The organism is Bifidobacterium simiarum (assembly GCF_002802905.1).
GTDB lineage: Bacteria > Actinomycetota > Actinomycetes > Actinomycetales > Bifidobacteriaceae > Galliscardovia > Galliscardovia simiarum.
This window is the reverse complement of the sequence record NZ_PEBK01000008.1, coordinates 57,672-115,342: the sequence shown is the minus strand read 5'-3', so window position 1 is coordinate 115,342 and position 57,671 is coordinate 57,672. Positions and strand designations below refer to the sequence as shown.

The 57,671-nt window shown below is 63.2% G+C and carries 49 protein-coding genes, 5 tRNA genes and 3 pseudogenes (1 of these 57 only partly in view); 36 read left to right on the top strand and 21 right to left on the bottom strand.

Features of this window, described 5'->3' with window-relative positions:
* Window positions 1-173: 173 nt before the first annotated feature.
* The 4 genes from CSQ87_RS08770 to CSQ87_RS08755 form a co-directional block, all read right to left on the bottom strand.
* Window positions 174-839, bottom strand: a complete 666-nt coding sequence (locus CSQ87_RS08770) for an InlB B-repeat-containing protein (protein ID WP_100513494.1) — start codon at window positions 837-839, stop codon at window positions 174-176.
* Window positions 840-872: 33 nt separating this feature from the next.
* Window positions 873-2,192, bottom strand: coding sequence for an InlB B-repeat-containing protein (locus CSQ87_RS08765; RefSeq protein ID WP_100513493.1), 1,320 nt, complete (start codon window positions 2,190-2,192; stop codon window positions 873-875).
* A gap of 466 nt (window positions 2,193-2,658) precedes the next feature.
* Window positions 2,659-2,853: a hypothetical protein gene (locus tag CSQ87_RS08760; RefSeq protein WP_133122382.1), complete on the bottom strand. Its 195-nt coding sequence runs from the start codon at window positions 2,851-2,853 to the stop codon at window positions 2,659-2,661.
* Window positions 2,854-2,907: 54 nt separating this feature from the next.
* A complete protein-coding gene (locus CSQ87_RS08755; protein WP_165776810.1) occupies window positions 2,908-3,363 on the bottom strand; it encodes a WhiB family transcriptional regulator in 456 nt (151 codons plus the stop codon).
* A 317-nt stretch (window positions 3,364-3,680) separates the two neighbouring features.
* Between CSQ87_RS08755 and CSQ87_RS08750 the strand changes: the two genes are divergently transcribed.
* Both CSQ87_RS08750 and CSQ87_RS08745 read left to right on the top strand, forming a co-directional pair.
* Window positions 3,681-4,025 carry a hypothetical protein gene (locus CSQ87_RS08750; protein ID WP_100513490.1) on the top strand — a complete coding sequence of 115 codons (345 nt, stop codon included), beginning with the start codon at window positions 3,681-3,683 and terminating at the stop codon, window positions 4,023-4,025.
* A 171-nt stretch (window positions 4,026-4,196) separates the two neighbouring features.
* Window positions 4,197-4,994, top strand: coding sequence for an AIM24 family protein (locus tag CSQ87_RS08745; protein WP_100513489.1), 798 nt, complete (start codon window positions 4,197-4,199; stop codon window positions 4,992-4,994).
* Window positions 4,995-5,028: 34 nt separating this feature from the next.
* Here the strand turns inward: CSQ87_RS08745 and CSQ87_RS08740 are convergent, their stop codons facing one another.
* Window positions 5,029-5,820 carry a fructosamine kinase family protein gene (locus tag CSQ87_RS08740; protein WP_100513488.1) on the bottom strand — a complete coding sequence of 264 codons (792 nt, stop codon included), beginning with the start codon at window positions 5,818-5,820 and terminating at the stop codon, window positions 5,029-5,031.
* Window positions 5,821-5,953: 133 nt separating this feature from the next.
* On the opposite strand from CSQ87_RS08740, the gene CSQ87_RS08735 reads away from it, so the two are divergent.
* Window positions 5,954-6,880: an undecaprenyl-diphosphate phosphatase gene (locus tag CSQ87_RS08735; RefSeq protein ID WP_100513487.1), complete on the top strand. Its 927-nt coding sequence runs from the start codon at window positions 5,954-5,956 to the stop codon at window positions 6,878-6,880.
* Window positions 6,881-7,016: 136 nt separating this feature from the next.
* On the opposite strand, the gene CSQ87_RS08730 is transcribed toward CSQ87_RS08735, so the two are convergent.
* A complete protein-coding gene (locus CSQ87_RS08730) occupies window positions 7,017-7,850 on the bottom strand; it encodes a PAC2 family protein (RefSeq protein ID WP_243388896.1) in 834 nt (277 codons plus the stop codon).
* A gap of 188 nt (window positions 7,851-8,038) precedes the next feature.
* On the opposite strand from CSQ87_RS08730, the gene CSQ87_RS08725 reads away from it, so the two are divergent.
* The 17 genes from CSQ87_RS08725 (at window position 8,039) to CSQ87_RS08645 (ending at window position 21,116) form a co-directional block, all read left to right on the top strand.
* Window positions 8,039-8,111 (top strand) — tRNA-Gly (locus tag CSQ87_RS08725).
* A 32-nt stretch (window positions 8,112-8,143) separates the two neighbouring features.
* Window positions 8,144-8,214 (top strand) — tRNA-Cys (locus tag CSQ87_RS08720).
* 22 nt (window positions 8,215-8,236) lie between these two features.
* Window positions 8,237-8,308: transfer RNA gene (locus tag CSQ87_RS08715), tRNA-Val, on the top strand.
* Window positions 8,309-8,368: 60 nt separating this feature from the next.
* A tRNA-Val gene (locus tag CSQ87_RS08710) sits at window positions 8,369-8,441 on the top strand.
* Window positions 8,442-8,465: 24 nt separating this feature from the next.
* A tRNA-Gly gene (locus CSQ87_RS08705) sits at window positions 8,466-8,541 on the top strand.
* 202 nt (window positions 8,542-8,743) lie between these two features.
* Window positions 8,744-10,774 carry a threonine--tRNA ligase gene (gene thrS / locus CSQ87_RS08700; RefSeq protein WP_100513485.1) on the top strand — a complete coding sequence of 677 codons (2,031 nt, stop codon included), beginning with the start codon at window positions 8,744-8,746 and terminating at the stop codon, window positions 10,772-10,774.
* Window positions 10,775-10,831: 57 nt separating this feature from the next.
* Complete coding sequence (locus tag CSQ87_RS08695; RefSeq protein WP_100513484.1) at window positions 10,832-11,590, top strand: YebC/PmpR family DNA-binding transcriptional regulator; 759 nt, start codon at window positions 10,832-10,834, stop codon at window positions 11,588-11,590.
* Window positions 11,591-11,620: 30 nt separating this feature from the next.
* On the top strand, window positions 11,621-12,202 hold the full coding sequence (gene ruvC, locus CSQ87_RS08690) for a crossover junction endodeoxyribonuclease RuvC (RefSeq protein WP_100513483.1): 582 nt from the start codon (window positions 11,621-11,623) through the stop codon (window positions 12,200-12,202).
* Window positions 12,203-12,275: 73 nt separating this feature from the next.
* Window positions 12,276-12,890 (top strand): Holliday junction branch migration protein RuvA, encoded by a 615-nt coding sequence (gene ruvA, locus CSQ87_RS08685; RefSeq protein WP_100513482.1) that lies wholly within the window; start codon window positions 12,276-12,278, stop codon window positions 12,888-12,890.
* Window positions 12,891-12,973: 83 nt separating this feature from the next.
* Complete coding sequence (ruvB, locus tag CSQ87_RS08680; RefSeq protein WP_420868065.1) at window positions 12,974-13,978, top strand: Holliday junction branch migration DNA helicase RuvB; 1,005 nt, start codon at window positions 12,974-12,976, stop codon at window positions 13,976-13,978.
* Between the two features lie 179 nt (window positions 13,979-14,157).
* Window positions 14,158-14,649 carry a preprotein translocase subunit YajC gene (locus CSQ87_RS08675; RefSeq protein WP_100513480.1) on the top strand — a complete coding sequence of 164 codons (492 nt, stop codon included), beginning with the start codon at window positions 14,158-14,160 and terminating at the stop codon, window positions 14,647-14,649.
* A 138-nt stretch (window positions 14,650-14,787) separates the two neighbouring features.
* On the top strand, window positions 14,788-15,366 hold the full coding sequence (locus tag CSQ87_RS08670; RefSeq protein ID WP_100513479.1) for an adenine phosphoribosyltransferase: 579 nt from the start codon (window positions 14,788-14,790) through the stop codon (window positions 15,364-15,366).
* A 56-nt stretch (window positions 15,367-15,422) separates the two neighbouring features.
* On the top strand, window positions 15,423-16,625 hold the full coding sequence (gene sucC / locus CSQ87_RS08665; RefSeq protein ID WP_100513478.1) for an ADP-forming succinate--CoA ligase subunit beta: 1,203 nt from the start codon (window positions 15,423-15,425) through the stop codon (window positions 16,623-16,625).
* Window positions 16,622-17,545, top strand: coding sequence for a succinate--CoA ligase subunit alpha (sucD, locus tag CSQ87_RS08660; protein ID WP_100513477.1), 924 nt, complete (start codon window positions 16,622-16,624; stop codon window positions 17,543-17,545). Before sucC ends, sucD begins: the two co-directional genes overlap by 4 nt.
* Window positions 17,542-19,098 (top strand): cell division protein PerM, encoded by a 1,557-nt coding sequence (locus CSQ87_RS08655; RefSeq protein WP_133122381.1) that lies wholly within the window; start codon window positions 17,542-17,544, stop codon window positions 19,096-19,098. The genes sucD and CSQ87_RS08655 overlap by 4 nt, the downstream gene beginning before the upstream one ends.
* Window positions 19,098-20,732, top strand: a complete 1,635-nt coding sequence (gene purH, locus CSQ87_RS08650) for a bifunctional phosphoribosylaminoimidazolecarboxamide formyltransferase/IMP cyclohydrolase (protein ID WP_100513475.1) — start codon at window positions 19,098-19,100, stop codon at window positions 20,730-20,732. Before CSQ87_RS08655 ends, purH begins: the two co-directional genes overlap by 1 nt.
* Window positions 20,733-20,804: 72 nt before the next feature.
* On the top strand, window positions 20,805-21,116 hold the full coding sequence (locus CSQ87_RS08645) for a DUF3017 domain-containing protein (RefSeq protein WP_100513474.1): 312 nt from the start codon (window positions 20,805-20,807) through the stop codon (window positions 21,114-21,116).
* A gap of 115 nt (window positions 21,117-21,231) precedes the next feature.
* Here CSQ87_RS08645 and CSQ87_RS08640 read toward each other — a convergent pair whose 3' ends face one another.
* Entirely contained in the window at window positions 21,232-22,299 is a 1,068-nt protein-coding gene (locus CSQ87_RS08640) for an MIP/aquaporin family protein (protein WP_165776809.1), read from the bottom strand.
* 179 nt (window positions 22,300-22,478) lie between these two features.
* Between CSQ87_RS08640 and CSQ87_RS08635 the strand changes: the two genes are divergently transcribed.
* The 11 genes and pseudogenes from CSQ87_RS08635 to CSQ87_RS08590 all read left to right on the top strand — a co-directional run bounded on the left by CSQ87_RS08635 (window position 22,479) and on the right by CSQ87_RS08590 (window position 34,677).
* Window positions 22,479-23,258, top strand: coding sequence for a pseudouridine synthase (locus CSQ87_RS08635; protein WP_100513502.1), 780 nt, complete (start codon window positions 22,479-22,481; stop codon window positions 23,256-23,258).
* Window positions 23,255-25,405: a bifunctional cytidylate kinase/GTPase Der gene (gene der, locus CSQ87_RS08630; protein ID WP_100513472.1), complete on the top strand. Its 2,151-nt coding sequence runs from the start codon at window positions 23,255-23,257 to the stop codon at window positions 25,403-25,405. The genes CSQ87_RS08635 and der overlap by 4 nt, the downstream gene beginning before the upstream one ends.
* Before the next feature lie 297 nt (window positions 25,406-25,702).
* A complete protein-coding gene (locus CSQ87_RS08620) occupies window positions 25,703-27,175 on the top strand; it encodes a UTP--glucose-1-phosphate uridylyltransferase (RefSeq protein WP_100513470.1) in 1,473 nt (490 codons plus the stop codon).
* 182 nt (window positions 27,176-27,357) lie between these two features.
* Window positions 27,358-28,098 (top strand): annotated as a pseudogene (locus tag CSQ87_RS11345) (helix-turn-helix transcriptional regulator); the annotation flags it as partial.
* Between the two features lie 108 nt (window positions 28,099-28,206).
* A pseudogene (locus CSQ87_RS11365) lies at window positions 28,207-28,878 on the top strand (WYL domain-containing protein); the annotation flags it as partial.
* 15 nt (window positions 28,879-28,893) lie between these two features.
* Window positions 28,894-29,280 (top strand): annotated as a pseudogene (locus tag CSQ87_RS11360) (WCX domain-containing protein); the annotation flags it as partial.
* Between the two features lie 12 nt (window positions 29,281-29,292).
* Window positions 29,293-29,619, top strand: coding sequence for a hypothetical protein (locus CSQ87_RS08610; protein ID WP_100513468.1), 327 nt, complete (start codon window positions 29,293-29,295; stop codon window positions 29,617-29,619).
* A complete protein-coding gene (locus CSQ87_RS08605; protein WP_100513467.1) occupies window positions 29,603-30,619 on the top strand; it encodes a diacylglycerol/lipid kinase family protein in 1,017 nt (338 codons plus the stop codon). The genes CSQ87_RS08610 and CSQ87_RS08605 overlap by 17 nt, the downstream gene beginning before the upstream one ends.
* Before the next feature lie 8 nt (window positions 30,620-30,627).
* A complete protein-coding gene (locus CSQ87_RS08600; protein ID WP_100513466.1) occupies window positions 30,628-33,264 on the top strand; it encodes a DEAD/DEAH box helicase in 2,637 nt (878 codons plus the stop codon).
* Window positions 33,265-33,443: 179 nt separating this feature from the next.
* A complete protein-coding gene (locus tag CSQ87_RS08595) occupies window positions 33,444-33,791 on the top strand; it encodes an RNA polymerase-binding protein RbpA (protein ID WP_100513465.1) in 348 nt (115 codons plus the stop codon).
* 166 nt (window positions 33,792-33,957) lie between these two features.
* The gene (locus tag CSQ87_RS08590) at window positions 33,958-34,677 is read left to right on the top strand and encodes an HAD hydrolase-like protein (RefSeq protein ID WP_165776811.1); all 720 of its coding nucleotides are present in this window, start codon (window positions 33,958-33,960) and stop codon (window positions 34,675-34,677) included.
* Between the two features lie 26 nt (window positions 34,678-34,703).
* Here the strand turns inward: CSQ87_RS08590 and CSQ87_RS08585 are convergent, their stop codons facing one another.
* The gene (locus CSQ87_RS08585) at window positions 34,704-35,480 is read right to left on the bottom strand and encodes a nuclease-related domain-containing protein (RefSeq protein ID WP_100513463.1); all 777 of its coding nucleotides are present in this window, start codon (window positions 35,478-35,480) and stop codon (window positions 34,704-34,706) included.
* 498 nt (window positions 35,481-35,978) lie between these two features.
* On the opposite strand from CSQ87_RS08585, the gene CSQ87_RS08580 reads away from it, so the two are divergent.
* Window positions 35,979-36,935 carry a DNA/RNA non-specific endonuclease gene (locus CSQ87_RS08580; protein WP_100513462.1) on the top strand — a complete coding sequence of 319 codons (957 nt, stop codon included), beginning with the start codon at window positions 35,979-35,981 and terminating at the stop codon, window positions 36,933-36,935.
* A 247-nt stretch (window positions 36,936-37,182) separates the two neighbouring features.
* Window positions 37,183-38,142, top strand: coding sequence for a zinc ribbon domain-containing protein (locus tag CSQ87_RS08575; protein WP_100513461.1), 960 nt, complete (start codon window positions 37,183-37,185; stop codon window positions 38,140-38,142).
* A gap of 29 nt (window positions 38,143-38,171) precedes the next feature.
* Here the strand turns inward: CSQ87_RS08575 and CSQ87_RS08570 are convergent, their stop codons facing one another.
* The 10 genes from CSQ87_RS08570 to CSQ87_RS08525 form a co-directional block, all read right to left on the bottom strand.
* Window positions 38,172-38,891 (bottom strand): MerR family transcriptional regulator, encoded by a 720-nt coding sequence (locus CSQ87_RS08570; RefSeq protein ID WP_100513501.1) that lies wholly within the window; start codon window positions 38,889-38,891, stop codon window positions 38,172-38,174.
* Window positions 38,892-38,951: 60 nt separating this feature from the next.
* On the bottom strand, window positions 38,952-39,392 hold the full coding sequence (locus CSQ87_RS08565; RefSeq protein ID WP_100513460.1) for an FHA domain-containing protein: 441 nt from the start codon (window positions 39,390-39,392) through the stop codon (window positions 38,952-38,954).
* Between the two features lie 88 nt (window positions 39,393-39,480).
* On the bottom strand, window positions 39,481-40,470 hold the full coding sequence (locus CSQ87_RS11040) for a tetratricopeptide repeat protein (RefSeq protein ID WP_207761129.1): 990 nt from the start codon (window positions 40,468-40,470) through the stop codon (window positions 39,481-39,483).
* On the bottom strand, window positions 40,463-40,963 hold the full coding sequence (locus tag CSQ87_RS08555; protein WP_100513459.1) for an HIRAN domain-containing protein: 501 nt from the start codon (window positions 40,961-40,963) through the stop codon (window positions 40,463-40,465). The genes CSQ87_RS11040 and CSQ87_RS08555 overlap by 8 nt, the downstream gene beginning before the upstream one ends.
* A gap of 25 nt (window positions 40,964-40,988) precedes the next feature.
* Window positions 40,989-41,882, bottom strand: a complete 894-nt coding sequence (locus CSQ87_RS08550; RefSeq protein WP_100513458.1) for a J domain-containing protein — start codon at window positions 41,880-41,882, stop codon at window positions 40,989-40,991.
* A gap of 42 nt (window positions 41,883-41,924) precedes the next feature.
* Window positions 41,925-42,626, bottom strand: coding sequence for a tetratricopeptide repeat protein (locus CSQ87_RS08545; RefSeq protein ID WP_100513457.1), 702 nt, complete (start codon window positions 42,624-42,626; stop codon window positions 41,925-41,927).
* A gap of 92 nt (window positions 42,627-42,718) precedes the next feature.
* A complete protein-coding gene (locus CSQ87_RS08540) occupies window positions 42,719-42,988 on the bottom strand; it encodes a ribbon-helix-helix domain-containing protein (RefSeq protein ID WP_100513456.1) in 270 nt (89 codons plus the stop codon).
* A 1,059-nt stretch (window positions 42,989-44,047) separates the two neighbouring features.
* Window positions 44,048-44,845 (bottom strand): hypothetical protein, encoded by a 798-nt coding sequence (locus tag CSQ87_RS08535; RefSeq protein ID WP_100513455.1) that lies wholly within the window; start codon window positions 44,843-44,845, stop codon window positions 44,048-44,050.
* Complete coding sequence (locus CSQ87_RS08530; RefSeq protein ID WP_133122380.1) at window positions 44,835-46,943, bottom strand: hypothetical protein; 2,109 nt, start codon at window positions 46,941-46,943, stop codon at window positions 44,835-44,837. Before CSQ87_RS08530 ends, CSQ87_RS08535 begins: the two co-directional genes overlap by 11 nt.
* A 2-nt stretch (window positions 46,944-46,945) precedes the next feature.
* Window positions 46,946-48,316, bottom strand: a complete 1,371-nt coding sequence (locus CSQ87_RS08525) for a hypothetical protein (RefSeq protein ID WP_133122379.1) — start codon at window positions 48,314-48,316, stop codon at window positions 46,946-46,948.
* Window positions 48,317-48,730: 414 nt separating this feature from the next.
* Between CSQ87_RS08525 and CSQ87_RS08520 the strand changes: the two genes are divergently transcribed.
* The 3 genes from CSQ87_RS08520 (at window position 48,731) to CSQ87_RS08510 (ending at window position 53,831) form a co-directional block, all read left to right on the top strand.
* Window positions 48,731-50,560, top strand: a complete 1,830-nt coding sequence (locus CSQ87_RS08520; protein WP_133122378.1) for a sigma factor-like helix-turn-helix DNA-binding protein — start codon at window positions 48,731-48,733, stop codon at window positions 50,558-50,560.
* A gap of 205 nt (window positions 50,561-50,765) precedes the next feature.
* Entirely contained in the window at window positions 50,766-51,614 is an 849-nt protein-coding gene (locus CSQ87_RS08515) for an aldo/keto reductase (RefSeq protein ID WP_100513500.1), read from the top strand.
* Between the two features lie 6 nt (window positions 51,615-51,620).
* Window positions 51,621-53,831 (top strand): SWIM zinc finger family protein, encoded by a 2,211-nt coding sequence (locus CSQ87_RS08510; RefSeq protein ID WP_100513451.1) that lies wholly within the window; start codon window positions 51,621-51,623, stop codon window positions 53,829-53,831.
* Between the two features lie 118 nt (window positions 53,832-53,949).
* Here CSQ87_RS08510 and CSQ87_RS08505 read toward each other — a convergent pair whose 3' ends face one another.
* The 3 genes from CSQ87_RS08505 to CSQ87_RS08495 form a co-directional block, all read right to left on the bottom strand.
* A complete protein-coding gene (locus CSQ87_RS08505) occupies window positions 53,950-54,639 on the bottom strand; it encodes a protein kinase family protein (protein ID WP_165776807.1) in 690 nt (229 codons plus the stop codon).
* Between the two features lie 44 nt (window positions 54,640-54,683).
* Entirely contained in the window at window positions 54,684-55,058 is a 375-nt protein-coding gene (locus CSQ87_RS08500; protein ID WP_100513449.1) for a zinc ribbon domain-containing protein, read from the bottom strand.
* A gap of 171 nt (window positions 55,059-55,229) precedes the next feature.
* Window positions 55,230-57,671 carry the 3' portion of a bifunctional [glutamine synthetase] adenylyltransferase/[glutamine synthetase]-adenylyl-L-tyrosine phosphorylase gene (locus CSQ87_RS08495; RefSeq protein WP_243388895.1) on the bottom strand. Its footprint extends 666 nt past the window's final position, so the window shows 2,442 of its 3,108 coding nt (coding positions 667-3,108); the start codon falls outside the window, past its right edge; the stop codon is at window positions 55,230-55,232.

Below are 57,671 nucleotides of genomic sequence, written 5' to 3'. Positions count from 1 at the left end.
GGTCTTCACGGGAACCACACAAGCCGGGATCCGGCACGGAAGCGAAGGTCGGGGGAGCGGGGAGTGGAGGAGCGGAACGGGGTTCGGGCATGAAAAAAGGGTTCCCACCCGGAGCATCCGGGTGGGAACCCCATCCCGCCGAAACGGGATCAATCACAAGGAGGACGCGGCGGTCACAGGCTCTGCCAGGCGATGCCCTCGCCGCGCCAGCCGGCCCTGATGACGGCGAGGTATTCGCCGTAGCTGGTGGTGTACACGTGCTCGCCACCACCGTTGCCACGACCATGCTTCGGCTTGTGGTAGGGCTTCGGATTGTAGAGACGGTACACGTTCGCTCCCTTGGGGCTGGTGTACCAGGCGACGCCCTCGTTCCTCCAGCCCAGGCGTACGAGCATGTCGTGCTCCGCCTTGTTCAGCGTCCAGTTATGGTTGCCAGACCGGCGGTTGTACTCACGGTACACCGGGCGGGCGCCCGGGGTGTCCTTCGAGACGGTGATGAAGCTGGACCTGCCGTGGTTCTCGTCACGCCAGCCCAACCGGACGAGCATGTCGTTCTCCGCCTTGTTCGTCGTGTAATGGTGCAGGCCGGAATTGCGGTTGTACACGCGGTACACGGGCACCTGCCTCGCCGACGGAGTGGTCGTGGAGTTCTTCGTCCACCGGGCGGTGAGACGCAGATCCGACTTCACCGGAGTGGTGAAATCATATCTGGTGCTGCCGTTGTACCAGCCGGCGAACGTATAGCCCGAACGGGTCGGAGCAGCAGGCTGCGACGCCCTGGATCCATCCGCCACCTTCTGCGACGCCACCACCGTACCGCCCGCGGAGTCGAAGCTCACGGTGCGATACGTGACCTGCGGCGGATTCTTCGATCAACGGGCCGTCAGTCTCAGATCCGAACGGACGGCCGTATTGAAGTCCCACTTCGCGTTGCCGTAGTACCATCCCTGGAATGTGTAACCGGAGCGGGTCGGGGGAGCGGGCTGGGAGGCCTTGGAGCCGTCCGCGACCTTCTGTGAGGCTACGGCGGTGCCGCCCGCGGAGTCGAAGCTCACGGTGCGGTACACCGTGTTCTGCGCCCACCTGGCGGTGAGCTTCAGATTCGACGTCACTGGAGTATTGAAATCATATTTGGTGCTGCCGTTGAACCAACCGGCGAACGAATAACCGCTGCGCGTCGGGGTCGCAGGCTGAGAAGCCTTAGAATTCTTCCTTACGGTCTGCGAAGCCACCGCGGTACCACCCGCGGAATCGAACGACACCATATAAGAGGTGTTCGCATCCAACAGGGCGGTGTACTGGTTGAACTTCGCGAGCAGATTCTCAGGAAGAGTCATGGCTTGAGGCGTAAGGGATTTGGAGTCTTCCGGGACAATATCGTTGGGAAAACCGAAGCCGGGGGAGTAGACAGGGCTAATGGCACCGCCCGTATTCGGTGCGAGATAGTAGTTCTGAACGAACCCGTCAGTGCCGTCAACGCCGATCGATGCATATACGTATCGATCGTCGACATAGTTCACGTAATGACCGGTCTCACCGACCGCAGACCCGTCGGACGCCTTGCCGTTGAGTACACCGTCGGTCATATCCTTCTCGTAGTTGGCCTTCTCATTGATGCCGGTGGAACCACCGTTGTAGAAGATCTTGTAACCCTCACCCCAAGCAATGCCCTGCGCATCGGTAATGCCCCAGTGGCCGTTGATCGCACTCACCGCATTAGCCTTGAACTGCTCGCCAAGAAGAAGCTGCAGGTTGAGCTGCTGCGCCTGAAGACGCCTGTTGGGGTCGTTGCAACGCCGCCCCTTGCCTGCGGGAAGATCCATGCGACACGGCTCATTCGTCAACGACGTACGGAACTTATTCGAGTTGATGTCCTCCTGCAACGCCCTGCGGGTATTCGTCAGACTCGTTGCATCCCGGTCAGCTCCTAACTTGGTATAAGAGGGATAATTCTTCATATCGAAGTCAAGATTGTAAAGTGCTCTTCGGGCGTCGGCCTTCTGGTCTTCGTTGTCCCCGTTGACGCTGACCCACTTGGCGAACCCGTAGGACGAGTTGATCTGTGCTTGGGTCAGCCCCTTGGACCAGTCATCGGCTGCGTTCGCGCCCACCACCGGTGCCAACGCCACCGTCAGCACCATCGTCAGCGCAGCCACCGCGGCCACGCCCAGCCTTCTCGCATACCTCACCATGTTTCTCTTCCTTTCCTTGTTATTCACAGTCTAATTTCAACGCACGCCCGGCGCAGCGGGCCTGAAGGCCATGACCGCGGGTCTCCCCGCACATGGCACACCGGGCGGTGTTTCCTATACCCTCCACACACGCCGACAAGACGATGATATCGGATAAAACGAATAAAACGAACATTCCGGGGCGAGGGGCGGCGAAGCCGCCCCCGGGCCGTCCGGCTCCGCTTTCCTTTCAGGGGAGAATCTTGAAGAGGAGCTCCTGAACGGACCATATAAGGAATTCGATCACGACGTCCATCCACGAGGTCTTCTCGTCCTCGGGCGGTTCCCCGGCCCGCAGTTCCTGATCACGTCCGTCCCGTTTCCCGCAGTCCATGCCATGTACCTCCTTTCCTTCGCCTCGTCGGATGGCGTCGGGGCCGGCCCCCGGCGGGGACGCCGGCCCGATGCGGGCTTCCCCCTTGTTTTCCTAGATCAGCAGGGCGATGCCGGCCGCGAGGAACAGCACGAACGACAGCGTCCACGTCATGACGACCATCCACCCGTCGACCAGCCCGCGGTCCGCATGGCCGCGGAACGTGACCCGGGTCAGGTGCGCGCACGCGGCCAGCAGGCACACGAGCCAGCAGGCCAGCACGATCGCCGTGATGAGTCTGAATCCCATCGAGATCACCTCCCTTCCTGATGCGCTTCCGCGCGTGGCGATACCACGCGGCTCCTAGAACAGGGGTCGCATGCCCGCGGTGCTCGTGGGCGGGGACGGAGTGCGCGGACGGGCCCGGGTCGGCGCGCCCCGCTCCCGGCGCCTCCGGGCCTCGCCCTCGGCGTGCCGGCGCGCCTTGACCCGGTCGCGGGCGCTTTCCACGGCGTCCGGGTGGGCGCGCAGCCAGGCCAGCAGCAGCCGGAACCGCTGCCGCCGGTCCGGGGAACGCGCCGAACGGTCGCGTACGGGCACGCCGTCCTCCTCGGCAAGGTGCGCGAGCTGGCGGCGTTCGTCACGGCGAAGCCCGCCCAGAAGCCCCCACTGCACGCCGTCCACGATCGCGTCGGCCAGGCACTGACGACGTACCGGGCATTCCTCGCACACCCGGCGGGCCACGGTCCGCCACAGCGGGTCGACCGGGTCGTCCCTCGCCGAGTCCTCGAACGTCCACAGGCGGTCGCGCCAGCGCACGTCCCGGGTGAACCCGACGCATGACGCGTGCCGCCACCAGTCGAGATCCGGGTCACGCGACCCCTGCGCCGTCCGCTGGCCCGTGGCGCGGAACCCCGCGCTCACCGACCCGCCCCCGCCACGGCAACGGCACGCAGCGCGGGGCGTCCACGAACTCCCATTCGTCTGTCCCCGCATCGCCCGTCCGTGGTGGAAGTTCCGATCATGGTGTATTCTGATATGTTTTCTTCTTTTTGGGAAAGGACTGCCGAATGAGATTGATGTATCCGGTTGCTTTCGTCTAGGTGCGCATTGCCTAGATGAAAGGAAATCGTAGAATGTCCAAAACGTACAAGGATCGTCCGTATTATCTTGCCGAGCGCGAGGCGCTGGCGGTCGGGTACGACAACGGTTGGTGGACGCGATGGGTCACGGTAAAGCCGGAATGGCGCGCGGATGTGGATGGCTATGCCTACACCCGGCACAACCATAGAACTCACCTGCGGCTGCGCCGTCGTTCCGACTGGCGATGGATCGAAGGGGATTGGAGCACGGATTACGGCAACGAGCGTCGTATCGGCCAGCTGCTGAAGATGGCGTGCCGTGAGGCGAACAGTGGTCTCATGTCCGAAGACTGGGATGATCCGCTGGTGTACCAGCGGCGGCGTCGTTGGTACATGTGACCGTGTGTTGTTGTTCGTCACCTCATCCGACCGACTGCGTCGACGGTCTTCCTCCCAAAGGGAAGACAGATACGAAATAACGTATACGATATAGAGCAATGATCGGCAGCAGACGGCAGGCCGTCGCGGATCAGTCAGACAGGAGTCCGAGACGACAGTCAGGAGACGCAGATGAGAATCTACAATTTCACTGATAACGACGACGTCGATGTCGTCGCTCAGCAGGGACCGTTTCAGATCATCGAATGGAAGAAGGATCTCTCCGTACCGTATGCGGGGGCGGCCGGCGCATGGTTCGCCTCGCAGATGAACGTGCGGCGCCGTCAGGCGGTCTGCCATCTCGATGGGCGGATCGGCGTTACCGTTCAGGCGGGAGCGATGCAGTGGACCGCCGGGCATATTCAGGCGACGACCGGCGTCAAGGGTGTCGGCGACTTCATCGGCAAGCTGGCCAGGGGAGCGGTGACGAACGAATCGGCGATCAAACCCGAATACGTCGGCACGGGCGTGCTGGTACTGGAGCCGACGTACCGTCATCTTCTGCTGATCAGCCCGATGCAGCTGGGTGGGTCCATGACCGTCAACGACGGCATGTTCTATGCGTGCGAATCCACGATCAGCCAACGTGCCGTCATGATCTTACGTCCCAGCGCCATGGTTGCCGGCGGCGAGGGGCTGTTCAATCTCGCTCTGGAAGGGCAGGGCACCGCCGTTCTGGAATCACCGGTACCGGCAAGTGAACTGGTAACCATCGATCTGGAGAACGATGAGCTCAAGGTCGACGGCAACTTCGCCGTCGCGTGGACCACCGGACTGCAGTTCACGGTCGAACGATCCGGCAAGACCCTGATCGGTTCGGCGGCGAGCGGCGAAGGCCTTGTCAACGTCTATCGGGGTACGGGACGGGTGCTGCTGGCGCCCGTCGCCGCACCGACCTTCAACATCAACGCCGGAACCGGCAGCGTGTGACCGAATCCCCGGACATGCCGTTCGGGGCTTTGCGCTAGTCGAGCAGAGACCGGCACATCGACCGGAACTCGCTGACGTATCCGCCGCCGAAGAACACGCAGTGCCCGGCGATCGGATACAGCTGCCACAGCGTGTAGCGCGACTCGTACCCAGCCTTCAGCGGATGCACCGACTGGTAGCCGTCCATGATCTGACCGAGATACGACATGCCGAACAGGTGCAGCATCGCCAGATCCTCCTCGCGGTGGCCGCCGTGCGCCGCGGGGTCGATCAGCACGGCTTCGGTGGAGCCGGAATCCGCCGTCCACATCACGTTGCCGCTCCACAGATCGCCGTGGATGCGGGCCGGCTTGTCCTTCGCGGCGCCGCCGAGCATCTCGGGCAGCGCCTCGATCACCTCCCGGGTCATCTCCAGATCGCTCTGATCGAGTTCACGCCGCTCGATGCCCATGCGGACCATCGGCAGCAGACGTCCCTCGGCAAAATACGTGGCCGGGTCAGTCCATTCGCCGGTGTCCATCGGCACGGGATCCTGCAGCGGTCCGAAATAGCAGGTGCCGTGGTATCCCTCCGGGGCCGAGCCGAAATACGGCGCACCGGCATCATGCATGCGGGCCAGTGCCGCACCGAACTCGTACGCGGCCTTGGGCGTGGGGGAGGCGGGGGAGACCCGTTCGATGTCCAGATAATCGTCGGACCACTCCATCACGTCGACCACACGGGGGCCGCCCGACTTCTGCGCCTGCCCCAGCCACTGCAATCCACGTCCCTCGCATTCGAAGAACCCCTCGGGCGCCCAGCGACGACTCTTGCGATATACGGCCATGTTGAAACTCCTTCCGTCGCAGTTCATTGTGGGCATTCTGCGAGACAAGCGGACGCCTTAACGTCGAATTAGAGGGATGCAGGTATGGTGTTCCACGTACCTTTGATGATTGAAAGAGTGACAACGAGGGGACATGAATTTCTTCCAAGCTATTTTTCTCGGTCTGGTACAGGCTCTGACCGAGTATCTTCCGGTGTCGTCCAGCGCCCACATCCGCATCGTCGGTGACCTCATGATCGGCTCCGACCCCGGCGCGGCGTTCACCGCCATCATCCAGATCGGCACCGAGCTTGCCGTGCTGCTGTACTTCCGTCGCGACATCATCCGCATCCTCGGCGCCTGGTTCGGTTCCCTGTTCGGCAAGGAGGGCAAGGACCTCAGGAGCCGTCTCGGCGCGCACAACCCCGACACCCAGATGGGCTGGTACATCATCATCGGCACCATGCCGATCCTCATCGCCGGCCTGCTGCTGAAGAACGTGATCGAAACCACGCTGCGTAACCTGTGGATCACCGTGACCGTGCTCGCCCTGTTCGGCGTGCTGCTGTGGATCTTCGACGCCAAGAAGCCCCAGATCAAGACCATGGAACGCATGACCGCCAAGGACGCCATCATCTTCGGCATCGGCCAGATGCTGGCCCTGATCCCCGGCGTCTCCCGTTCCGGCGGCACCATCACCTTCGGCCGCGCCATGGGCTACACCCGTGAGGCCGCCGTGCGCGTCGCCTTCCTCATGGCCATCCCGGCCGTGTTCGGCGCCGGCATCCTCGAAGCCGTCTCCGCGGTCAAGGACGTCAGCGCCTGCGCCGCCACGAACAACCCCGCCTCCGAAGCCTGCCTCGGCGCCGGCATGTTCCCCGGCTGGGGCCCGACCATCGCCGCCACGCTGGTGTCGTTCTTCGTCGGCTACATCGTGATCATCGGCTTCCTGAAGTTCGTCTCCACCTTCTCCTACAAAGCGTTCGCGATCTACCGCATCGGTCTGGCCGTCGTCGTGGCCATCCTGCTGCTCACCGGCGTGCTGCCGGCCATCGATCCGTCCGCCGTGGCGGGGGCATAGCAGGACGGTCCGGTTTTCCGAAACCCGGTCTTCCGAAAACCTAAAAACCAAGGGGCGTGCCCATCGGAGTTCTCGATGGACACGCCCCTTGTCGTATTGTCGTACGTTCCGTTTGTCGTACGTTCCGTTCCCGGCGTCAGTCTTCCGGTGCCGCAGGATGGTCAAACGACCGGAGGAACTCCTCGGTCTCCTCGACCAGCTGCTTCGCGTGGGGGACCGGCACATCCGAGGCGTCCGGCTCACCGTGCTCGTCCATCAGGTGCTCCAGATGATGGACGTAGTCGGACAGATCGTCGTTGCAGCGCACCAGCATGTCCGCCTGAAGCCGCCATTTCTCGGCGGAAGCGGCGAGATCGCCGTCCTCGAGGGCGAAATCCATGAGCGCGGACAGTTCGTTGAGCAGGCGCAGCGTGCCGGCCGGGCATTCGTCGCCTCCCAGATACTGGGGGACGGACGCCCACAGCGATTCGGCCTCAAACCCATCCTCGGCGGCCTGATAGTTCAGCACCGTCGGAATGCCGATCGGCCCGCAGTAGGAATCGTCCGAGGCATCGTCGTCGTCGCCGCACGTATGGCTCAACGGCAATGCCCGCGTGTGCGTGCAGTCGGCGAACATCGATCCGAGGGTGATGATGTTCGTCACGTCGCATTCGTCGGCGAAGCGCAGCACGCGCTGGCAGAAATCCGACCAGTGGAAGTTCGGCTCCGGTCCCATGGCCACATAGAACGTGGTCTCGGGCTCGGCGGTGACCTCATAGAACGTGGTTTCGGGCCATACGATGCGTCGGTGCCCCTGCACGTTGCACAGCATCGGCCTGGACGACTGGTAGTCGTAATAGGAATCGCAGCAGATGTGGCCGATCTCCCTGGACTCGTAGACGTCTAGCAGATGGCGCACGGTGTCGGTGGCCGCCTGACAGGCGTCGTTCCATCCGCCGAATGCGGCGATCATGAACCGCCTTTTGCTCATGCTCTCTTTCATGGTTCCCACCCTACCGGCTTGCCGTCTGCCCCAACGCCTGATAAGCCCAACGAGAACTAGCGTTCGCCCGCGGCCGATCGGAGTGCGACACGCCGATTTGCCGCATTCGACATCGCTCGCTATAGTAGTGACTCGTGCTTACGGCTCCGGTCCTGAAGGTCCGGTCTGAAACACATGCGGACATAGCTTAGTTGGTAAAGCGCGACCTTGCCAAGGTCGAGACCGCGGGTTCGAGTCCCGTTGTCCGCTCTAAGGTCCGAAGAGTTAATTTGAACCTTTACGGTGGGTTAGCCAAGCGGTTAGGCAGCGGCCTGCAAAGCCGTATAGACGAGTTCGACTCTCGTACCCACCTCGACTCGGCAGAGTACACAACCGGGCGGTTGGCGCAGAGGTAGCGCACTTCCCTGACACGGAAGGGGTCACAAGTTCGAATCTTGTATCGCCCACGAATGCAAAGGAATCTGCAAGGATCCTTGTTTTCGATAATTTGATATCCGAAGCGATTCGGGCGATTGGCGCAGCGGCTAGCGCACTTCGTTCACACCGAAGGGGTCGTAGGTTCGATTCCTACATCGCCCACTTGATGATCTCCGATCGTCATATGCGGACATAGCTTAGTTGGTAAAGCGCGACCTTGCCAAGGTCGAGACCGCGGGTTCGAGTCCCGTTGTCCGCTCCAGATTATGAAACCGTCCGATGATTCGGGCGGTTTTTTGTTATCCGATTATCCGGTTATCCGTTTTGTTATCCCGGTCACGTTTCCCGCGCCGGGCCCCGTCAATGGTTGATCTTGTCGCCGTCAGCGCTTACTCTTGCTACGTCAAGTTCAGTCCAGGCCTGCACATTAGTACCGCGGACCCCCGATAGCAAAGGACAACACCATGGCGCAAGCTACCATCTCCATTACGGTCAACGACGAAGCGAAGGAGGTGGAAGCAACCACCACCGGCGTCGAGCTGTTCGCCGACGACAAGAACATCATCGCCGTTCGCCTCAACGGCGAGCCCCGCGACCTGTATACGCCGCTGCATGACGGCGACAAGGTCGAGCCCATCGCGCTGGACAGCGAGGACGGTCTGGCCATCATGCGCCACTCCGCCACTCACGTGATGGCGCAGGCCGTGCAGCAGATCCGCCCCGACGCCAAGCTCGGCATCGGCCCGGTGATCAAGAACGGCTTCTACTACGATTTCGACGTGGACGAACCGTTCACCCCCGCCGATCTCAAGGACATCGAGAAGCGCATGCAGCGCATCATCAAGTCCGCCCAGTCCTTCCGCCGCCGCGTGGTCACCGAGGAGGAGGCCCTTGAGGAGGAGAAGGACCAGCCCTACAAGATCGAACTGATTAAGGACAAGGAGGCCCACCTCGACCCGGAGGCGGCCACCGAGGTGAGCGAATCCGAGCTGAGCTTCTACGACAACGTGGACCGCGACGGCAACGTGGTGTGGAAGGACCTGTGCCGCGGACCCCACCTGCCCAACACCCGCTTCATCAAGGCGTTCAAGCTGGAGCGCAGCGCCGCCGCCTACTGGCGCGGCAGCGAGAAGAACCCGATGCTGCAGCGCATCTACGGCGTGGCGTTCTTCACCAAGGAGGACCTCAAGGAGTACCAGACCAAGCTGGAGGAGGCCGCCAAGCGCGACCACCGCAAGCTCGGCCAGGAGATGGACCTCTTCTCCTTCCCGGATGAGATCGGACCGGGTCTGGCCGTGTTCCACCCCAAGGGCGCCGCGATCATCAACGCGATGGAGGACTACTCCCGCGAACAGCACCGCAAGCACCACTACAGCTTCGTGCAGACCCCGCACATCACCAAGGGCGGCCTGTACGAGACCTCCGGCCACCTGCAGTGGTACAAGGACGGCATGTACCCGCCGATGCGCCTTGACGAGGAGCGCGACGAGAACGGCAACATCACCAAGCAGGGCTTCGACTACTACCTCAAGCCGATGAACTGCCCGATGCACAACCTGATCTTCAAGTCCCGCCAGCGCAGCTACAAGGAGCTGCCGCTGCGCCTCTTCGAGTTCGGTACCGTGTACCGCTACGAGAAGTCCGGCGAGGTCCACGGCCTGACCCGAGTGCGTGGCCTGACCCAGGACGATTCCCACATCTACTGCACCCGTGAGCAGATGAAGGACGAGCTCAAGAGCCTGCTGAACTTCGTGCTCGGCCTGCTCAAGGACTTCGGCCTCAACGACTTCTACCTCGAGCTGTCCACCAAGGACGAGCACAAGTTCGTCGGTTCCGACGAGATCTGGGAGGAGGCCACCAGCACGCTGGCCGAGGTCGCCAAGGAATCCGGTCTTGACCTGGTCGCCGATCCGGGCGGCGCCGCCTTCTACGGCCCGAAGATCTCGGTGCAGGCCCGTGACGCCATCGGCCGTACCTGGCAGGTCTCCACGATCCAGCTGGACTTCAACCTGCCCGAGCGCTTCAAGCTCGAGTACATCGCCGCCGACGGCACGCACCAGCGTCCGGTGATGATCCACCGCGCGCTGTTCGGCTCCATCGAGCGCTTCTTCGCCATCCTGCTCGAGCACTACGCCGGCGCGTTCCCGGCGTGGCTCGCCCCCGTGCAGGTGACCGGCATCCCGGTGGCCGACGAGTTCGCCCCGCATCTGCAGCGCTTCGTGGAATCTCTTGAGGACAGCATGGTCCGCTGCGAGATCGACTCCTCCGACGACCGCTTCGGCAAGAAGATCCGCAACGCGTCCAAGTCCAAGGTCCCGTTCATCCTCATCGTCGGTGAGGAGGACACGAACAACAACGCCGTGAGCTTCCGTTTCCGCGACGGCAGCCAGCTCAACGGCGTGCCGGTGGACGAGGCCCGCGAGAAGATCCTCAAGGCGATCGCCAGCCGCGCGCAGATCAACTCCGCAGACGACTTTCAGGCCGCAGTGGCCTGATGTCGCCATACCCGCATAAAATCACCATGTTTATTAATCCGATTCTTTAGGAGCGTCATGTCAGGACATTCCAAGTGGGCGACCACCAAGCACAAGAAGGCGGCCATCGACGCCAAGCGTGGCAAGCTCTTCGCCAAGCTCATCAAGAACATCGAGATCGCGGCCCGTCAGGGCGGCGGCGACCCGGACGGCAACCCGGCTCTGTACGACGCCATCTACAAGGCCAAGAAGAACTCGATGCCGGCCGACAACATCAAGCGCGCCGTCAAGCGCGGCTCCGGTGAGGAAGCCGGCGGCGCCAACTACGAGGACATCGTGTACGAAGGCTACGCCCCCGGCGGCGTCGGCCTGATCATCGAATGCCTCACCGACAACCGCAACCGCGCGGCCGCCGATGTGCGTTCCACCCTGTCCAAGGGCGGCGGCTCGCTCGCCGAAAACGGCTCCGTGAGCTTCAACTTCGAGCGCAAGGGCGTGATCGTGGTCCCGTCCGAGGGCGTCGACTTCGACAACCTCTTCGAGATCGCCGCCGAGAACGGCGCCGAGGACGTGGTCGAGGAGGGTGACGTCTACACCGTCTACACCGGTTCCTCCGACCTGATCGCCGTGCGCAAGGCCCTGCAGGAAGCCAAGATCGACTACGATTCCGCCGAGACCGAAATGGTTCCGACCAACAAGATCGATCTGGACCTCGAGGGTGCCCGCAAGGTGTCGAAGCTCATCGACAACCTCGACGATCTGGACGACGTGCAGAACATCTACAGCACGTGGAACCAGACCCCCGAGATCATGGAGCAGCTGGACGCCGAGGAGTAGTCCTCGTCCGTTCCGCGAATCCAAGCATCCATGATCATTCTTGGAGTTGACCCCGGCTTGACCCGTTGCGGCGTCGGGGTCGTGGAAGCCGGCGCATTCCGCCGGCTTTCCTTTATTCACGTCGATGTCGTGCGCTCGGATCCCCATGAGTCGCAGGATCTGCGTCTGCTGCACATCTACAACGGGCTGTGCGCCAAGCTCGACGAATTCTCGCCGGACGCCGTCTCCATCGAACGCGTGTTCGCGCAATCCAACCGCAACACCGTGCTCGGCACCGCGCAGGCGGCGGGGCTCGCCATGCTGGCCGCCGCACAGCGGACGATTCCGGTCGCCCTGCATACGCCGACCGAGGCCAAGCTGGCGATCACCGGCAACGGACAGGCGGAGAAGATCCAGGTGGAACGCATGGTCACCCGGATCCTCAACCTCAACACGCTTCCCAAACCCGCGGACGCCGCGGACGCCTTGGCATTGGCGATCTGCCATGCCCTGAGGCCCTCCGGCGCCCTGCAGGGAGGCGAGCGGGAACAGCATCTCACCCCGGCCCAGCGGCAGTGGGCCGAAGCGACCCGGAAGGCCACGCATGGCCGTGGTGTACGACGGGGCATGTAGCATCATGTAGAATATCGAACAGATGTTCGAGTTGTGTTGTTCGTTTTGTTCGTTCGAACGGTGAGGAGTCGACATGATCGCCAGTCTCAACGGCACGGTATTGGCCGTGACCAAGGATTCAGCCGTCATCGACGTGCACGGCGTGGGCTATGAGGTCCGCATGCCCGGGTCGGATCTGGCGGAAACGCGCATCGGACAACAGGTCACGGTGTTCACGAAGCTCAATGTGTCGCAGGACGCCATCGCCCTGTATGGGTTTCGGACGAAGACGGCCAAGGACCTGTTCCTCAGTCTGCAGAAGGTCAGCGGCATAGGCCCCAAGGTGGCGTTGTCGATCGTGTCCACCCTCGGGCCGACGCAGCTGCTCAGCGCAGTGGCCAACGGCGATGCGGCGGCACTGGCCAAGGCTCCCGGACTGGGCAAGAAGGGCGCGCAGAAGATCATTCTTGAGCTCAAGGGCAGCATCAACCTCGATGAGATCGAGGATTCCGGCGCGGTGGCCTCGGTCCGGGACGACGGTACCGATCAGCTGGTGGAGGCTCTGGTCTCCCTGGGATGGCAGCAGCGCGACGCCCTGTCCGCGGTCAGGCGCGTACTCAGGGATCAGGAGCATGAGGGGCCGGTCGAATCGGACGAAGTGCCGGCATTGCTGAAGATCACGTTGGCTTCCATGGATAGGGGACGTTGATGAGTCTGTATGAATCCGAACTCGACGCGAACGGCGCCGGCACGGTGCAGAGCAATGCGGACGCCCGCGAGGAGTCACTGCGCATGGTCTCCGCCTCGCCCATCAACGGCGAGCCGGTGAGCGACGAGGAGCTTCGCCCCTCGGGCCTTGACGAGTTCATCGGCCAACCCCGGCTGAAGGCCCAGATGAAGCTGTTCCTCAACGCGGCGATCAAGCGCGGGGTGGCTCCCGACCACATTCTGCTGGCCGGTCCTCCCGGATTGGGCAAGACCACGCTCGCCATGATCGTGGCCCATGAGCTGGAGACGCCCATCCGCATCACCTCCGGTCCGGCCATCCAGCATGCCGGCGACCTCGCCTCGATCCTGAGCTCTCTGGAGGAGGGCGAGGTGCTGTTCATCGACGAGATCCATCGTCTTCCCCGGCCCGCCGAGGAACTGCTGTACATCGCCATGGAGGATTTCCGCGTGGACGTCGTCGTGGGCAAGGGGCCCGGCGCCTCGTCGATCCCGTTGACGCTGCCCCGGTTCACCGTGGTGGGTGCGACCACCCGCGAAGGCATGCTGCCGTCGCCGCTGCGCGCGCGATTCGGCTTCACCGCCCATCTCGACTTCTATCCCCGCGACGAGATGCGACGGCTGATCCTGCGGTCGGCCACGGTGCTCGGCGTCAGCATCGACGAGGACGCCGCCGATCAGCTGGCGCGCCGGTCCCGCGGTACGCCGCGTATCGCCAACCGTCTGCTCAGGCGAGTCAGGGACTGGGCCGTGGTGCATGATCTCGACCACGTCGACATCGACGCCGTCACGCAGGCGCTGGACCTCTATCAGATCGACACCGAAGGCCTCGACCGTCTGGACATGGCGGTGCTCAAGGCCATCTGCGGCAGCTTCAACGGCGGTCCCGTGGGACTGAACAATCTCGCCGCCATGGTGGGGGAGGAGTCCGAGACCGTGGAGACGGTATGCGAGCCGTATCTGGTCCGTGAGGGGTTCATGGTCAGGACGCCCAAGGGTCGCGTGGCCACGCTCAAGGCGTGGCGTCATCTGAATCTTCGGCCTCCGGAGGGCGCGGAGCCGTCGTTCTGACCGGACGTTCCGATCGGATGTTCGATCGCACATGTCGAACACCGTGGACGGGCTCGAAAACGTGGACGGCCGATTGGTCTTTGTCATCACACTGTTCTAGCCTGAATTGGTCGGTTCCGGCGAGCGATCCCCGAGCGTTCGGAACGTAGCAAACTCGCTGTAAGGAGAATCTTCACAACATGGATCAGAACATGATGTTCCTTGTCATCATCGTCGTCGTGATGGTCGGCATGATGTGGTGGCAGTCCCGCAAGGCCAAGCAGCAGCAGGGCAAGACCCAGGACTTCCGCTCCAGCCTCAAGCCCGGCGATCCGGTGGCGACGTTCTCCGGTCTCATCGGAACGGTGGAATCCGTCGATCTCGACATCGACCAGATCGTCATCAACTCCGAGGGCACGCTGAGCCGCTGGCGCATCCAGGCCGTCACCGAGCCGCCGGTCGTCCCGAACTACGTGAGCGACGAGGAGTTCGAGCAGCAGCAGAACGAGGAGAAGGCCCAGGAGGGTGCCGAGAACGCCGGTGCGGACAACGCTTCCGAGTCCGAGACCGCCGTCAAGGAATCCGCCGAGCCGCAGTCCGATGACCAGAAGGCCGCGGAGGAGCAGACCGAAGGCGCCGAGGACGAGGGCAAGGAGTCCGAGGACAAGGCTCAGGAGCCTGCCTCCAAGTAACACCATGCAATGCAGGAACATGCCGGACGGCGGTTCCTGCATTCTCAATGCTTCATGCGTCGGAGTCGAAAAGGCTTCGGCGCTCTTCATAGTCAGCTCTTCATAATCAATGCCAACGCATCATCGGAGGTAGTGAACATGACTTCGGATATCGCCATCAACAGTCTTTCCCTCGTCGGCGAGGAGAACGCCGACTATCTGGTCTCGCTGATCAGGACCACTCCGGGCTTCCCCAAGGAAGGCATCAACTTCAGGGACTTCATGCCGGTGCTCGCCGATCCGCGCGGACTGTCCATCCTCATCGATGCGCTGGCCAAGGCCCTGCCCGTGTCCGTCGACGACTTCGATCTCATCGCCGGCATGGAGTCCCGCGGATTCCTGATCGGCGTACCACTGGCGCTTCGTCTCGGTAAGGGCTTCGTCGCCGTGCGCAAGGCAGGCAAGCTGCCGCCGCCCACGAAGAAGGTGGAGTATTCGCTGGAATATGGCACGGCCGCCATCGAGGTCGAGGACGACGCCATCAAGCCGGGCGATCGCGTGCTGATCGTGGATGATCTGATTGCCACGGGCGGCACCGCCGGGGCGGCCCGCACCCTGATCGAGGAGCATGGCGCCACGGTCGCCGGATACAGCTTCGTGATGGAGCTCACCGGCATTCCCACCCCGCCCGACCTCGCCGCATACAAGCGTTCCTCGCTGGTGACCATGCCGGCCTGACCGGACGGAACCGCGAGGCAACCAACAACCGAAAGGAAACAAGGGGAACAGTTCAGATGGATCTGTATGAATACCAAGCGCGCGAACTTCTCGAGGAGGCCGATATCCCGACCCCTCGCGCCATCTACGCGCAGAACTCCCATGACGTGGCCGAAGCCGCCAAGCAGATCGGCTTCCCGTGCGTGATCAAGGCCCAGGTCAAGATCGGCCACCGCGGTCAGGCCGGCGGCGTGAAGATCGCGCATGACCTCGATGAGGCCATCCTCATCTCCGAGCAGCTGTTCCCCATGACCATCCACGGTCACAAGGTCAACGGCGTACTGGTGGCCGAAGCGAAGAACATCATCCACGAGTACTACGTCTCGATCTCCGTGGACCGCGCCTCCCGCGACTACGACGTGCTGGCCACGGCCAACGGCGGCACCGAGGTCGAGGAGCTCGCCAAGTCCCATCCCGAATCAGTCAAGCGACTGCACATCGGCCCGCTCGACGACTTCGACATCGAGGCCGCCCGCGACATGGCCTCCCAGATCGGCTTCTACCATGCCGACGGCGAGCAGGCCGCCGAGATCCTGCTCAAGATGTGGCGCGCATTCCACAACAGCGACGCCACGCTGGTGGAGATCAATCCGCTCGCCAAGATCGGCGACCCCGACGACGAGTCCAGCAAGTCGCTGTGCGCTCTGGACGCCAAGATCTCGCTCGACGGCAACGCCGCCTACCGTCACGACGGCTGGGCACGGTTCACCGACCCCAACGAGGGTGATCCGCTGGAGAACAAGGCCAAGGCCCTCGGTCTGCACTACGTGCATCTCGACGGCGAGGTCGGCATCATCGGCAACGGCGCGGGCCTCGTCATGAGCTCCCTCGATGCCGTGGCCGGCGCCGGCGAACGGCTGGGCACCAATGTCAAGCCGGCCAACTTCCTGGACATCGGCGGCGGCGCATCGGCCGCGGTGATGGCGGAAAGCCTGGAGATCGTGCTGTCCGACCGCAAGGTGCGCTCGGTGTTCATCAACGTGTACGGCGGCATCACCTCCTGCGAGGAGGTGGCCAACGGCATTCTTGAAGCCATCGACAAGATGAACAACATCCGTCCGATCGTGGTGCGCTTCGACGGCAACAAGGCACAGGAGGGTCTGCGGATCCTCGCACAGGCCGGCAACCCCCAGATCCAGGTCGCCGACACCATGGAACAGGCCGCCGAGCAGGCCGCCCGGCTGGCAGACGACGCAACGAACGGGGGAGAGGCACGATGACGCTTTTCGTACAGGATGGAACGCCGGTCATTGTCCAGGGCATGACCGGCCATCAGGGCATGACGCACACCGCCCGCATGCTCAACGCGGGCACCAACATCGTCGGCGGCGTCAACCCGCGCAAGGCGGGCACCGACGTCACGTTCGCCCTCGCCGACGGCACGTCGGCCGACATCGCGGTGTACGCGAACTGCGCCGAGGCCCGCAAGGCCACCGGAGCGAAGGCCAGCGTGGTGTTCGTTCCTCCGCGCTTCGCCAAGAGCGCCATGGTCGAGGCCATCGAGGCTGGCATCGAGCTCATCGTGGTGATCACGGAGGGCGTTCCCGTCTCCGACACCGCCTACTGCGTGGCCCTCGCCCGTGAGAAGGGCGTGCGCATCATCGGACCGAACTGCCCGGGTCTGGCCACGTTCGGCGAGACCGAAGGCTCGAAGGGCGTCAATCTCGGCATCATTCCCGACGGCATCGTCAAGCGCGGCCCGCTGGGTCTGGTGTCCAAGTCCGGTACGCTCACCTACCAGCTGATGGGCGAGCTCTCCGACATCGGATTCACCGCGGCGCTCGGCGCCGGCGGCGACCCGATCGTGGGTACGACGCTGCTCGAGGCGGTTCAGGAATTCAACGCCGACGACAACACCAAGGCCGTGGTGATGATCGGCGAGATCGGCGGCGGCGCCGAACAGGAAGTGGCCCAGTGGGCCAGCGAGCACATGACCAAGCCGCTGGTGGCCTACATCGCCGGCTTCACCGCCCCCGAAGGCAAGCAGATGGGCCATGCTGGCGCCATCGTGTCCGGCGGCAAGGGCACCGCCAAGGAAAAGAAGGAGGCATTGGAGGCGGTCGGCATTCGCGTGGGACAGACCCCCGGACAGACCGCGCAGATCGTGCGCGAGATCCTGACGGCCAACGCCATCCGATGAATCCTAGGATCCGTCCGTTCCTCACCGGCATGGGCTCGGCCCTCCTCGCCATGGGACTGTATGGCATCGCATTGAGCTGCTACAACGCGCTGATGCTGCTGCTCGTCTCCATGGAGGAAGGAGGGCAGGGCCTTACCGATTTCTCCGTGCCGCTGACCAAGGCGGTCATTCTGTATTCGCAGGGCGTAGGATTGCAGTATCCGCCGCTGACGCTCACCATAATGCCGCTTGGCCTCACGGTGCTGCTGATCGTCCTGATCCGGGCCTGCGCGCTACGGCTCGGCTGCTCATGGCAGGGATACGTGGCGGGTCTGGCATCATGGCTCGCCGTTCACGGCTGGATCGCGTCGACGTCGTCCGTGGGCACGCTCGATTCCATGGCGGTCATCGAACTGAAGACCGCGGTCGTGTTCAGCATCGGCTATCTGATCGCCCTGATCCCACGCACCGGCCTTCCCTCACTCGTTTCGGACTCCGTCGGCAGGCTCGATCAGCCGTTCCGCCGTACCCTGCGTCAGGTGCCGACCGCGCTGGTCATCATCGCGGCGACGTTCACCCTCGCCTCCCTGATCACCGTGATCGTCTGGGCCGTGCTGGGGTGGAACGACATGACGGACATGTTCCCCGCCATCGGCATGGAACGGGGCTCCGCCATCATGACCACGATCGCCTACCTGATCTGGCTGCCGAATCTCATGCTGTGGGCGCTGTCCTGGGTGTTCGGCGGAGGGTTCTCCATCGGATCCCTCGCCTCGTTCTCGCTGTGGTCCGGCAGCGGCTACAGCCTGCCCTCGCTGCCGTTGTTCGCCCTGTTCCCGGCTCCGGTCGGTCAGGACTCCGTCCGCATCACACTGATGGTGCTGCCCGGCGCCCTGACCTTCGTCATCGGCATGTGGATGATGCTTTCCCCCAAGCGATTCAATGCGCTTGGCCGCAATGAGGACGAGGATCCCGCCGCGCTGGTCTCCCGGACGATGATCTGGCGTTTCGCCCACCCCGCCATGGCGTTCGTCGCCGTGATCGTGGTGATGTCGGTGGTGCTGCCGTTGCTGATGACGATTTCGAACGGGTCCCTTGGCTCCGGGGAACTCGCCCACATCGGCGTCGACGTGGCGGACTCCACCCGGGCGCTCGTCCGACCCAGTGCGCTGGGATTCCTCGCCGCATGGCTGGTCCCGCTGATCATCGTGTGCGCACGGTACGGCATCCGCACGCTGATCGCGCGACGCGGCTCGGCCGGGACCTCCGCCGCGAACGTCGGGACTGCGAAGGACGGGACCACGTCCGGCACCGACGGCACTGCGTCCGATATCGATGTCATGTCCGACATCGGCAACATGACCGACACCGCGTCTGCCGCCGCCGATCGAGAGACCGGTGCCGAATCCTTCGGGAACGGTCCCACGTCGTCCGACCACCTCGTTCCTCGCACCGTGCAATCCGGCGCACCCTCTACAGTAGACAGTAAGCTTCCTTCCGAAACGGCCCGGCGCGCACGCGTCGTGTCGTCGGACGGGATCGTCGACAATCCGACCATCAAGGAGGACAAGTAATGTCAAACACCACACGTCCCATCAAACGTGCGCTGGTGTCCGTGTTCCACAAGGAAGGCATCGAAGTGCTGGCCAAGGCGTTCGTCGCCGCCGGCACGGAAGTCGTCTCCACCGGCTCCACGGCCGCCAAGCTGGCCGAGCTGGGCGTCAACGTCACCGAAGTCCAGAAGGTCACCGGATTCCCCGAAAGCCTTGATGGCCGTGTGAAGACCCTTGATCCCCACATTCATGCCGGCATCCTCGCCGACATGACCAACCCCGATCACGTCGAGCAGCTCAAGGAGCTGGGCATCAAGCCGTTCGACCTCGTAGTGGTGAACCTCTACCCGTTCGCGGATACCGTGCGCTCCGGGGCCAACGAGGCCGACACCATCGAGAAGATCGACATCGGCGGTCCGTCCATGGTCCGCGGCGCCGCCAAGAACAGCGCGACCGTGGCCATCGTCACCGATCCGAAGGACTATGCGCTGGTCGCCCAGCGCGTCGAGGACGGCACCGGCTTCACGCTGGAGGAGCGCCGCTACCTCGCCGCCAAGGCGTTCGCCCACACCGCCGCCTACGACGCCACCATCATCGAATGGGCGAGCAAGCAGTGGCCCAAGCCGGCGAGCCTGACCGTCGAGCCGAACGCCGACGACGCCGAAACCGTGATCGACGAGAAGCTGTTCCCCGCCACCCTCACCGAAACGTGGGACCGCACGCATGTGCTGCGCTACGGCGAGAACCCGCATCAGCAGGCCGCGCTCTACCTCGATCCCCTCAACCGCAACGGCTTCGCCCACGCCGAGCAGCTGGGCGGCAAGCCGATGAGCTACAACAACTACGTCGACGCCGACGCCGCATGGCGCGCCGTGTGGGACTTCGCCCCGCAGATCGCCGTGGCCGTCGTCAAGCACAACAACCCCTGCGGTCTGGCGCTCGGCGCCACCGTGGCCGAGGCCCATCGCAAGGCGCACGCCTGCGATCCGATGAGCGCGTACGGCGGCGTGATCGCCGCCAACTCCACGGTGACCCTCGAAATGGCCGAGGGCGTCCGCCCGATCTTCACCGAGGTGATCGTGGCCCCCGACTACGAGCCCGAGGCCCTCGAACTGCTGAAGACCAAGAAGAAGAACCTGCGCATCCTCAAGGTCGCCGAGCCGCCGAAGTCCGCCCGTCAGATCCGTCAGATCGACGGCGGTCTGCTGGTGCAGTCCACGGATCTCATCAACGCGGTCGGCGACGATCCCAACGCATGGAAGCTCGTCTCCGGCGAGCCCGCCGACGAGCAGACCATCAAGGATCTCGTCTTCGCATGGCGCGCCATCCGCTGCGTGAAGTCCAACGCCATTCTCGTGGCCCACGATCAGGCCACGGTCGGCATCGGCATGGGACAGGTCAACCGCGTCGATTCCTGCAACCTCGCCGTGGAGCGCGCCAACACCCTGGCCGACGGGGCGAACCGCACCAAGGGCTCGGTCGCGGCCTCCGACGCGTTCTTCCCGTTCGCCGACGGCGCCGAGATCCTCATCAACGCCGGAGTCAAGGCCATCGTCCAGCCCGGCGGATCCATCCGCGACGGCGAGGTGTTCGAGGCGGCGAAGAAGGCCAACGTCACGATGTACGTGACCGGCACCCGCCACTTCTTCCACTGATCGCACGGTCGGCCGGTCGTTTGGCCGGCCGACCCCATGTCCGATCCAGGTGAATGAATGGAAGTCCCGACGATGAATCAACCAGCCCACAGGCCGCGACGCGCCTCCCGGCACCCCTATGTCTCGGAGGCCCATGAGGGCAAGCCCGCCTTCGAATGGGCCGTGGCCGGAGCCGTCGCCGTGTGCGCGATACTGGCCGTCACCGGTCAGATGATCTGGGCGGTGTCGCTGCTGTCGCTGACGTCCATCGTCACCGCGACGTTGCGGCTCGTGCTCAAGACGAAAAGCCCGTGGAAGATCCGCTCCGTCGGATTCGACTGCTTCTTCGGCTTCTCCTTCGGCATCGGACTGATGATCGCCTACATGGTGCTGATCATGTTCTGAAGATCAGCGGCGGATCCCGAAGACCACCAATGGACCAACGACAAGGGCCCGTACGGTTCGTTCATATTGAACCGTACGGGCCCCTTGCGTTACCCGAGAAAAAGGGGACGGAGACTTAGCGTTCCTCCGCCTTGGCGGGCGCTTCGGAACCATGCGATCCCTCGTCGGCGACGGTGGCGTCGCCTTCGGTCTCGGAAGCGGTCTCGGTTGCGTCACCGGCATTCTCGGAGTCGGCGGCAGCGTAGGATTCCGTCGACTCGGCTTCGGTCGGCAGTACGGCGACCTCGGCCTTCTGACGCATGGTGTCGACCAGCAGCATGACCAGCGCGACCACGGCGCCGGCCAGCAGCGGGCACACCCAGAACACCCACAGCTGCTGCAGCGGCTCCACGGTCAGCCCCTTGCCCTGTGCGAACAGGGCGATGCCGGTGGAGCGCACGGGGTTCAGTCCGGCGCCGGTGATGGGGAAGGCCACGGCGGAGGCCACGCCATAGGACACCGCGGTGGCGACCGTGTGGGCGTCGGTGGGGGAGCCGTCCTCGCGCAGCGTGTTCATGGCGGCGGCCACCACCAGCAGGCCCATGGCGACCTCGACTACGATGGCCATCGTCATGTTGAAGCTGATGCCGGCCTGGCTGAGCATGCTGTTGGAGGGGGACCCCTCGCCGAAGCCGTTGACCGCGGAGGCCAGCCAGACCTTGGCGCCCACGGTGCCGGACGTCGGCAGGACCGCGACGGTCAGCGCGCCCGCGACGATGCCGCCGAGCAGCTGGGCGACCACATAGGCCAGGGCGTCGAGCCAGCCGATCCTCGAAGTCAGTGCGGCGGCGAGGGTCACCGCGGGGTTGAAGTGGCCGCCGGAGATTCGGGAGAACGTGGCGGCGGCGGCGCCGTAGGCCAGTGCGGCGATGACCGCCACGAACACCACGTTGGCGCCGTACAGCACGGTGCCGTAGGTGCCCGCGGCGAACAGGGCGAAGCAGACGAAGAAGCTGCCGGCGAATTCGGCGAGCGCACGGCGGGCCATGGCCGCGCCGTCCACCTTGGGGGCGTTCTTCGCGTCGGCGGGCTCGGCCGTGGTCTCCTCGGCGGCTGCGGAGGCGGGGGATTCCGGCGTCACGGCCGTGGATTCCTCGGTGGTCGCTTCGTTCGTGGTACGGTCGGGAATGTTCGGTTCAGACATGATTTCCCTTCTGATCGATCTGACAAACGACTCACATAGTACCAGCGGTGGATACCCTGCGTTATAATGAAAAGCTGTGGTTTCCTGTGAATCAGCTTGGAAACCACATCTGGATATCCCGGACAGCCGGATATTCCAGATATCAGCATGTAGATTGTTCCGGCCACGTTGGGAGAACGATGCCAAACCAGAATGCAACATCTCATCAGTCCGATTCCTTCGATTCCTCCAATGAGGGGATTCGTCTGCAGAAGGTGCTCGCCCAGGCGGGATTCGGTTCCCGTCGCAAGTGCGAGCAGATCATCACCGAAGGCAGGGTCGAGGTTGACGGCGAACTGACCACCGAGCTGGGTACCCGTGTGGATCCCAAGCGCCAGAAGATCATGGTGGACGGTTCCCGCATCCATTTCAACGACCATCACATCACGCTGGCGCTGAATAAGCCCCGTAAGGTGCTGTCCGCCATGGATGATCCGAAGGGCCGCTGGACCCTGCGCGACATCATCGGCGACAAGTACGAGCGTGTGTTCCACATGGGCCGTCTCGATTACGATTCCGAGGGCCTGATTCTCATGACGAACGACGGCGAGCTGTCCCAGCACGTCATGCATCCGAAGTACGAGGTGGCGAAGACCTACATCGCCACCGTCGAGGGCAAGCTGGGCGGCGGCGTGTGCCGTCGTCTGGTCCGTACGGGCGTGAAGCTCGACGACGGCTGGGTGAAGCTCGACCGCTGCTCGATTCTCGACCAGAACCGTGAGTACACGATGGTGAAGGTGGTGCTGCACTCAGGCCGCAACCGCATCGTGCGCCGCATCTTCGGTTCGATCGGCTTCCCGGTCAAGCGTCTGGTGCGCACGCAGATCGGCCCGATCAAGCTCGGTGAGCTCAAGCCCGGTTCCTACCGTGTGCTGTCCCCGACCGAGCTCAAGTCCCTGGAGAAGGAGGTCGGCCTGTGATCCGCGTCGCCATCGACGGGCCCGCCGGAGTGGGCAAGTCCACGACTTCGAAGGCGCTGGCGAAGTATTTCGGCTACGCCTATCTCGACACCGGTGCCATGTACCGCGCGTGCACCTGGTGGTGCCTGCGTCAGGGACTGGACCTGGATGCCGAGCAGCCCGACGTCGACCGCATCACCGCGGCGGTGGGCGAGTTCTTCACCGAGGACCATTTCGACATCTCGGTCGATCCCGAACACCCGGACGTGCTGTCGGACGGGGTGAGCATCGCCGAGGAGATCCGTTCCGGCGAGGTGTCCTCGCATGTCTCCGTTGTCTCGTCGATCATGCCCGTCCGCCATCTGCTGATCGCCGCGCAGCGTGCGTTCATCGCCCGCGAGGCCGACGCCGATTCCTTCTCGAAGGGTGCGGGCATCGTCGCCGAAGGCCGTGACATCACCACCGTGGTGGCTCCGGACGCCGAGGTGCGCGTGCTGCTGACCGCCCGCGAGGAGGTCCGTGCAGCCCGTCGTGCCGGGCAGACGTCCGCAGCGTCCGGCAATGCCGGTGCGGCCGCGGTCGGTCCGGATGATGTGGCGGCCCGCGACAAGGCCGACTCCAAGGTGACGAGCTTCCTCACCGCCGCCGAAGGCGTGACCACCGTCGACAACTCCGACATGGATTTCGAGCAGACGCTCGATACGCTGATCGCCCTGGTGGACGAAGCCGCCGAGGAGCAGGCCTACCGTGAGTATGCGGCCAACCTGAGCGAATACGAGCTGGACGACGAGGACGAGAGCCTGCTGCATGGGGCCTTCGACGACCGTTCCAGGAAGGCGAGCTCCCGCGAAGTGGGCGTGCTCGCCGTGGTGGGCCGACCCAACGTGGGCAAGTCCACGCTGGTCAACCGCATCCTCGGCCGCAGGGCCGCCGTGGTGGAGAACACGCCGGGCGTGACCCGCGACCGCGTCAGCTACGACGCCGAGTGGGCGGGCACCGACTTCAAGCTCGTGGACACGGGCGGCTGGGAGGCCGACGTGGAGGGCATCGAGTCGTCCATCGCCAATCAGGCGGAGATCGCCGTCCGTCTCGCCGACGCGGTGATCCTCGTGGTCGACGGCATCGTCGGACTGACGGCCAGCGATGAGCGCATTGTGAAGATGCTCAGGGCCGCGGGCAAGCCGATCACCCTTGCGGTGAACAAGGTCGATTCGCAGGCCGACGAGTATCTGACCGCCGAGTTCTGGAAGCTCGGCATGGGCGAGCCGTTCGGCATCTCCGCCATGCACGGCAGGGGAGTGGGCGATCTACTCGACGAGGCGCTCGACAAGCTGAAGAAGACGGAGAAGACCTCCGGACTGCTCACCCCGTCCGATCTGCGTCGCGTGGCGCTGGTGGGCCGGCCCAACGTGGGCAAGTCGTCCCTGCTGAACCGTCTGGCCGGCGAGGACCGCGCCGTGGTCAACGATCTGGCCGGCACGACCCGCGATCCGGTGGACGAGATCGTCTCCGTGGACGGCGAGGACTGGCTGTTCATCGATACGGCCGGCATCAAGCGTCGTCTGCACAAGCTGTCCGGCGCGGAGTACTACTCCTCGTTGCGCACGCAGGCGGCCCTCGAACGCTCCGAGCTGGCGCTGGTGCTGTTCGACGTCTCCCAGCCGATCGCCGATCAGGATCTCAAGGTGATGAGTCAGGCCGTGGACGCGGGTCGCGCCATCGTCCTGGTGTTCAATAAGTGGGATCTGCTCGACGACTTCGGCCGTCAGCGTCTCGAACGCCTGTGGATCATGGAGTTCGACCGAGTGACGTGGGCGCAGCGCGTCAACCTGTCGGCCAAGACCGGCTGGCACACCAACCGTCTCTCCCGTGCCATGCACACGGCGCTGGAGTCGTGGGACAAGCGCATTCCGACCGGCAAGCTCAACTCGTTCCTCGGCCAGCTGCAGGCCGCGCACCCGCATCCGCTGCGCGGTGGCAAGCAGCCGCGCATCCTGTTCGCCACCCAGGCCTCGAACCGCCCCCCGCGGTTCGTGATCTTCGCCACCGGGTTCCTGGAGCACGGCTACCGTCGTTACATCGAACGCAGCCTGCGTGAGGAGTTCGGCTTCGAGGGCTCGCCGATCCAGATCTCGGTGAAGGTGCGCGAGAAGAAGCGTCGCAAGTAGTCACTCCGATCACCGGCACCGGGAACGGGTGCCGGTTCGGCCGTTGGGCGGGTTTCCCGGGATCGGGGGCCCGCCCAACGTCGTTTCGTACCGGGGGGCGTATCGTGGCCGCACGATGATCGACCACATGATGATCGTGTCATATGCCGGTCCTCCGGTCGCATGGCGGTCGGCGTCCGGGGCCTTGCCGTTCGCGTGGCCCGTGTGCGATCCGGTTCGTGCGAGAACGGTCACGCGGGCGAAAAAAGAACGTTCCAATTGATTCGTAGGTGGTCCCACCCCCTCGTTTCTTATACAATGGTGTCTCGTTGTTGCTTTCCGTACACGAATAGGGGAGAACCTGTGTCCAAGGATCCTTTTGAACAGTCCGCGGCCAAGATGTGCGAACACGGCATGAGTGAGATCGCGATTTCCCAGTTTGAGCGTCTGTATCGTACGTGGCAGGCCGACCAGTCGGAGTGGATCCGGGAAAGCGATGTGGAACCCCTCACCGACATCCCCGCGGTGCGGGACATCTACCACACCATCGACCATGACAAGGCCATGGAGGCGTTCGGCAAGACCGCCTTCCTCAAGCTCAACGGCGGACTCGGCACCTCGATGGGTCTGGAGGGGCCGAAGTCCCTGCTGCCCGTGCGCCGCCACAAGGCCAAGCGCATGCGCTTCCTCGACATCATCCTCGGACAGGTGATCACCGCGCGTGTGCGCGAGCAGGTGCCGCTGCCGCTGACGCTGATGAACTCCTTCCGCACGTCCAAGGAGTCGATGTCGGTGCTCAGGCACAACCGCCGGTTCCATCAGGAGGGCGTGCCCACCGAGATCATCCAGCACGTCGAACCCAAGATCGACATGGAGACCGGTCTGCCGGTCTCGTTCCCCGACGACACCGAGCTTGAATGGTGCCCGCCGGGACACGGCGACGTCTTCGCCACGCTGTGGGAATCCGGTCTGCTGGACAGCCTGCTGGAGAACGGCATCGAATATCTGTTCATCTCGAACTCCGACAACCTCGGCGCCCGTCCCTCGACCACCCTCGCCGGCGCGTTCGCCCAGTCCGGCGCCTCGTTCATGGTGGAGGTCGCCAGGCGCACGCCGGCCGACCGCAAGGGCGGCCACATCGTGCGCGACCGCAGGACCGGCCACCTCACCCTGCGTGAGATGACGCAGGTGCATGCTGACGACAAGGCCGACGCCACCGACATCGCCAAGCACCCCTACTTCAATACCAACAACATCTGGGTGCGGGTGCGCGACCTGCGCGACAAGCTCGCCGAAACCGACGGCGTGCTCGACCTGCCGGTGATCCGTAACCGCAAGACCGTCGATCCCACCGATCCCTCCACCGAGAAGGTGATCCAGCTGGAGACCGCGATGGGCGCCGCGATCTCGCTGTTCGACGACGCCACCTGCATCGAGGTCGACCGTCCGCGCTTCCTGCCGGTGAAGACCACCAACGACCTGTTCATCATGCGTTCCGACCGGTTCCACCTCACCGACTCCTATGAGATGGAGGACGGCAACTACATCTTCCCGCAGGTGGAGCTCGACCCCCGTTACTACAAGTACATCGCCGACTTCGATGAGCGCTTCCCGTACGGCGTGCCGTCCCTGGCCGCGGCGAACTCGTTCACCGTCAAGGGCGACTGGACCTTCGGGCAGAACGTGAAGTGCTTCGCCGACGCCGTGCTGGAAGACAACGGGGAGCCGTCGTACGTGCCGAACGGCGAATTCGTCGGACCTGCCGGCGTCGAGCCGGACGACTGGCTGTGACGGATGATTCGTGGTCGATGACGGGACGATGAAAACGTGGCAATCGCCAAGGATGAAAACGAAAATCGTCCCGTAGGGAAATTTTTGATGAAAACGCTGGTTTCCTGAAGAATTACCCGTAAAATGTCTAGAGGCTGAAAAGCCAACAATCAAAAATCAATTCTACTGAGACGTGAGGACAGATGGCTGAGGGAGCTTCAAACGGTAGGCGCCGTTTCTCCGACAAATGGGGCAAGCACGAACTGGATGTGTTGGCCGTTCTTTCTTCGGCGTTCCCTCAATGGCTGACATCCCGGCAGATCGCGCAGCGGGTGAAGGCCTACGCCGACTCCTACGGCGAACTGGCCGATCAGGCCGCCAAGGCGGCGTTCGCCAAGCAGTTCCAGCGTGACCGCGCCAAGCTGGCGGCCATGGGCATCGCCATCGAATCGCGCCAGCCGGAATACTCCTCGAAGTCCGAAGGACAGGACTTCGCCTCGTACCGCCTGCAGCTGGGCGACGAGCCGCGCATCCGCATGCGCTTCGAGCAGGAGGACCTTCCCGTACTGGCCGCCGCCAACTATCTGGCCCAGTCCATTTCGATCTCCTCGACCTCGCAGCGGCTCGAGCAGGAGAACACCAAGGTCTCCCGCACCGCGCCGCGCGTGCCCCAGATGCCGGTGCCGGGCCTCGGCCTCGATTCCATCGCGCCCGGCCTCGGCACGCAGACCATCCCCGACGCGCTGGTGAAGGTGATCGACTCCCGTCGGTTCGCCGCCACGGTCGACGTGGACGGCGAGCACATCAACGTGGCCTACACCGATTCCGACGATCTGGCGATGTTCGTGCTGGAGCATCCCGGCTCCTCGATCATCAGCCCCCAGGAGGCTGCCGACGCGTTCAACCGCCGGCTCAACGCGGCCACCCGCTTCGGCTCGGCCGATCATCCCGAGGAGGCGTTCAAGGCCCATCGGGAATTCGTCGCGGCGAGCGAACACACCGGCGACCTCGAGGACCCCAAGAGCAAGTCGAAGGCCCGCAAGGCGCTGAGCGCGTCGTTCCAGACCGGATCCGAAGTGGACCGTCGTCTGCGTCTCATGCTGTTCCTCTCCGCGCACATCGGCGAGGAGTTCCCCATGACCGATCTGGCCGAACGGTTCATCGGCCACAGCGACACCGAGGACGAGCTGCGCAAGGCCGTGGCCGTCATCCGCAAGGACATCGGCACGCTCACCACGGTGAGCGACGACGGTGAAATGGCCGGCAGCCAGTTCTTCGACATCGACTGGTCGCTGCTGGAGGCCGAGGGCATCATCAGCGCCACCAACTCGCTGGGTCTTGAGCGTCTCGCCGGCATTTCGCCGCAGTATCTCAGCCTGCTCACCGCTTCGGTGAGCTATCTGGCGCATTCGCCGCTGCTGCCGGCCGAATCGCGCAAGCGCGCCCAGTCGCTGTATGTCCGTCTGCGCGAGCATACGGAACCGGGGGAGACCCCGTGGCTGAGCCTGACCGGCTACGAGCTGGAGCCGCCGTGCTTCCAGGCGGTCAACGACGCGATCCATTCCAAGTCGCTGCTGGACATCGAATACACCGACGGTGCGGGGCGCACCCGCGAGAAGGTGGTCGCCCCGGCCAAGATCTTCGTGGACGAGGGCGTGTACTACGCCGCCGTATGGAACGGCATCGACGATCCCGCGATCGCCGGCACCCGGACGAAGACCGACGCTCGCCGCAAGCACAGCGACTGGCAGGTGCTGCGTCTGGCCCGCATCGGCCGTGCGGAAATCGTCAAGCCGCAGGAGTCGTTCACCATTCCGGACGTCCCGGTCTCCGAGCTGCGTCAGTGGAGCTTCGACAACGGCACGTCCGCCGCGTTCCTCACCGACCGTCCGGGACTGCCGTTCATCGACTCCCTGCCGGATGCCCGGGTGGAGCCGTGGGGCGAGGGCGAGATCGTACGCCTGACCGTGTCGTCCGACTCGTGGTTCGTGGCGTTCTGCATCGCGCACGCCCGTCACATCGTGGCGGTCTCCCCGGGAACCCTGCGTTCGATGATCGTCGCACGGGCCAAGCGCGAGCTCAGCCTCGGTGACGGGGGTTCGCACACGGACCGTCAATCCCACTGACAGGAGGCGCTCATGCCGGGATGGATCTGGATTGTTCTGGTGGTCTTCCTGTTCGTCGTGCTGATCGTCGGCGGCGTCTACGTGATCCTTCATGCGATCGCGGCCATGCACGTCATCGGCGGGACCGGCGACCGGGTGGCGCAGCGGCTTTCGCGAATCGAATCCGAAGGCGCGACCGAACGGTCCGCCGAACCGCCGGCGTTCACCCGTCCGCTGTCCGAAACGGCCGAACGCTACGCGGCCACGCAGGCGCGGATCATCGAACATCGGGAACAGGTGCATCAGCGGCACGTGGCCGCATGGAAACGGTGGAAGACCTTCAATGACCTTGATCGCTAGCCGAACGACCATCGCCGTCGTCACCAACCCCGCGTCGGACAACGGCCGCGGAAGGTCCGTCGGCGACGAGGCCCTGCGATACCTGCGCGGGCACGGATCCCGGCTCGGGTTCGGCGTAATCGACCTCACCGGCGAAAGCCGCGAGGACTCCATGGCGAACGTGCGCAGGGACCTTGCCGACATCGACACGCTGGTCGTCGTCGGGGGAGACGGCATGGTGTCGCTGGGCGTCAACGCCGTCGCGGACTGCGACATCCCGTTGGGCATCATCGCCTGCGGCTCCGGCAATGACTTCGCCCGCGGACTCGACCTTCCCGTCGGCAGGATCCATGCCAGCGCGGAATCCATCCTCGCGGCCGTGGCCGGCGGCTCGACCATCAACCTCGATCTGGGGCACGTCACGTCGGCGGACGACGGCGGCGAACGCATCAACACGTTCTTCGCCGGCATGCTCAACTGCTCCATCGACGCCGCGATCAACGACCGGGCGAACCATTCGCGGCTTCCGTTCGGCACGCTCAGGTATCTGGAGGCCGGCATCTGGGAGGCCTCGCACGTCCAGGACTACGGCTTCCACGTCTCCATGAGGACGGATGAGCCGGGCGTCGTCGACTTCGACCTGACCACGCCGCTGATCGCCATCGCCAACGCCCGCTACATCGGCAGCGGCATCGAGGCCTCGCCGGATTCCGACCTGACCGACGGGCAGCTCGAGATGATCTGGGCCAAATGGCATCCGTCGGCCCCCGAGGCGCTGCGCATCCTGGCCAAGGCGTACCGGGGCGACCATATCGGCGAACCGCTGATCGGATACCGCAGGATCCGGAGCATCACGCTGGGGGAGTCTCCCCACGGATCCCGATCTCCCGTGCTCATGGCCGACGGGGAGCGCATCGGCCGGCTGCCGGTACGGGTCGAAGCCCATCGCAGGGCACTGAAGCTTCTGGTTCCGCCACGCATCGCACAGCGGTGGGCGGAACGACATTCCCGACGTCCATAGGAGGAGACATGGGTAGGCATCATCGTCGCAGGATCCCCGAGAACGACCGTGCCGTTCAGGGCACTCCGGATCCTGAGAGCCCCGCGGCACGGTATCAGGCGTTCCGGGACCGTCAGCGCAAGGCGCGCAGCGCCGCCGGACGGTTCGCCGAAACCCTGGACTTCCCGCTCGACGAATTCCAGACCGAGGCCATCGAGGCGCTCGAGGCCGGAGACAACGTGCTCGTGGCGGCCCCCACGGGCGCCGGTAAGACGGTGATCGCCGACTTCGCGGTCTTTCTGGCTCAGGAACGTAACGTCAAGGCCTTCTACACCACGCCGATCAAGGCGCTGAGCAACCAGAAATACCATGATCTGGTGGAGCTGTACGGCTCGGACCGCGTGGGACTGCTCACCGGCGACACCTCGATCAACTCCGAGGCGGACATCGTGGTCATGACCACCGAGGTGCTGCGCAACATGCTGTACGAGCATTCCTCGACCCTGACGGCGCTGCGATACGTGGTGCTCGACGAGGTGCACTACCTCGCCGACCGGTTCCGCGGCCCCGTGTGGGAGGAGGTCATCATCCACCTGCCTCATCAGGTGAAGATCGTCGGCCTGTCGGCCACGGTCTCCAACGTGGAGGACTTCTCGGCGTGGATCGAGTCGGCGCACGGCCGCACTGCGCTGGTGGTCTCCGAACGGCGTCCGGTGCCGTTGGAGCAGCATGTGCTGGTGCAGGAGGACGAGCGGCACGAACCGGAGATCTACGACCTATACCGTTCCGCGGACAGCACGCAGCTCAACCCGAACCTGATGACGCGCATCCGAGAACTGGACCATCGCGCCGCGCGACGGATCAGGGGGCGCGACGACCGCCGGCATTCGGGCCGTGGCGGATCCGGACGGCGCGAGGAACAGGCCAACCGGTATCTGCCGCGCCGTTGGGCGGTGGTCGACGAGCTGAACTATCTCGACATGCTGCCCGGCATCTTCTTCATCTTCTCCCGTAACGGCTGCGATATGGCCGTCCAGCAGTGCATCAACGCGGGGCTGGAGCTCACCACCGTGGAGGAGTCGCGGCGGATCCGCGCCATCGTGGACGAGATGGTGGCCGGACAGCTCACCAAGGACGAGCTCAAGACGCTGCAGTTCTCGAAGTTCCGGTTCGCACTGGAGGAGGGGTTCGCGCCGCATCACGCCGGCATGATCGCCCTGTTCCGACAGATCGTGGAGCGACTGTTCGAGGAGAGCCTGGTCAAGATGGTGTTCGCCACCGAGACGCTGGCGCTCGGCATCAACATGCCGGCGCGGTGCGTGGTGGTGGAGAAGCTCGAGAAGTTCGACGGCACCGGCCATGTGCCGCTGACGCCGGGGGAGTTCACCCAGCTCACCGGCCGTGCGGGACGACGCGGCATCGACACCATCGGCCACGCCGTGGTGGTGGACCATCGCGGATTCGAGCCGCAGACCGCCGCGGCATTGTCTTCGAAGCGAGTGTATCCGCTGCATTCCAGCTTCCGGCCGACCTTCAACATGGCCGTGAACCTGCTCAACACCAGTGACTACCGCACGTCCCGCATGACGCTCGACCATTCGTTCGCGCAGTGGGAGGCGAACGAGTCGGCCGAGGTGCTCGAATCACGCATCGAGACGCTGAGCCAGGCCATCGAGGGATACGAGCGGGCCTTCCACTGCGATCAGGGCGATTTCCGAGAGTTCATGACCATCCGCATGCAGCTGACCGATCTGGAACGGGGGGAGCGGCGCGAGCTCAAGCACCGCGGATTCGAATCGGAGCAGGCCCGCAAGCAGGCGTTCCGCGATCTGGACCGGCGCATTGCCCGGCTGCGCGAGACCGAGCGCGAACATCCGTGCCGGCAGTGTGCCGACCTCGCCCAGCACATGCGGTGGGGCCATCGATGGATGCGCGAGACCCGGGAGCTGGAACGGGTGCGGCGCCGGTATGATTCGCGCACGGGATCCGTGGCCCGGCGTTTCGACACCATCTGCGCGATCCTCGAGCACATGGGGTATCTCAAGGCCGTGTTCGACGTCGATTCGGACGGCGCAGGCGCATCGGCCACTGCCGATGCTGCCGACATGATCGCCTCCCGTCCCCGCGACTACACGCTGACGGCGCACGGGCAGCTGCTGCGCCGCCTGTACAGCGAACAGGATCTGGTGCTGGCGCAATGCCTGATCGAAGGCGTCATGGACGGGCTCAAGCCCGCGCAGATGGCGTCCCTGCTCAGCGCGTTCGTCTACGAGTCCCGTCGCGGCGGATCCGGTGAGCCGAGACGGTATCCGGGAGGACCCGAAGGCGCGGTGGCTCAGGCCGCTGCCCGGGCCAGGGAGATCTGGGCCCGGATCAACGACACCTGCGAGGATCTCGGGCTTGACGCATTGCCGCAGCTGGACTTCGGCATGGTGGACATCACCTACGAGTGGGCCAAGGGCAGTCCGCTGTCCGAGGTGCTGCGCGACACCGACATGACCGGCGGTGATTTCGTCCGCACCTGCAAGCGTCTGACCGACGTGCTCGGACAGGTCGCCCAGACCGGCCCGTATCTGCCCGTCGACGGCGAGGACGTCGCCGCCACGGCCTCGCTGGCCGCGTCCGACGTCAACCGCGGCATCGTCGCCTACTCCGGAGTCGACTGATCGGCTGACTGGCTGATCGGCTGACTGGATGGTCGACCGGCCGGCTGATCGGTCAGTCAATCGGCCGGCCGGACGGTCGGCCGGGGGAGCGCGAAGGATACGCGGAAGAGGAATAAACGGCAGGTCTAAGCTGTTCTGTACCGTAGATACGGTTTATTGCATAATCGAGGAGGAATCATATGGCTGAACGCAGCCTGCGTGGCATGAGCATCGGAGCGAAATCGCTGGAGTCCGACGACAACGTCGATTTCGCGGCGCGAACCGATGTGGCCTATGTCTGCCCCAAGGGTCATCGCACGATTCTTCCGCTTGCCGAAGGTGCCGAGATCCCCGAGGAGTGGGAGTGCCGCTGCGGCCAGACCGCGCATCGCGAAGGCACCGACGACAGCGAGGCCAACGAGATCGCCAAGCCCACCCGCACCCATTGGGACATGCTGTTGGAACGCCGCAGCGAGGAGGAGCTCAAGGAGCTGCTCGACAAGCGTCTCAAGATGCATCGCGAGGGCTGGATCCCGGATTACGAGTGATCCCGAAGTGATCCCGTTCGGCGGTTTCACGCGTCGTCCGCCACGGAAAACCGATCAGATGAACAATGCGTGAATCATGCGTGCCCGGCCTGTATGGCCGGGCATAATATTATTCGATACTCTCAAACACAGATATTCGCAGAAACAGGGGGAGAGGAGCATGGCGTTGGCTCAGCATCCGAGGAAGGTCGTACTGCTTGATCTCGACGGAACACTCACCAAGTCGGATCCCGGCATCATCGCATCCGTGACCATGGCCTTCAAGGAGCTCGGCCATCCGGTTCCGGACGATGAGGAACTGCACCGGTTCATCGGACCGGCGATCCAGGAGTCCATGGAACGCAACGGCCTGCACGGCAAGGAGCTTGAGGAAGGCATTCGCATCTACCGTCGGTATTATTCCGACATCGACTACTTTGACGATCCGAATCACCCCGGCAACAAGGTTCCCGGTCGGCTGTACAACACCGTGTATCCCGGCATTCCCGAGCAGATGAGGAAGCTCACCGAGGCCGGCTATTTCCTCGCCGTGGCCACCTGCAAGCCCGAGCCGCAGGCGAAGGTGGTCTGCGAGCACTTCGGCATCACCGATATGGTCAACGGCGTCTGGGGCGCCAGCATGGACGATTCCCGTCTGCATAAGGACGAGGTGATCCGGTACTGCTTCGACGAGATCGGCTATGACGAGGCCCGGGGCGATCGGGCCGTCATGGTCGGCGACCGGTGGACCGACATGGACGGCGGCAAGGCCGTCGGCATCGGCACCATCGGATGCCGCTGGGGCTACGCCGAAGCCGGAGAGCTGGAGGCCCACGGCGCCACGCTGATCATCGATACCGTGGACCAGCTGCTCGACGGCGTGAACCGGTATTTCGCCGGCCTCTGAGAACAGGCGTCCGAGACTTACGACGACTACGCCGTCCTGCCGAAGCTGGCCCGCTTGGCGGAACCGATTTCAGGCGTTTTGACGAGACTGTCGAACAGGCGGATGGTGGCGCTGGACGGCATGCAGTCAGAGCCCTGGGCCATGCCGCTGAGCCACTGATCCGTCTGGCGGACGGGAATGTCGCCGGGCCAGCGGACATCGGAGCGGATGCCGTAGACCCCGCCCCGCGTGCGGCACAGCAGCACCAGCGGGTGAATGCGTGCGAAACCGAGACGCTCCCGCACCGCGTTGGTGACCCAGGCCATGTTCCGGCTGGTCACATAGGTGCGGTCACCGCCTTTGACGGCACGGTCGCCCGCGGATTCGAGGTACAGGTCCTTGGCGGCGGGATAGTAGTGCTTGGCGTCAAGCAGCCAGACGTTGGTGCCGCGGGCGATCACGCAGTCGATGTCGGTGTTGCCGGTGTCGTCGCCGGGGTTGCGCAGGGAGAACCACACGCAGGTATTGGGGTCGTCGAGGAGTCCGTGCCTGATCAGCGCGGCGGCCAGTGAGTATTCGCCGCGTCGGCCGGCGTTCTCTCGCATGGCGCCGAAACCGGTGTCGTGCAGTCCGCCGCCGGGCAGGCCTTTCACCTGGGCGGTGCATGAGCGAAGACGCCGGACGATCTCGGCTTCGCTCATGCCATACAGATCGTCGGTCTGATCACTGGGCTCGGCTTGTACGGTGGTTTCTTCGCTGTCGGTTACGGAGCCGACCGCCGCGAAGAACGCGATGACGGCGATGATGACGATGAGCCAGATCATGGTGTCTCTTTTCTCTTCATGTGGCTGGAATGTCTGACACCATAACCAACCGGACAATTCGAGTCAGCGGCTCACCTCAGCGGCCCTCAGTGGCTCGGTCGTGTGCCCAACGTGAGCCATTCGCCGTTTCCGGCGTCGGGCACGTCACACCGATTGCCGGCGAAATCCGTTGTCATCATTGGGGTTTCATGATGGTTGCGGATTTATTCGATCTCTTTTCTGACATAATCTATATTATCGGTTCAATATGGAGATCGGGAAACCCCTCTTCCGGAACCTCTTGCTGGACTATTTCCGGGATCGTTTTCCGGGATCATCTGGACCGAATCGTTTGGACCGGATATGCGCAGCTCCCGCGGTCATCCCGCGGCCAATCGGCATCCGCCGCATCCGCTGTTGTAGGATGGCACACCGTAACGAATCCGAAGACACCGATCCGAACCTGCGGATATGCGATATTGATATCCGAGCACGGATCGCATACGGAAAGGCTGATCCATGCCACTCAAGCGCATCCTGTCGTCCGCGCGGACAATCATTCTGCGAGTGATCCCGCGAATGATCCCGCGGACCCTGACCCGTGCCACGGCCGCGTTCGCGGTCGTCCTGGCCATGCTGGCTCCGCTGGCCGGCTGCACGGTCGAAATCGACACCGGCGATGACTCCTCGTCGTCCTCCTCGGCGTCGGCATCGTCCTCGCCGTCCGAATCGTCATCGACGTCATCGTCGGCCGGTTCCTCGAGCGGATCCTCCTCATCCGGATCATCCGGATCGACCGGATCGCCATCGGATTCCTCGGCAAACGGATCGACATCGGGCTCATCGGGCACGGCATCCGATACGGCCGCATGGAACCCGGCCACGGCACCCAACTATTATCTGGTGTCCGGCAGGGCGAACTTCTCGGCCGCCGGATCCCTGCCCGCCACGGGAACGATTCGATATTCCGAACCCGATTCGCTGGACCGTTCCGGCATGGCGGTCGGCGTGATCGATCGCCGGCTCATGACGGCCGGCTCGTCCCGCGAACGCCACATGCCCGACACGATCACCGGCTGGCCGAGGCATAACCCCAAGGTCGCGATCACCATGGCCTCGGGTCGTACGTACCACGGTTATCTGTTCAACAAGTCGCATCTGATCGCCAAGTCGCTCGGCGGCAAGGACGAGGCCGACAACATGGTCACCGGCACGCGTACGCAGAACGTCGGCGACAACGACGCCACGCCCGGCGGCATGGCCTATACGGAGACGCTGGCCCGCAACTGGCTGAAGACCCATTCGTCCGGCACGATCGTCTACATGGCGACGCCGCACTATCAGGGATCCGAACTGCTGCCGCGTACGGTGACCGTGGACATCCGTACCTCCGACGGTTCGATCGACCAGCACGTCATCGTCTACAACACCGCGCAGGGATACGACATCGACTACGTCAACGGCGGTACGCGCTAGGCGGATCGCAATACGGCGGATCCGTGGACCCGCAACATGGTGTCGCGGTCCTTTCCGCTTTCCGTTTTGTCCGGTTACCAGTATTGTCCGGTTGATCATATTGTCCGGTTGGAAACATTGTCCGGTTAACAATACTGCCGGTTGATTGGATTGTCCGGTTAGACCGGATGGAACGGAAAGGAACGGCGGCACCGCCGTTTCATGATCCCGCTCCGATCCCGACCACGACGAGGAAAGAGAGACCATCATGAAGATCTGCAACCAGTGCGCCAGCGAAAACACCGATCAGGCCAATTTCTGTCGGATCTGCGGAGCAGCCCTCGAGGCGCCGCTCCCCCGTAATCCCCAGACCATCCAGACTCCCCCTCAGGCGACTTTCCCGGCGCCCATGAGCGCACAGGCCCACATGCCGGCATCCGCCGTCAATCCGGCCGGTACCACTCCCATGACTCCCCCGGCATCGTCGCCGGCAACCGCCCCCGCAGCCCCCGCAACCGGCGTTATCGGCACCAACCCTGGCGTCACCAATACCAACGTCACCAGCGGCTCGGACGGCGATCTGGGCCAGTGGCTGACGGCGGCGTTCAAGCGTCCCTCCGGCGAATACCACGCGCAATCCTGGTGGGGTCTCATCCCCCTGGCCGCCAACGCCGCCATCGTCGGCACGATCTTCTACCTGTGGGAGTATCAGGCGATCAGCGGCGTTTCCGATCTCCTGAACAGTCTCCGGTCCTGGCTGACCGGCGGCTATTCCTACGGCTATGGCTACTACGGCTACGACAGCACCCCGACCGTACCGCTGGGCCACTGGCTGGTGTTCTTCCTGATCACGCTCGCCCTGTACTACGTGACCGTGACGCTGTGCTTCGTCGGCGAACGGCTCTACGGTCTGCCCGGCACGTTCGGCCGCACCCATGTGCGGGTCGGCCAGCACATGATGCCGCTGACCATCGTGAACCTGATCGCACTGGCGTTCGCCTCGATGGGAGGCGGCGCGACCTCGTCGGCCCTGCTCGCCCTGTTCGGCGGCCTGCTGCTGGTGTTCGTCACCCCCATCGCCTATCTCGCCCACTGCGACAGCAACCGCAGCGTCGACCGCGTGTGGCTGTGGACCGTCTCCACGGCGATGTGCCTGCTGACCCATCTGGCGTTCTGGTTCGTGCTCGGATCCTCCGTGTTCCACATCATCCAGAACATGGTCATGTGAGACTTACTGATTTACGAATCCTGCGATGATCAGATCCCGCGGACGGCACGGCGCTGTTCGCGGGATCGCTGTTCGGCCTGCAGAAGACGCCGTCGGGCGGTGATCTCGTCGAGCGGACGGTCGCCGCGGTCCCGCTGATTCCGCTGGCCGTGATTCTGCGAACCCTGATTCTGATGATCCTGATCCCGTCCCGCGACGTTGCGGGCGGTCAGATCCACGAATTCCTCCTGACTCAGGGCGCTGCGGACGTGATGCCACAACGCACCCACGGAGACGCCGAACACGGCACGGCCGCCGCGCACCAGCGCGATCACCTCCTCGTCGGTCGTGCATTCGTAGACGGTCTCCCCGTCGCACATGATGGTGATGTCCTCGAGTTCGCCGGCGGTATGACGCATCAGCACGCCGAGCGCGACGGTGACGTTGTGCAGATTCACCCCGGCGTCCAGCAATCGCTTCGACACCGCCAGTATCACCACGTCCTTGAAGGAATACAGACGGCGGGAGCCGGAGCCATGGGAGGGGTTGATGGAAGGCTCGACGATCTGCTTGCGAGCCCAGTAGTCGAGTTGGCGATAGGTGATACCGGCGACCCGTGAGGCCACGGTGCCCCGGTATCCCCTCGTCTCCGTTTCGTGCCGCAGGCCCGACGCGTCGAACAGACTCCCCTGCACGACCACGCCCGCACCGGGATCATGACGATCCTTCGGCGGCACATGCAATGTGAGCCGCGGAGCCTGACCGTCCATCATCGCACACCCCTTCGTGATCGGTATGTCCTGATGCCAGTCTAGACCGCGGATGAACGATCAGCGGGCAACGACCGCCGATTTCGTGAAGAACACCAGACGGAACTTGCCGATCATGATCTCGTCGCCGTTGTGCAGCACCGCTTCGTCGACGCGCTGACGGTTCACGTACGTGCCGTTGAGCGATCCGGCGTCCTGCACGGTGAACTGGGTGCCGTTGCGGTGGAAGATCGCATGGGCGCGGGACACGGTGGAATCGTCGAGCAGGATGTCCGCCTTCGGATCTCGCCCCACGTTGATGACGTCCTCATCAAGCAGATAGCGGGAACCGGATACGGCGCCTCGGGTGGAGATCAGCAGTGCCGAATTGTCGTTCAGACGGGCGATGGTCTCCAGATCCTGTTGGGTGAGGGGCCTGTCCCCCGCGGTGGTAATCGGAATGTGAATGGCCGGGATGCCAATGATCGTGGTCTCTCCGGCGGTAGGAATCGGATCAGTCATAACGTTCATTGTACAATGCCTCCCGCGCAATGGGTGCGACGGACACCCGTATCCGACGCGGGAACCTCCCCTCACGATTCGGTACGTGTCACACTCCGGTGAGGCGGATCTCCTGACGCATGTCCATCACGCCGGCCTCCGCCTCCCACAGTCTCGCGTCGTACGATCCGCCGCCGTCACGCACCTTCAGTTCCAATCCGGTGCGGGCCAGCTCATACCAGTGCAGAGCCTCACGGCAGTCGCGCGCGCAGCCCTTCGCATCGTTGTACGCCCGGGCCAGCCGCAATGCGGCGCTACCCCAGATACGTGGAGAATCATCCCGCCCCAGTTCGAACGCCCTGCGGAACATTGCCAGCGCCTTGCCGTAATCAGGCTCGCAGCCCCTGCCCTCGTCAAGCATGTCACCATACTTGTAGCAACCCTCCGCAAGATCGGCTTCGGCCGCATGTCGGAAGGCGTTCAGGGCCATCACGTCGACGTCGGGCTTCGGCGGCACCGCGCCGAAATTGTCGTAATACGAGCGGAAATACCGTCCCTCGCACCGGTCGTAGGCGTACACGTAGCCTAGGCACAGCCAGCCGACCGGGTTGCCGCGACCCGCCGAATGACGGTACAGCACCTCCGCCGCGCGGAAGCAATCGATGCGCGTCCCACGATCCTCGATCGCGGTGAGGCCCATACCCTCCGTGTAATACATGCCGCCATACTGCAGCGCCCGCTCCCCATACGGATCGGATATATCCGCCTTGTCGCATACGTCGGAATCGTCCACCCCGGCGTCATAGAACGGTACGCCGAGCGCGGTCTCATCGGCGTGGCCGATGCCGAGCGACAGGTCGAGCGTCACCTGCCGGATATGCGGATAGCAATCGATACGATCACGGCCCCTGACGATCGTCCCGTCCTCGTTCTCGTCCTCCACGGGCACCGTGAGGAACATCGCCGGCAGAACCGGGCCAACGATCGGATCGTCATACAGGAAGAACAATTGTCCCTGCTCCTCGTACACAGGAATATCGGGGTGGGCGTGCCACAGCGGCCACGGAGCCGAATCCCAATCGGTCCTGTCGTCAGTCATCGAGCACCAGCTTCACCCATAGGCGATGGTATTCGCCCAACGTCTCCGTCTCCAGATACTCCGCATACACGTACTTGCCGGCATCCATCAGCCGCGCGATGATCTCGTTTTCATGCGCACGCAGATACCCGATCGGAGTCCCGCCCACGTAGACGCGCACCGCCCACCGGTCCTGCGCGTCCTGCGGCTCGCGCTCCAATCGCAGACGAACGGGGGACTCATCGTCGGTGTTTGCGCCGGCAGTGTTTGCCGCCTGCGTCAGACCGTGCAGCATGGTCTCGTCCGCGCCGCTGTCGCCGAACCCGCGACTGCCCACCAGATACGTCCGCTCGATCAGCGTGATCGCATTGGCATACGGCTTGGGCATGTCGACGTCTCCGGAAAGGCCGCCGAACAGCGCCAGTTCCCCGTCTCCGTCGCCGCTACCGGGCAGCGGCATCAATCCCCCGGAATCGGATACTCCAGAATCCAACGGCATCGTCGGCTCACTCATGATTCAGTCCTTTCCCTATGACTTCCTATGACGCCCTATGGGACCCTATGGCGTTTCCCATATCGCCAGCCAATCGTTTATAACGTTCGTCGTATCGCCGCCGCACGGCCTCATGGGCGTCGATGCGATCGCGAATGACGGTCACCTGTCCGCTCACCCACTCGGCGTCGGCAAGCCGCTCGCGCAGCGTATACGGTTCCGTGGAAGTCAGTCGATCCAGCCGCTGCTCCACGGCGTGCAGACGATCCCGCAGCATGTCGATCTCGAACCGCAGTTCGTCGGCGCCGAGACGGTCGAGCTGTACGTCCTCCGTCATGTCCGCGGTGGCCACGTCCAGTGCGCGCATCATGTCGAGATCGCCCGACGCCAACGCACGCTGCGCCATCGCATAGTATTCCGCCCGCTGCGCGTCACCCGGATGCAGATCGGGGTGAAAACGCCGCGCCAGCTTTCGGAACAGTCGTTTCAGCTCCTTCGCCGAGGACGAGCCCAGCCGGGTCGTCGCGCTCCTCCACGACAGCCACGTATTGAGTTGCCTGGACTGCGTCTGCACCCGTTCACGCCAGACGGCCAGCTCCTCGTCCAGCGCCTTGTCGATCTGATCGGCATCGACGGCACTCCCCCGATTCGCCGCGGCCTGCGCCAGCGCATACCGGCGCTTGGCCCGCCTGGCGGCCAACTCGGCCTTGGCGAGCCGAACCCGCCACACGCCGATCTTCATCCAGAAATCCGCCCTGATCTGCGGAATGACCTGTCCTTCGATCTCCTCGATCCGGACGATTCCTTCCGTGATTCGGGCGCGAAGACGATCGATCTCAGCTAGCAGCCTCCTGCACTCGCCGGCGGCGTGGCTTCCTCCGGGCGTGGTGTCGTTGCCATTGTTGCCGGTGTTGCCGGTGTCGGCATCATCATCGAACATGCCGCACTCTCGTTCCGCTCAGACATTTTCCGATCATTCGTCTCATTCGTCACCATCTGATGTTGTGCGTCCGAACGTATCGAACTCCGCATCCGAACGTAATTCGGTATCGGACGGTATCGGCGCGGTGCGTTCGGATCCCTCCTCCGCGCCGCGCAGGGTCTTGGCGTACCAGTGCAGTCCGGCGGCTACGGCACTGCGGAACCGTTGCACGGCGCGTGCGTAGTATTCGTGGGCCTTGTCCCGATCGCCGTTGGTGCGGCTGTGCTCGTACTGGCCGGCCAGACGAAGATCGATGCTGGCCAGGACCGCCTGATCCTCGGGAACGTTCTCCTTGCAGGTGAGCTTCGCGATCCGCTCCGCCTGCCGATACAGCTGGAACGCCTTGTCGTAATCCCGCTCGCAGCCCCGGCCCGACCGGTACAGGTCACCGAGCTTGTAGCAGCTTTCCTCGTTGCCGAGCTCGGCTCCGCGCGAAAACCATGCGAACGCCTGATCGTCGTCCACGGAGCCGAGACGCCCATACAGATACACATACCCCAGATTCGTGGCGGCCTGCGCGTTGCCATACGAGGCACTGCGCTCATACCAGTGGGCCGCCCGCTGGAAGAGCTGGTTGCGCGCCCCGGGATCCCGCTCCCCCATGGCGGCGCCATAGGCACTCGCACCCAGATCAAGCGACAGGAAGCCTCCGGAGTGCCGATCAACCGCCTCGTCGTACGAGGTGCCCATATCGATGCCCATGCTCAATCCTCCTGACCTACCGGTTTCTGGAATTCCGTGATCCAGCGATTATCCACCTCATAGAGACGTCAATGACTCACTGAATCGAACATCTACATTGCGGCGAATTCGCGGATCAACGCATGACGCATAATCGCGTCAGCAGACACGCCGCGCTTCTTGGCTAAAGTATCCAACATGGCAGACATATCAGGACTCAACGAAACCGTACGACTGACCGGGGAGACCGGCTCCACATCAAACACAGGACCAGGGAACACCGGACCTGCAATGCCTCCCAGTTCGCCGCGTTCGATTTCGTCAGCCCAGCGATCTTCCATATCTTCGGTGACAATCCGTCCACCTTTGGCAATGACACTCATGAAAACTCCTTTATAACAAACCGACTTCACGCAAAATCGGTGGCTGTGCTTTCATCGCATGGAAAATTCGCCAATCGCCGTCTTCCTTCAGATATCCGACCATCTCAAGCAGCCGGCCGTGTTCGTCATAGCCGACGACCACATACCGTAAGGGATCTGTGCCCTCACGAGGACTGAATCTTATGGCGTTCCTCCATGCCGTACATACGGACTCGTAGGACATATCTGGGTGACGAACGTATACACGTTGCGTCACTTCAATATCATTCAAAGGCTCACCTCGCTTTCGCAAGTGATTCCAAGCATACCCGTCTTGGGCGTGTGATGAGGATCGCTGGGGTGGAGGGTGTACGGGCCGGGACCCAACCTCTTGGCGGCCAGTGCGGATAATGTGCGACAGGGTATGGGCGTACCCGGTAACCGGTGTCTCAAAACGTTGAAATTGCAAGGGGTTCAAGAGTGTGTTACCGGGTATGCCCATACCCGGTAACATCATTCACTTGCTGGGCAGCATTATTCGTTATGGGCCACGGATCACCTCATCCGACCGGTGCCGTCGGCCGTCTTCCTCTCACGGGGAAGACAGAGTGGAGGGGATCCCGCATGATCGGCCGTTCCTTGGCCGATCCGTTCACCAATCACTGGCCGACCCGTTCACGTATCCCCTTACTTGGCGAAAACGATCATCTGGAGCCCGAATACGGGCTCTTGGCAATCGGATCGGCCAAGTAAGGTTCGGTCGTGGTCTCCTAGTGAACGGGTTGGCCAGGTACGGACCGAACATGAGGAGACGGCGGAGACGTTCCGACCTATTCCCGACCTATGTCGAATTCGAGATACGGAACCGTCCTTCGAGATCGCCGACGGATGGATGGCCACGCCCTCCATCGATTAATCGAAGCTTTTCGTCAACGAGGTTCTGTCCGCCGATGCGAACGAGCTCGGGGTGGTTCGCATCGGCGGAAATGCATCCCCCACCGAAATCATCGAAAAGCTACGCGATCGAGGAGATGAGGATATCGCGGAGCTACTGCTCAAAGGGAATCCGATCAACTGACCTCATCGCACTCTCACGTCTTCGAGTTTCAGGATGTGCGTGATGACGTCCGTGTATTCGCGACGGAATACGCGATGCAGCGCGTCCGTCGCCGAACGTTGCGGCCATGACACCATGCCGATCAGTCGCGCGGCCTTCGTATCCGAAGGTAAGGCGGCGTTGAGGGTCAGCAGGCAATGCCGCTCGTCCAGCGGTTGGATTCTCGCCGTGCGGGTGCCCTTGCCGGCAACGACGTTACCGATGCCGCCGTCACTCCACGATCCGTCCCCCCACGATCCCTGATCATGGACCGGGTCTTGACGACGAATCCGGTCCTGACGGGAGACCGCCGAGGTCAGTCCGGAGAACGGCAGCGGATCCACGCCGATCTCGTTGGCTCGCATCGGTTTCGTCGGATCCGTCGGATCCGCCAGCCCGGACAGCACCGCGCAATCATCGGAGATCCACTCAGTATGGGCGGTGACACAGCGATACAGTCCCTCATCCGTGACGATCAGATTCCGTGAGGAGACCATCAGCGACAGTATGCGCTTTATACCGGCTCGATCATCGCCGCCGAACCATCGGCGGATGTCCGGATACGATCTCGCCAAAGTCTCCAACCATGCCGCCGACTTACGCTCCACGGTTTTCCCGTCGATGCCGTAGACGCCGCCGTATCCGTCATCCAGACAGAACGCCTGCATCCAAAACCGCAATGCGGAGTATGCCGCCCGCGACGCGAACGCCGCGTTCGATTCCTTCTGGACACGAACGAGCCCGAGATCCTCGGCGATGTCGTCCAGTACCCTACCGACCATTGCGCTTCCAGACACGAGTCAGCAGGGTGTTGCAGGAGTAGGCGTCCGTGCAGCCATTGGCGAATGACTGAGCCTGTTCCGGTCCCTGATGGAGCGACAGCTGCAGTGTGAGATGCGGCGCTATCCATTGGCCGGTTCCTGTGATCCCCATCGCTTCTCCCGCCATGCCTATGGTGACGGGCAATATCATCGACGTCGTCGGCAGTCCATTGCCGATCTTCGGTCCAAGGGATTTGGTCTTGGCAAGAATTTCCCGATCCTCCACACTCGGATTCGATTCCGAATGATGTGCGAACGCAGGCGTCGGCGCCGACTGAGACAGCACCGCATACCGCTCGGTCGGCACGTAGAAGATCCGATTCCAGATCTCCCTGGCCACCAGCCGCAGATTGCCGTATGCGCCCACCGGCAGGATGACGATCGTCTCCGACTGCGCACGGGATAGTTCGAACAGCACGCTTTCGTTGACGGTGTCGAACAGATTGTCCAACACCAGCACCCGCTGACGATCATCGTTCAGCAGATCGTCCAACGCCGAGGAATCGTTCCAATCCGTCGGCACGCTGACATGCGAGGCCGGAACGCTCCGTACGGCGTATGACAGTGTGTTGGCCAGCGGCGCGGCGAACATGGAGTCCACGGCCAGCAAATGGGTCGCCGACAACGTGGACCGAATGCCATCGACCAGCATGTTCATGTCGGCGGATTGCCGCACGGGAACAATGCCGAACTGCCTCAGATTGTGCTTCAACGCATCGGCGATACTGTCGCCCGCGGACGGCGTACCTAATTCCGGGTAGCGGACAGGATTCAAAACGTTCTCGGCAGCGGACCCGGACGATTGCCCGGCAGTGAATCGCTCCGTGAATCGCACAGTGGCCCGTAGTCCGAGTCGCAATGCGGCGTCCTCATCAAGACGCGCAAGCACCCGTTCCTTCTCCTGCTCGACGTCATGCAGGTTCGCCTGCTCGGTTTCGATCCGCTGTCGCGCCTCTTCGATCTGCTGCCTCAGCTGCTTCTCCTGAGCAGCCAGCGCGGCGTTCGCCGAAGCCTGCTGCTGCGCCGCCTCCTCGAGCTGATGCATTTCCTGTCTCTTGCTGGAAATCTCAGGTTCAAGATCACGAAAGGCTTCAGCACGACACCGTTGGACGAATTTCTGATCATGCATCAACATTTCTCGGATCAGACTGTTCATCATTTCGTCATTCGGATGCTGCAGTCGCATAATGGCTTTACGAATCTGCTGGATCTCCGAGGAAGAAATCGATCCATCGGAAAAATCCTCCAACCGCTCCGGGGCTTCGAAGGCAGCGCGGATCATCTCAGCGATACGCTGTCCATCATCGCTGCCGAAGGTAAGATCCGTCGTCTTGTTGAACCAACGCAAATATCGAATGACGTATTCCGACACTGGTTGAACGACCACGGTCCCATCGGACGTTGGCAACGATGGACTTCCATAGAGCCACCGATCTTCCGACTGTAGGGTAAGGTGTCTGGGCAGTCGCACTAACATCTCAAAATTCAAGGTGTACTGTTGCGCAGTTAACGGTCCATCCGACTTCAGACGAATTTTTCCATGCCCATATTCCAAACAAGTTCTATCGAAAGCCACCACCTTAATGCGGTTATTGTTTTGAGCGTAAGCGATCAACACCAAGGGTGCCGGGATGCCTCGATACGACCATCCTTTGATCAGACGCTCCCTCAATCCATATAAATTACTCACCTCGGGACAATCAATGACTTCATAGAAAGGCGGGGTCTCAGTCTGATTAATCTTTCCTTGGACCCATGGTTTGCCGGGATCGTTATGGTTGGGGGCCCATTTCAGAAAGATATAATCCTCTGGATTATCCCTTATGAATGAATCAATATTCGGATGATACATTGTGCGGGGATTATTGGGGTCGGAATACGATCCCTTCGTAGGGTCCTTCGGCTTGTTAGTTTCAGGAAGGACTTGACGATATTTTCCGGTTCCGTTGAATTCCCGCCGATAATCCATGATTCTGACGAATTCGCAATTTCCATTCGTCTGCCATCTCACGAAGCACACGGATGCACGAGGATATTCGGAATCGTTCAGCCAGACCATGATCATGCTCCTTCTCGTATGATGGCGATGCGCTCGCCGCGTGAATCATTGTGTTCGGGGGTGTGTTCGGGGATCTCCCCCATGCGCAGTCGTGCCACATCGGCGCCATGGCCGAGCGGCAATCGCGGGATATCGTCCGCGAAACTCGACTGTGCCTTCGCTGCCGTCGTCTCCGATGCCGTTGCTTCCGACGGATCGTCAAGAGCATCCGGTGCGTCCGTCGAATCGACCTCGGCGGGATGCAGGTCATCCGGGATCGTCCGTCCCAGCATCACGGCTCCCCACGGCATGTGCCGATTCGGTTTGAAGAACAGGCATGATGACTCTTGCTCATACGTGGGGTTCAGTTCCCGTCCGAATCCGACGAACCCGAGGCCGCGCGAATCATGCAGATCAAACGATCGGCGATCCACACGGTCGGCCTGCCGATCCGCCGGTATCCGATACGGGAACTGGTAGATCGGCATGGACCTGCGGAACAGCGGCTCATCGATGCCGAACGCTCTCAGACTCGGCGGCCACACCAGCTGAGCGGAGCGATCGACATCCGATAGGCAATACCCATATGTTCCCAGCCAGTCGTCGACGCGATTGTGTCGTCGGGACGTCGGCGACACCCTCACCCGGTACACGGCCGTTCCGTCCTCGTCGATCAGTCGTCCGACCGGCTTCGTCACGTCGAACAGCGACTCCAGCTCCCGGCCGCGTCGCGGGTCGGTCACCACATAGTAGTCGATGCCGGTGTGCACCGCCGCGCCCTTGTGCAGGTACCGTCCGCCGTTGCCGCCGAAGGCATCCGAAAACATCAGTACTCCCCTGCTGTCCTCGGGCGCACCCACATACTTCCTCCAGCGATCCGGAATCGTGATGCGTGACTCCACATCGCCGAGCGGCCGTCGAAGCGTGATGGTCCGGCCACGTCGTTCCGTCAGATACCGCAGCGAATGCCGTTCGCCGTCCACGGTGATGACGTCCGAGTCCGACAGCGCGCGCCGCAGAAAGGACAGTCGCCTGCGACGCAGACTGAATTCGACCCGGAAGGCATCGGCGCGGCCATGACCCCTGACTCTGCGTAGGAACATCAGCAGCGACGGCACGATCGAATTGTAGAACCCCGCGCCCGTGCCGCTCTGATACAGCTGGCATTGCTGCGCCCATTCGTCGTTCTTGCGATGCTTGAAATGCGGGGATTTGGCGTATCGTCGGCGATACGGACCGCGCGAGCCCATGGCCGCGGCCACCACCGGGCGATTGCAGTACGGGCAGACGAACCGGACGCCATCGGGAATCTCTCCATGGAAGTTCTCATCGACCTCCGCGGCGGACACCAGACGGGGATCGGCCGCACGGACCAGCTGAATCGCGTTATCCATGACCATACTCCCTCGTTGGCGTCATCATCGTGTTCGTCGTCATCGTATTCCATCAGTGTATAGCCGGATCAGGGTTTCTCGTTCACCTCATCCGACCGGTGCCGTCGGTCGTCTTCCTCTCACGGGGAAGTCAGAGTGGGGGTAATCACGCATGGTAGGCCGTTCCTTGGCCGATCCGTTCGCCAATCACTGGCCGACCCGTTCACGTATCCCCTTCTTGGCGAAACCATTCATCTGGAGCCCGAATACGGGCTCTTGGCAATCGGATCGGCCAAGTAAGGTTCGGTCGCGGTCTCCTAGTGAACAGGTTGGCCAGACCGCGAACAGCCGAACATTCCGAACGTCATTATCATGGGAATACCTGAATGAATCGATATCGATTCATGGCAATGTCATAGGCAAAGGGGGCTTTTCGTGGACGATGATCGCATGGCAATCACCGGGGCCAAGGGATTGTACGCCGATATTGTCTCCGTCGCGCAATGGGCCGCGGACAACGGTCTGTCCGGACATACCCTGATTCGAATCAACGATGAAATCCGTGACAATGCGCCAAAGGATGTGCTGGATGCCATTGATCGCATAGACCATGCCGACGTCGAATCCATTGCCTCTCCAAACGATTATTCGCTGTTCTTCACCAGAGAGGATCTTGACCAGATAGGCGATCCGGATATTTCGGAGCATTCGGCCGGGTATTCGGAAGACCATGCCGATGCGGCCTTGGCGGCAGACATGGCAAGAGAGGAAACCGTTCCCGGGGAATTACGCCCGCTGATCACGCTGTTGGAGTCCTTCGACTATCGGGATCTCGACATTCTGTCCGCACGGCTGCTGGCCGATGATCCGGAGACCCTGAACGACGTCGGAGCGCGCCATGGCATCACCCGCGAACGGGTCAGGCAGATCGAGAGGGATCTTAAGGCTCGGATGATCAATGTCATCGAACAGTCCGATCTTCCTTCACAGCTGCGTCATCTATTCCGCCATGAGGGAGAGATCCTTCCTCGGTCGAAAGCCTTTGAGAACATGCCGGTGCTCGTCAGAACCCTGCCCTTGCTAAACGTACCGATATGGCGGCTACTGCAGGCCTTGGGAACGGAACCATCCTTCGAGATCGCCGACGGATGGATGGCCACACCCTCACTGGATGAGGCGAAGCGTTGCGTCAACGAGGTTCTGTCCGCCGACGCGAACGAGTTCGGGGTGGTTCGCATCGGCGGAAATGCCTCCCACGCAAATTCCGATCAGATCGACGACAGCGCCCGCAACCTTCAGGCGTGGCTGAAGTACTGCGGAATGATCGTCATGGACGACTTCGCATTCGTGTCCTGCCGTTCTCTTGAAGACTTCGCTGTCGCATCGCTGTTCGTCAAGGATCGTCCACTGACTTTGGATGAGATCATCAACATGGATCCGAAGCGTCGTAGCGTGACCTCGCTTCGCAATGCTCTGGCGAGGGATGATCGAGTCAACCGTGTCAGCAAAGACAAGTACGGTCTTGTCGATTGGGGGATGCCCGAATATTCGAACATCCGCGGCGAGATCCAGCGGAGCCTCGACCGTAATGGCGGATCCGTCGAGCTGAATCGGCTGATCCGTGAAATCGCGGGAAGGTCCGGCGCTTCGGAACGAAGCATCGTTTCCTATGCCGGAACGCTTCCCTTCCGTACGGTTCGAGGAGTGGTGACCATGGCGGATCCCGGCCGGATGAAGGCGGACAACGATCCATACGCGTCGGCAAGGCTGTTCCGGCATTCCGATGCGTGGCTGTTACGTACCACACTGACCCATGAACATGAACGTGGCAGCGGCAGCGTGCTGCCGATGTCGGTGGCCAACATTCTTGGTCTCGAGTTCCGTGATGAGCGGGAGCTTCACTCGCCGCTGGGCGTGCAGCGGGTGTACTGGACGGGCATCAGTCCCGGTCTCGGAACTGTCAAGCGGTTTTTCGATCGGCGAGGTCTGGCTGTGGGACAGCAGGTGTTTCTCAGGTTCGGGGATGACGGTACCTTCGATATCGTTCCGATGGCCGATCTGAACAGTGCCGCCATGCATGATGCGTTGGTCCTGTGTGGCGGGGATGGCGGTGATGCCGATTCCCCACAACTCGCGTTTGAGACCATCGCCCGGTCGATCGGATTGACTGGCCACGCATCCTCCGGCGAAATCATCGAAAAGCTACTCGATCGAGGAGATGAGGACATCGCGGAACTGCTACCCACAGGAAATCCGATCAACTGACCTCATCCAACCGTGCGGCAATCTCATTTCTTGGCAAATCCAAGCTTAAAGAGGCCGAATATGGGCTCTAAAAGCTTGGATTTGCCAAAAACCGGATTCTAAGCCCATCGACCGGGTTCCCGGCCACAAACTCGACGAATCACCACCGAGTAGAGTGGGACGTAGTACCCAGTACCTACATCTGATGAAGGAGTCTGTCATGTCATTGCTCGAACCGCCCGCGATCCCCATCCGCAAAGCCCACGATGGGCTGGAGTTGCCGGCCATCGGATTCGGCACCTACCGGGTGAACGGGTTCGCCGGCATCGACGCCATCAAGTCGGCCCTCGAAGTCGGCTACCGTCTCATCGATTCCGCATTCAACTACGAGAACGAGGGCGTGGTCGGCAAGGCGATCCGCGAATCCGAGGTGCCGCGCGAGCAGATCATCGTCACCTCGAAGCTGCCCGGCCGCCACCACCAGTACGACGAGGCCCGCGCCACCATCGAGGAATCCGTGGCCCGCATGGGACTCGACTACATTGACCTGTACCTCATCCACTGGCCTAACCCTTCGCAGGGCCAGTTCGTGGAGGCATGGCAGGCGCTCGTGGACGCGCAGCAACAGGGCATCGTCAAGCACATCGGCGTGAGCAACTTCCTGCCCGGCCACATCGACCTGATCACCCGCGCCACCGGTGTCACCCCGGCCGTCAACCAGGTGGAGCTCAGCCCGTTCTTCCAGCAGCGCGAGCAGCGCGCCTACGATGATGCGCATGGCATCATCACCGAGGCATGGAGCCCGCTCGGCCGCGCCAACCAGATGATCCGCGACCGGGATATCGTGCGCATCGCCGAAAAGCACGGCGTCTCCCCCGTCGCCGTGATCCTGCGCTGGCACCTGCAGCTGGGCGACGTGGCGATCCCGAAGTCGATGAACCGCGAACGCCAGCGCGCCAACCTCGACCTCACCGGCTTCGAGCTCGATGAGCAGGACATGCGCGACATCGCCGCCATGGACAACCCCGAAGGCTACACCTTCGGACAGAACCCCCACTGGCACGAGGAGGACTGACCTGCCATGACCCTGCCGCCGAAACCTTCGCTGACCGAATTCGAACGCATGTTCAACGACGCCCCGCAGATCCTCGGTCGTGCCCTCGACTACTGGCGGGACGGCCGCGTGAGCGACCTCGAGGAGATCGCGCCATCGTTGTTCCATGCGCGGGTCCTCGGCAGCGAAGGCTCCGGCTATGACGTGGACATCCGCCTCGACGCGGGAGCCGAAACCGCCTCCGCAAACGAGGCTGCAGACAACCCCGCCGGCACCGAAACCAACGCCGATGGGTCCGCACAGTCTCCCGGCCGGCATGACCGGAGCAACCCTCGTGGCCGGCATGTGATGTCCACCGCGTGCACCTGCCCGTATCTGCGCACTCCGTACTGCAAGCATGTGGGAGCCGTACTGTATGCGCTTCGGGAGCGGTTCGAGGAGGCTTTGCCCGAACGTACGTCATCCCCGAACAACCATCACGTCTCACCGCGCCCCGCCAAGCCTCGCGCCACCATGCCGCATTACGTGCTGTATGACATCCTCGCCCGCATCGACCAGCAGGTAGCCGAGTCGGGCGGCGGGAACCCGCTGTTCTTCTGGTCGCCGCTCTGCCTGCAGTACGCGGAGCATCTCCGGTCGGAAAAGGAGCTGCAGCTCATTGATCCGGAACTGGCCGAACATCTGGTCCTCGAACCGCTGGCCAGATACCACGAACGCCACGGCCACCACCACGACGGCGATGACCACGACGGTCATGATGATTTCGGCGAATCCGATGATCCTCCCGTTCCCGAACATCTCGCGGACAACGACCCATACGACCCATACAGCTCATACGGCGATCCATACGATCCATACGGCGAGAGGGCAAAGGACCCGGAACTCGACCATGCGCTCGAGGGGCTGCGCGTCGTCGCCTACAACGCCCTGCATTCGACGGATTACGCGAACGCCTGCGTGAACCTGTCGACCTGCATCCAGGCGCTGACCGCGATCGAAGGCACGTACCCCAGCGACGACCACACGTTGCTGGAGGAGAGCGCGCAGCTGGTCAACCAGATCCGCTGCTACATGGAGAACGTGGCACAGTACGCGGATTCCGCCACGGCCGGCAAGGCCCTGGGCGAGATCGCCAATGCCGCCTACACGCCCCACATCCAGTTCCAGCAGCCTTCGAACGCCGCCATGCTGCTGGCCTCCGCGCTCGCCTTCGCCCATCACGGCGACAAGATCATGTGGGCGTACGACGTCATCGACACGGCCCTCGAACGGTTCGGACCCGCCCATGACCATGAGCTCGAGCATGAGGTCCTGCTGATGCCCCGTCACGATCTGTACCGCTACGTGCTGATGGTCGCCTATGATCTCAGGCGTATGGCTGACGACGAACAAGGCTGCCGGGAACTGTGGGACGCCAATCCCGATGCCGCTCCCCTGCTGCTCATGCACGCGGCCACGCTGATGAAGGACCGTCGGTTCGCCGAGGCCCATCGTCTGGTCAAGGATCATCTCGACCGTCGTGCGGACAAGCTGGACGCCGACCGCGAGATCATCCACAACGGTCTGCTGGAGGACCTGCTGCCGCATGGATGGCACACCGTGCTCGAATGCTGTGCGGAGGGCATGGACGACGTCGATCGTCTCGCCGACGTCTACCGGTTCCTCATCGTCAACTGCACCACCAGATCGGATGCCGTATACGTCGCGCGTCTGCGATACCTGATACAGGCGAACGGCGCCAGTGGCGAACAATGGCATGACATGGCCGCCGAGCTGGCGCGCGAATGCTCCCGTAACATCACGGAACGCATCAGAACGCAATCCGACATGCCGCTGTACGAAGCCAACGGCCGGCGAAGCAGCAGCTGGCGCAATCCGGCCTATGAGCGGCTCATCGTCGACGAGCGGCTGTCCGACGCCGCACTCACCTACTGCGTGACCATCGATTACCCATCGATGCCCCTACTGAAGACCATGGCGATCAACCATCCGGAGGACGCCCGTCAGGCGATCCGCAACGCCCTGCCGGCCGGAGCGCTTGACGCGAAGTCGATCTCGCCCGGTACGGGACGGCGGGGCATGACCACCAGCCGGACGACGTACCGTCAGATCGCCAAGCAGCTTCGCCGGTACGAGGAATTGTTCGGCGACGAGGAGATGCGCGAGCTCGCCCGGCGGATCGTCGAGCAGTACCCGAACCGTCGGGCGCTTCGCGAGGAGCTCGCCTTCGCCCTGTGAGCCCCGTGACGGTTGACCAACTGTGACATCCGGTCAGCCCCGTGACATCTGGTCAACCCCGTGACGCCCGACCACTGGTCAACCCCGTGACGCCCGACCACCGGTGAAGCGTGGCCGCCTACCGCAGCCAGTCGGCGAAGGCCCGGCGGAAATCCTCGGCGGCGGATGCGGTGTCGGCATACGGCGTGCCGAACCCCATCAGCCGTTTCACGCAATCGCGTTGGGAGGCGGTCAGCCACAGATCGTCGTACCATGCCGCACGACGGTTCCCGCGGCTCAGTCCCGCACAGGAATACATGAGATACAGCAGCACATCGGCCAGTCGGGCGTGGTCGAGGCCGATCTCGTCGGCAGGCACCTCCCCGACCCGGCTACCGATATACCGGGCCAGACCGAAGTCGATCAGGGAGACCATGCCGTCGTCATACAGCACGTTCGCGATGCTGATATCGCCGTGGACCACGTTCCGACCGTGCAGATACGTCACGACGTCGAACAGCCGGACGCCGATGCCGACGATCTCACGTCGGGTGAACTCCCGATGCCGATCGAACAGCCAGCTTTTGAGGGACCGGCCCGGCTGCAGTTCCAGCACGAACCAGTATCCGGTGCGATCGTTGACCACGCCGAGCAGCTGCGGGACGGCCGGATGCGACAGTCCGGAGAGGATCACCGCCTCGTAATGATTGCGGCCGGCGTTCCTCTTAAGCATCCGACGGCGGAACCGTTTGAGTACCACCTGACGGCCGGACGGATCCTCGGCGAGAAAGCACACCCCGTATCGGCCGGAACCGAGACGGGAGGACACGACGTATCCGCCGATACGGTCACCGACGCCGAACCGTCCGCCGATCAACGCTGGATCGGCGCCCCACACTCCATGCAGAACCGGGCCGCGGGATCGGCGGGCCGGCCGCAGTTCGGACAGAACACCGACTGCGCGCCCATCGGATTACCGCACGACAGGCAGAACTTGGACCCGTTCGGCACATGCGAACCGCACTTGGCGCAGGTAAGCTGGGCGCCGCCCACCGTATGCGTCTGCTGCGGGTAGGTCTGATGCGGATACTGCTGCGTCGGATACCCCTGCTGCGGGTAGGTCACGTACCCGCGGTCCGAACTCGACACGCTGCCGAACATGCCGAACAGCCCCTTGCGACGATAATGCCGGGAACCCTGATACCGATTCGGATACCGACGCCTGCTGCTGGAGAAGAAACCACTCATGTCACTGACCTTTCCGGGGGCGCCCCCATTGCGGGGGCTGAGCCCTATTGGCAATCCCCTATTCGCGCATTGTAGTCCGGCCCGATATCGGGATGTGGTCCGCGGTCGAACCGGATTGGTCCCGACGATCCGGCCCCGACGATTCGCGGCCCAACCGACCAGCCCCGGCGATCAGGACTCGTCGTCCTTGCCGTAGAACAGACGATCGGTGACGAGCCGGCACTTGCGCATGATGCCGAGCAGCTCGTTTTCGAACGCCTGACCGCGGTGCGCCGGCTCCTTGAGCACGGCGGCGATGCCACCGAGCGAATACATGTCGTCGGGCAGCACGTCGGCGCGGTTGGCGCGCCCGGACCACAGGTAGTTCGCGTTACGGGCGTTGGTGGCCATCAGCCATGCCTGACGAAGGATCGCCGCATCGTCATGGTCGATCTGTCCCAGCTTCTCCAGTTCGTCTAGTGCCGGCAGCGTGGACACGCACTGCAGTTCGGGATGCTCGTGCGCCTTCTGCAACTGCAGGAGCTGCACCGTCCACTCCACGTCGGACAGGCCGCCCTTGCCGAGCTTCAGATGACGTTCGCGCCGTACGCCGCGCGGCAGGCGCTCGGCCTCCACACGGGCCTTGAGCCGCCGGATGTCCTTGATCTGCGTTTCGGTCAGCGGGGCGAACGGGTAGCGCAGCGGATCGGCGATGTTGACGAGGAAGTCGCGGGCCAGATTCTCGTCGCCGGCCGCATACCGGGCGCGCAGCAACGCCTGATGCTCCCAGGTGCTCGCCCACGAGGCATAGTATTCCCGGCACGAACCGTAGGATCGGATCAGGGGTCCGTTCTTGCCTTCCGGCCTCAGATCCAGATCCAGTTCGATCTTGTTCTCCATGGAGACCGGCCCCATGAGGATCTGACGAAGATCGTCGACCACGGCCTTGGCGAAGGCGTTGGCGGTCCGGTCGTCCGCTCCCCCATGCTGCCGGTAGATGATGATCACGTCGGCGTCGGAACTGAAGTTCACCTCGCGGCCGCCGTAGCGTCCCATGCCGATGATCGCGAGCACGGCCGAAGGTTCGGACAGCCCCCGCTGCGCGCACTGATGCTCGACCGCCCATTCGAGCGCCGAATCGATCACCGCGTCATACACTTCGGTCATGGCGTCGAGGCATTCGCCGTCGGCGATCACCCCGCTCATCCAGCCCAGACCGATGCGTTCGATCTCATGGCGGCGCATCGCGCGCACCGACGTGGCGAAATCGTTGAGACGGTCCGGGTAGCGCGACTTCGCGGCATGGCACTGGATGCGCAGGCTCTGCCGGCTGCGCGGGCGCATCTCCTCGTCGTGGCCGAGCCAGGTGACCGATTCCATCGACTTGTTCATGGCCTCGCCGAGATACCGGGAGTTGGACAGGATATGGCACAGTCGCTGACCCGCCGAGGCCGAGTCGCGCAGGAAGCCCAGATAGTCGCTGCCCTGCCCGAAGTTCTCCTCCAGCTTGCGCCAGGTGAGCAGACCCATGTCCGGGTTCTGGCCCTCGCCCAGCCACTGCAGCACGGCCGGCAGGATGATGCGGTTGATCTTGGCGGAGCGGCTGATGCCGACGGTCAGCGCCTCGACGTGACGCATGGCGGACTGCGGGTCGCCGAAGCCGATGGAGGAGAACCGTTCCTGCATGGCCTCGGGGCTGAGCCTGATCTCGTCCTCGCCGAGCGTGGCGATGTTCGGCAGCATCGGGCGGAAGTAGATGTCGAGATGCAGCTGACGCACCTCGCGTCGGGTGGCGTCGAACCGTTCGACCAGTTCCTCCGGGTGCATGCCGAGCGCGCGGGAGAGCCGGCGCAGCTCGCGGTTGTCGGCGATCTGCGCCTTGCTCACCTGCCTCGGTGCCTCGATGCCGCCCTCGCTGCCCTTGCCCAGATCGGGGAACAGGTGGGTGCGCTTGAGCGACCACATCTGCTGGCGGTGCTCCAGCACGCGTTCGAACCCGTAGTCGGCGGACAGCTTCGCGGCCTGCTTGCGTGACACATAGCCGCCGGCGGACAGCGCCTGCAGCGAATCCAGCGTGGACGCGGTGCGCAGCGCCTCATCGGCACGGCCGTGCACCAGCTGCAGCATCTGCACGGTGAACTCTACGTCGCGCAGGCCTCCGCGGCCGAGCTTGATCTCACGGTCCTTCTCCTTGAGCGGGATCAGGTCCTCGACGCGCTTGCGCATCTGCTGGCAGTCGTAGACGAAGTTCTTGCGCTGGGATGCGGTCCATACCAGCGGACGGGTCCTCTCGTAGTACTCCTTCCCCAGTTCGGGGTCGCCGGCGACGGGCCGGGCCTTGAGCAGCGCCTGGAATTCCCAGCTTTCCGCCCACTTGCCGTAGTAGGTCAGGTGGGAGTCGAGCGTGCGCACCAGCGGGCCGTCCTTGCCTTCGGGCCGCAGTCCCCCGTCGATCTGCCACAGCATCGGTTCGGAGACGCCCATGATGACCGACTGGCAGACGCGCTGCAGGGTGACGCCGAGCTTGGTGCCGATACGGACGAGCTGCTCGTGACCGAGGCCCTCGTCGGCAGGCTCCACGACGTAGATCAGGTCGACGTCGGAGACGTAGTTGAGTTCGCGTGCGCCGAGCTT

Bases quoted from the DNA above. Each gene is read 5' to 3' on its own strand.
- CSQ87_RS08580 (WP_100513462.1), top strand. From the start codon at position 35,979: ATGCCACTCAAGCGCATCCTGTCGTCCGCGCGGACAATCATTCTGCGA.
- CSQ87_RS08620 (WP_100513470.1), top strand. From the start codon at position 25,703: ATGGTGTCTCGTTGTTGCTTTCCGTACACGAATAGGGGAGAACCTGTG.
- CSQ87_RS08575 (WP_100513461.1), top strand. From the start codon at position 37,183: ATGAAGATCTGCAACCAGTGCGCCAGCGAAAACACCGATCAGGCCAAT.
- CSQ87_RS08730 (WP_243388896.1), bottom strand. From the start codon at position 7,850: ATGAGCAAAAGGCGGTTCATGATCGCCGCATTCGGCGGATGGAACGAC.
- CSQ87_RS08695 (WP_100513484.1), top strand. From the start codon at position 10,832: ATGTCAGGACATTCCAAGTGGGCGACCACCAAGCACAAGAAGGCGGCC.
- CSQ87_RS08735 (WP_100513487.1), top strand. From the start codon at position 5,954: ATGAATTTCTTCCAAGCTATTTTTCTCGGTCTGGTACAGGCTCTGACC.
- CSQ87_RS08510 (WP_100513451.1), top strand. From the start codon at position 51,621: ATGACCCTGCCGCCGAAACCTTCGCTGACCGAATTCGAACGCATGTTC.
- CSQ87_RS08595 (WP_100513465.1), top strand. From the start codon at position 33,444: ATGGCTGAACGCAGCCTGCGTGGCATGAGCATCGGAGCGAAATCGCTG.
- CSQ87_RS08525 (WP_133122379.1), bottom strand. From the start codon at position 48,316: ATGGATAACGCGATTCAGCTGGTCCGTGCGGCCGATCCCCGTCTGGTG.
- CSQ87_RS08530 (WP_133122380.1), bottom strand. From the start codon at position 46,943: ATGGTCTGGCTGAACGATTCCGAATATCCTCGTGCATCCGTGTGCTTC.
- CSQ87_RS08545 (WP_100513457.1), bottom strand. From the start codon at position 42,626: ATGGGCATCGATATGGGCACCTCGTACGACGAGGCGGTTGATCGGCAC.
- CSQ87_RS08535 (WP_100513455.1), bottom strand. From the start codon at position 44,845: ATGGTCGGTAGGGTACTGGACGACATCGCCGAGGATCTCGGGCTCGTT.
- CSQ87_RS08635 (WP_100513502.1), top strand. From the start codon at position 22,479: ATGCCAAACCAGAATGCAACATCTCATCAGTCCGATTCCTTCGATTCC.
- CSQ87_RS08610 (WP_100513468.1), top strand. From the start codon at position 29,293: ATGCCGGGATGGATCTGGATTGTTCTGGTGGTCTTCCTGTTCGTCGTG.
- CSQ87_RS08585 (WP_100513463.1), bottom strand. From the start codon at position 35,480: ATGATCTGGCTCATCGTCATCATCGCCGTCATCGCGTTCTTCGCGGCG.
- CSQ87_RS08645 (WP_100513474.1), top strand. From the start codon at position 20,805: ATGAATCAACCAGCCCACAGGCCGCGACGCGCCTCCCGGCACCCCTAT.
- CSQ87_RS08655 (WP_133122381.1), top strand. From the start codon at position 17,542: ATGAATCCTAGGATCCGTCCGTTCCTCACCGGCATGGGCTCGGCCCTC.
- CSQ87_RS08765 (WP_100513493.1), bottom strand. From the start codon at position 2,192: ATGGTGAGGTATGCGAGAAGGCTGGGCGTGGCCGCGGTGGCTGCGCTG.
- CSQ87_RS08540 (WP_100513456.1), bottom strand. From the start codon at position 42,988: ATGAGTGTCATTGCCAAAGGTGGACGGATTGTCACCGAAGATATGGAA.
- sucD (WP_100513477.1), top strand. From the start codon at position 16,622: ATGACGCTTTTCGTACAGGATGGAACGCCGGTCATTGTCCAGGGCATG.
- thrS (WP_100513485.1), top strand. From the start codon at position 8,744: ATGGCGCAAGCTACCATCTCCATTACGGTCAACGACGAAGCGAAGGAG.
- CSQ87_RS08605 (WP_100513467.1), top strand. From the start codon at position 29,603: ATGACCTTGATCGCTAGCCGAACGACCATCGCCGTCGTCACCAACCCC.
- CSQ87_RS08760 (WP_133122382.1), bottom strand. From the start codon at position 2,853: ATGGGATTCAGACTCATCACGGCGATCGTGCTGGCCTGCTGGCTCGTG.
- CSQ87_RS08670 (WP_100513479.1), top strand. From the start codon at position 14,788: ATGACTTCGGATATCGCCATCAACAGTCTTTCCCTCGTCGGCGAGGAG.
- purH (WP_100513475.1), top strand. From the start codon at position 19,098: ATGTCAAACACCACACGTCCCATCAAACGTGCGCTGGTGTCCGTGTTC.
- ruvB (WP_420868065.1), top strand. From the start codon at position 12,974: ATGGTCTCCGCCTCGCCCATCAACGGCGAGCCGGTGAGCGACGAGGAG.
- CSQ87_RS08570 (WP_100513501.1), bottom strand. From the start codon at position 38,891: ATGGACGGTCAGGCTCCGCGGCTCACATTGCATGTGCCGCCGAAGGAT.
- CSQ87_RS11040 (WP_207761129.1), bottom strand. From the start codon at position 40,470: ATGACTGACGACAGGACCGATTGGGATTCGGCTCCGTGGCCGCTGTGG.
- CSQ87_RS08600 (WP_100513466.1), top strand. From the start codon at position 30,628: ATGGGTAGGCATCATCGTCGCAGGATCCCCGAGAACGACCGTGCCGTT.
- CSQ87_RS08550 (WP_100513458.1), bottom strand. From the start codon at position 41,882: ATGTTCGATGATGATGCCGACACCGGCAACACCGGCAACAATGGCAAC.
- CSQ87_RS08640 (WP_165776809.1), bottom strand. From the start codon at position 22,299: ATGTCTGAACCGAACATTCCCGACCGTACCACGAACGAAGCGACCACC.
- CSQ87_RS08565 (WP_100513460.1), bottom strand. From the start codon at position 39,392: ATGACTGATCCGATTCCTACCGCCGGAGAGACCACGATCATTGGCATC.
- sucC (WP_100513478.1), top strand. From the start codon at position 15,423: ATGGATCTGTATGAATACCAAGCGCGCGAACTTCTCGAGGAGGCCGAT.
- ruvA (WP_100513482.1), top strand. From the start codon at position 12,276: ATGATCGCCAGTCTCAACGGCACGGTATTGGCCGTGACCAAGGATTCA.
- ruvC (WP_100513483.1), top strand. From the start codon at position 11,621: ATGATCATTCTTGGAGTTGACCCCGGCTTGACCCGTTGCGGCGTCGGG.
- CSQ87_RS08750 (WP_100513490.1), top strand. From the start codon at position 3,681: ATGTCCAAAACGTACAAGGATCGTCCGTATTATCTTGCCGAGCGCGAG.
- CSQ87_RS08675 (WP_100513480.1), top strand. From the start codon at position 14,158: ATGGATCAGAACATGATGTTCCTTGTCATCATCGTCGTCGTGATGGTC.
- CSQ87_RS08500 (WP_100513449.1), bottom strand. From the start codon at position 55,058: ATGAGTGGTTTCTTCTCCAGCAGCAGGCGTCGGTATCCGAATCGGTAT.
- CSQ87_RS08740 (WP_100513488.1), bottom strand. From the start codon at position 5,820: ATGGCCGTATATCGCAAGAGTCGTCGCTGGGCGCCCGAGGGGTTCTTC.
- CSQ87_RS08745 (WP_100513489.1), top strand. From the start codon at position 4,197: ATGAGAATCTACAATTTCACTGATAACGACGACGTCGATGTCGTCGCT.
- CSQ87_RS08555 (WP_100513459.1), bottom strand. From the start codon at position 40,963: ATGAGTGAGCCGACGATGCCGTTGGATTCTGGAGTATCCGATTCCGGG.